Origin of the sequence: Streptomyces smaragdinus, assembly GCF_009604385.1 — a bacterium.
In the GTDB taxonomy this organism is placed as follows: domain Bacteria; phylum Actinomycetota; class Actinomycetes; order Streptomycetales; family Streptomycetaceae; genus Streptomyces; species Streptomyces smaragdinus.
On sequence record NZ_WEGJ01000005.1, the window covers coordinates 57,672 to 115,342 of the forward strand.

At 71.5% G+C, this 57,671-nt stretch carries 50 protein-coding genes and 2 pseudogenes (2 of these 52 cut by a window edge); 31 read left to right on the forward strand and 21 right to left on the reverse strand.

Annotated elements, in window-relative coordinates:
- From thrB to SRB5_RS10775, 20 genes are all read left to right on the forward strand, one after another.
- Positions 1-408 carry the 3' end of a homoserine kinase gene (gene thrB / locus SRB5_RS10680; protein ID WP_153451340.1) on the forward strand. It extends 507 nt beyond the left edge of the window, so only the last 408 of its 915 coding nucleotides appear in the window; its start codon lies beyond the left edge, outside the window; the stop codon is at positions 406-408.
- A gap of 423 nt (positions 409-831) precedes the next feature.
- On the forward strand, positions 832-2,829 hold the full coding sequence (rho, locus tag SRB5_RS10685) for a transcription termination factor Rho (protein ID WP_323377682.1): 1,998 nt from the start codon (positions 832-834) through the stop codon (positions 2,827-2,829).
- Between the two features lie 226 nt (positions 2,830-3,055).
- Complete coding sequence (locus SRB5_RS10690) at positions 3,056-4,804, forward strand: trypsin-like serine protease (protein WP_153451342.1); 1,749 nt, start codon at positions 3,056-3,058, stop codon at positions 4,802-4,804.
- A 119-nt stretch (positions 4,805-4,923) separates the two neighbouring features.
- Complete coding sequence (locus SRB5_RS10695; protein WP_153451343.1) at positions 4,924-6,033, forward strand: LCP family protein; 1,110 nt, start codon at positions 4,924-4,926, stop codon at positions 6,031-6,033.
- A gap of 449 nt (positions 6,034-6,482) precedes the next feature.
- Positions 6,483-6,701: a 50S ribosomal protein L31 gene (gene rpmE, locus SRB5_RS10700; RefSeq protein ID WP_153451345.1), complete on the forward strand. Its 219-nt coding sequence runs from the start codon at positions 6,483-6,485 to the stop codon at positions 6,699-6,701.
- 99 nt (positions 6,702-6,800) lie between these two features.
- Positions 6,801-7,880: a peptide chain release factor 1 gene (gene prfA / locus SRB5_RS10705; protein WP_153451347.1), complete on the forward strand. Its 1,080-nt coding sequence runs from the start codon at positions 6,801-6,803 to the stop codon at positions 7,878-7,880.
- A gap of 70 nt (positions 7,881-7,950) precedes the next feature.
- Entirely contained in the window at positions 7,951-8,829 is an 879-nt protein-coding gene (prmC, locus tag SRB5_RS10710; RefSeq protein ID WP_153451637.1) for a peptide chain release factor N(5)-glutamine methyltransferase, read from the forward strand.
- 70 nt (positions 8,830-8,899) lie between these two features.
- Positions 8,900-9,547: an L-threonylcarbamoyladenylate synthase gene (locus SRB5_RS10715; protein WP_153451348.1), complete on the forward strand. Its 648-nt coding sequence runs from the start codon at positions 8,900-8,902 to the stop codon at positions 9,545-9,547.
- Between the two features lie 19 nt (positions 9,548-9,566).
- Positions 9,567-10,196: an arsenate reductase/protein-tyrosine-phosphatase family protein gene (locus tag SRB5_RS10720; protein WP_153451350.1), complete on the forward strand. Its 630-nt coding sequence runs from the start codon at positions 9,567-9,569 to the stop codon at positions 10,194-10,196.
- A gap of 144 nt (positions 10,197-10,340) precedes the next feature.
- Positions 10,341-11,618: an MraY family glycosyltransferase gene (locus tag SRB5_RS10725; protein WP_323377683.1), complete on the forward strand. Its 1,278-nt coding sequence runs from the start codon at positions 10,341-10,343 to the stop codon at positions 11,616-11,618.
- Between the two features lie 269 nt (positions 11,619-11,887).
- Entirely contained in the window at positions 11,888-12,343 is a 456-nt protein-coding gene (locus SRB5_RS10730; RefSeq protein WP_153451351.1) for a hypothetical protein, read from the forward strand.
- A gap of 220 nt (positions 12,344-12,563) precedes the next feature.
- Complete coding sequence (gene atpB / locus SRB5_RS10735; protein ID WP_323377685.1) at positions 12,564-13,382, forward strand: F0F1 ATP synthase subunit A; 819 nt, start codon at positions 12,564-12,566, stop codon at positions 13,380-13,382.
- 80 nt (positions 13,383-13,462) lie between these two features.
- Entirely contained in the window at positions 13,463-13,693 is a 231-nt protein-coding gene (atpE, locus tag SRB5_RS10740) for an ATP synthase F0 subunit C (RefSeq protein ID WP_153451353.1), read from the forward strand.
- A 29-nt stretch (positions 13,694-13,722) separates the two neighbouring features.
- Positions 13,723-14,283: a F0F1 ATP synthase subunit B gene (locus tag SRB5_RS10745; protein ID WP_323377686.1), complete on the forward strand. Its 561-nt coding sequence runs from the start codon at positions 13,723-13,725 to the stop codon at positions 14,281-14,283.
- On the forward strand, positions 14,280-15,095 hold the full coding sequence (locus SRB5_RS10750; protein WP_153451355.1) for a F0F1 ATP synthase subunit delta: 816 nt from the start codon (positions 14,280-14,282) through the stop codon (positions 15,093-15,095). Before SRB5_RS10745 ends, SRB5_RS10750 begins: the two co-directional genes overlap by 4 nt.
- 126 nt (positions 15,096-15,221) lie before the next feature.
- Positions 15,222-16,793, forward strand: coding sequence for a F0F1 ATP synthase subunit alpha (gene atpA, locus SRB5_RS10755; protein WP_153451357.1), 1,572 nt, complete (start codon positions 15,222-15,224; stop codon positions 16,791-16,793).
- 2 nt (positions 16,794-16,795) lie between these two features.
- A complete protein-coding gene (locus SRB5_RS10760; protein ID WP_153451358.1) occupies positions 16,796-17,731 on the forward strand; it encodes a F0F1 ATP synthase subunit gamma in 936 nt (311 codons plus the stop codon).
- 2 nt (positions 17,732-17,733) lie between these two features.
- Positions 17,734-19,170 (forward strand): F0F1 ATP synthase subunit beta, encoded by a 1,437-nt coding sequence (gene atpD / locus SRB5_RS10765; RefSeq protein WP_153451360.1) that lies wholly within the window; start codon positions 17,734-17,736, stop codon positions 19,168-19,170.
- 102 nt (positions 19,171-19,272) lie between these two features.
- On the forward strand, positions 19,273-19,656 hold the full coding sequence (locus tag SRB5_RS10770) for a F0F1 ATP synthase subunit epsilon (protein ID WP_323377687.1): 384 nt from the start codon (positions 19,273-19,275) through the stop codon (positions 19,654-19,656).
- A gap of 166 nt (positions 19,657-19,822) precedes the next feature.
- Complete coding sequence (locus SRB5_RS10775) at positions 19,823-20,281, forward strand: DUF2550 domain-containing protein (RefSeq protein ID WP_153451361.1); 459 nt, start codon at positions 19,823-19,825, stop codon at positions 20,279-20,281.
- A gap of 156 nt (positions 20,282-20,437) precedes the next feature.
- Here the strand turns inward: SRB5_RS10775 and SRB5_RS10780 are convergent, their stop codons facing one another.
- Entirely contained in the window at positions 20,438-22,189 is a 1,752-nt protein-coding gene (locus SRB5_RS10780; protein ID WP_153451644.1) for a glycosyl hydrolase family 18 protein, read from the reverse strand.
- A 374-nt stretch (positions 22,190-22,563) separates the two neighbouring features.
- On the opposite strand from SRB5_RS10780, the gene SRB5_RS10785 reads away from it, so the two are divergent.
- On the forward strand, positions 22,564-24,360 hold the full coding sequence (locus tag SRB5_RS10785; RefSeq protein ID WP_153451363.1) for a bifunctional metallophosphatase/5'-nucleotidase: 1,797 nt from the start codon (positions 22,564-22,566) through the stop codon (positions 24,358-24,360).
- Positions 24,361-24,397: 37 nt separating this feature from the next.
- On the opposite strand, the gene SRB5_RS10790 is transcribed toward SRB5_RS10785, so the two are convergent.
- Positions 24,398-25,048, reverse strand: a complete 651-nt coding sequence (locus SRB5_RS10790) for a response regulator (protein ID WP_153451365.1) — start codon at positions 25,046-25,048, stop codon at positions 24,398-24,400.
- Positions 25,045-26,235 (reverse strand): sensor histidine kinase, encoded by a 1,191-nt coding sequence (locus tag SRB5_RS10795; RefSeq protein WP_323377688.1) that lies wholly within the window; start codon positions 26,233-26,235, stop codon positions 25,045-25,047. The genes SRB5_RS10790 and SRB5_RS10795 overlap by 4 nt, the downstream gene beginning before the upstream one ends.
- A 157-nt stretch (positions 26,236-26,392) precedes the next feature.
- Here SRB5_RS10795 and SRB5_RS10800 point away from each other — a divergent pair, with 157 nt between their 5' ends.
- Positions 26,393-26,956 (forward strand): hypothetical protein, encoded by a 564-nt coding sequence (locus SRB5_RS10800; protein WP_323377689.1) that lies wholly within the window; start codon positions 26,393-26,395, stop codon positions 26,954-26,956.
- Here the strand turns inward: SRB5_RS10800 and SRB5_RS10805 are convergent.
- The 4 genes from SRB5_RS10805 to SRB5_RS10820 all read right to left on the reverse strand — a co-directional run bounded on the left by SRB5_RS10805 (position 26,930) and on the right by SRB5_RS10820 (position 31,389).
- Positions 26,930-29,347: a tetratricopeptide repeat protein gene (locus tag SRB5_RS10805; protein ID WP_153451366.1), complete on the reverse strand. Its 2,418-nt coding sequence runs from the start codon at positions 29,345-29,347 to the stop codon at positions 26,930-26,932. The genes SRB5_RS10800 and SRB5_RS10805 overlap by 27 nt on opposite strands.
- 75 nt (positions 29,348-29,422) lie before the next feature.
- Complete coding sequence (locus SRB5_RS10810) at positions 29,423-29,731, reverse strand: DUF6204 family protein (RefSeq protein ID WP_153451368.1); 309 nt, start codon at positions 29,729-29,731, stop codon at positions 29,423-29,425.
- Complete coding sequence (locus tag SRB5_RS10815; RefSeq protein ID WP_153451369.1) at positions 29,731-30,303, reverse strand: cob(I)yrinic acid a,c-diamide adenosyltransferase; 573 nt, start codon at positions 30,301-30,303, stop codon at positions 29,731-29,733. The genes SRB5_RS10810 and SRB5_RS10815 overlap by 1 nt, the downstream gene beginning before the upstream one ends.
- A gap of 102 nt (positions 30,304-30,405) precedes the next feature.
- The gene (locus SRB5_RS10820) at positions 30,406-31,389 is read right to left on the reverse strand and encodes an acetylxylan esterase (protein ID WP_323377690.1); all 984 of its coding nucleotides are present in this window, start codon (positions 31,387-31,389) and stop codon (positions 30,406-30,408) included.
- Between the two features lie 323 nt (positions 31,390-31,712).
- On the opposite strand from SRB5_RS10820, the gene SRB5_RS10825 reads away from it, so the two are divergent.
- From SRB5_RS10825 to SRB5_RS10835, 3 genes are all read left to right on the forward strand, one after another.
- Entirely contained in the window at positions 31,713-32,561 is an 849-nt protein-coding gene (locus tag SRB5_RS10825) for a 3-hydroxyacyl-CoA dehydrogenase family protein (protein ID WP_323377691.1), read from the forward strand.
- A gap of 191 nt (positions 32,562-32,752) precedes the next feature.
- Positions 32,753-33,082, forward strand: coding sequence for an STAS domain-containing protein (locus tag SRB5_RS10830; RefSeq protein ID WP_153451373.1), 330 nt, complete (start codon positions 32,753-32,755; stop codon positions 33,080-33,082).
- Positions 33,083-33,232: 150 nt separating this feature from the next.
- Positions 33,233-35,629: an ATP-binding protein gene (locus SRB5_RS10835; RefSeq protein ID WP_153451375.1), complete on the forward strand. Its 2,397-nt coding sequence runs from the start codon at positions 33,233-33,235 to the stop codon at positions 35,627-35,629.
- 65 nt (positions 35,630-35,694) lie between these two features.
- Here SRB5_RS10835 and nucS read toward each other — a convergent pair whose 3' ends face one another.
- Positions 35,695-36,372, reverse strand: coding sequence for an endonuclease NucS (gene nucS / locus SRB5_RS10840; protein ID WP_153451376.1), 678 nt, complete (start codon positions 36,370-36,372; stop codon positions 35,695-35,697).
- 168 nt (positions 36,373-36,540) lie between these two features.
- Between nucS and SRB5_RS10845 the strand changes: the two genes are divergently transcribed.
- Positions 36,541-36,933: an SCO5389 family protein gene (locus SRB5_RS10845; RefSeq protein ID WP_153451378.1), complete on the forward strand. Its 393-nt coding sequence runs from the start codon at positions 36,541-36,543 to the stop codon at positions 36,931-36,933.
- 117 nt (positions 36,934-37,050) lie between these two features.
- Here SRB5_RS10845 and SRB5_RS10850 read toward each other — a convergent pair whose 3' ends face one another.
- Positions 37,051-38,088 carry an LLM class flavin-dependent oxidoreductase gene (locus SRB5_RS10850; RefSeq protein WP_153451379.1) on the reverse strand — a complete coding sequence of 346 codons (1,038 nt, stop codon included), beginning with the start codon at positions 38,086-38,088 and terminating at the stop codon, positions 37,051-37,053.
- A gap of 214 nt (positions 38,089-38,302) precedes the next feature.
- Between SRB5_RS10850 and SRB5_RS10855 the strand changes: the two genes are divergently transcribed.
- Entirely contained in the window at positions 38,303-38,629 is a 327-nt protein-coding gene (locus tag SRB5_RS10855; RefSeq protein ID WP_153451380.1) for an ATP/GTP-binding protein, read from the forward strand.
- A 153-nt stretch (positions 38,630-38,782) separates the two neighbouring features.
- Here the strand turns inward: SRB5_RS10855 and SRB5_RS10860 are convergent, their stop codons facing one another.
- The 7 genes and pseudogenes from SRB5_RS10860 to mce form a co-directional block, all read right to left on the reverse strand.
- Positions 38,783-39,661: an ABC transporter permease gene (locus SRB5_RS10860; RefSeq protein WP_194292894.1), complete on the reverse strand. Its 879-nt coding sequence runs from the start codon at positions 39,659-39,661 to the stop codon at positions 38,783-38,785.
- A gap of 32 nt (positions 39,662-39,693) precedes the next feature.
- Positions 39,694-40,665, reverse strand: a pseudogene (locus SRB5_RS10865) (ABC transporter ATP-binding protein); the annotation flags it as partial.
- 118 nt (positions 40,666-40,783) lie between these two features.
- Positions 40,784-41,563, reverse strand: a complete 780-nt coding sequence (locus tag SRB5_RS10870; RefSeq protein WP_153451382.1) for an ABC transporter permease subunit — start codon at positions 41,561-41,563, stop codon at positions 40,784-40,786.
- A 5-nt stretch (positions 41,564-41,568) separates the two neighbouring features.
- The gene (locus SRB5_RS10875) at positions 41,569-42,570 is read right to left on the reverse strand and encodes an ABC transporter ATP-binding protein (protein WP_323377693.1); all 1,002 of its coding nucleotides are present in this window, start codon (positions 42,568-42,570) and stop codon (positions 41,569-41,571) included.
- Positions 42,571-42,677: 107 nt separating this feature from the next.
- Positions 42,678-43,613, reverse strand: a complete 936-nt coding sequence (locus SRB5_RS10880) for a coiled-coil domain-containing protein (RefSeq protein WP_153451384.1) — start codon at positions 43,611-43,613, stop codon at positions 42,678-42,680.
- 114 nt (positions 43,614-43,727) lie between these two features.
- Positions 43,728-47,051, reverse strand: coding sequence for a polarized growth protein Scy (gene scy, locus SRB5_RS10885; RefSeq protein WP_323377695.1), 3,324 nt, complete (start codon positions 47,049-47,051; stop codon positions 43,728-43,730).
- Between the two features lie 172 nt (positions 47,052-47,223).
- Positions 47,224-47,664, reverse strand: a complete 441-nt coding sequence (gene mce, locus SRB5_RS10890; protein WP_153451385.1) for a methylmalonyl-CoA epimerase — start codon at positions 47,662-47,664, stop codon at positions 47,224-47,226.
- A gap of 134 nt (positions 47,665-47,798) precedes the next feature.
- On the opposite strand from mce, the gene SRB5_RS10895 reads away from it, so the two are divergent.
- Positions 47,799-48,989 carry an acetyl-CoA C-acetyltransferase gene (locus SRB5_RS10895; RefSeq protein WP_153451387.1) on the forward strand — a complete coding sequence of 397 codons (1,191 nt, stop codon included), beginning with the start codon at positions 47,799-47,801 and terminating at the stop codon, positions 48,987-48,989.
- Positions 48,990-49,550: 561 nt separating this feature from the next.
- Positions 49,551-50,507, forward strand: a complete 957-nt coding sequence (meaB, locus tag SRB5_RS10900; protein ID WP_323377697.1) for a methylmalonyl Co-A mutase-associated GTPase MeaB — start codon at positions 49,551-49,553, stop codon at positions 50,505-50,507.
- A 4-nt stretch (positions 50,508-50,511) separates the two neighbouring features.
- Here the strand turns inward: meaB and SRB5_RS10905 are convergent, their stop codons facing one another.
- The 3 genes and pseudogenes from SRB5_RS10905 to SRB5_RS10915 all read right to left on the reverse strand — a co-directional run.
- A complete protein-coding gene (locus tag SRB5_RS10905) occupies positions 50,512-50,844 on the reverse strand; it encodes a DUF3817 domain-containing protein (protein WP_153451388.1) in 333 nt (110 codons plus the stop codon).
- 43 nt (positions 50,845-50,887) lie between these two features.
- Positions 50,888-51,397: a MarR family winged helix-turn-helix transcriptional regulator gene (locus SRB5_RS10910; RefSeq protein WP_323377698.1), complete on the reverse strand. Its 510-nt coding sequence runs from the start codon at positions 51,395-51,397 to the stop codon at positions 50,888-50,890.
- 43 nt (positions 51,398-51,440) lie between these two features.
- Positions 51,441-52,429, reverse strand: a pseudogene (locus SRB5_RS10915) (MFS transporter); the annotation flags it as partial.
- 64 nt (positions 52,430-52,493) lie between these two features.
- Here SRB5_RS10915 and SRB5_RS10925 point away from each other — a divergent pair.
- A complete protein-coding gene (locus SRB5_RS10925; RefSeq protein ID WP_153451393.1) occupies positions 52,494-53,282 on the forward strand; it encodes an ArsR/SmtB family transcription factor in 789 nt (262 codons plus the stop codon).
- Between the two features lie 115 nt (positions 53,283-53,397).
- Entirely contained in the window at positions 53,398-54,453 is a 1,056-nt protein-coding gene (locus SRB5_RS10930) for a glycoside hydrolase family 6 protein (RefSeq protein WP_153451395.1), read from the forward strand.
- Positions 54,454-54,455: 2 nt separating this feature from the next.
- Here the strand turns inward: SRB5_RS10930 and glxA are convergent, their stop codons facing one another.
- Both glxA and SRB5_RS10940 read right to left on the reverse strand, forming a co-directional pair.
- Entirely contained in the window at positions 54,456-56,384 is a 1,929-nt protein-coding gene (glxA, locus tag SRB5_RS10935; protein ID WP_153451397.1) for a radical copper oxidase GlxA, read from the reverse strand.
- Positions 56,385-56,386: 2 nt separating this feature from the next.
- A protein-coding gene (locus SRB5_RS10940; RefSeq protein WP_323377700.1) for a glycosyltransferase family 2 protein crosses the window boundary here: on the reverse strand, positions 56,387-57,671 show its 3' portion. 545 nt of this gene lie beyond the right edge of the window; 1,285 of the gene's 1,830 nt are visible here — the last part of the coding sequence; its start codon lies off the right edge, out of view — the gene reads right to left on this strand; the stop codon is at positions 56,387-56,389.

Sequence of the window (57,671 nt, forward strand, 5' to 3'; positions counted from 1 at the left end):
GCCGAGTCCATCGTCCCGGTGGTGTTCGTCCCCGCCCGCCCGGTGCTGACGGAGGAGGCGCGCGGACTGCTGCCGCGTACCGTCCCGCACAGCGACGCCGCGGCGAACGCCGGCCGGGCCGCGCTGCTGGTCGAGGCCCTCACCAGGCGCCCCGACCTGCTGCTCACGGCCACCGAGGACCGGCTGCACCAGGACTACCGCTCGCCGGCGATGCCCGACAGCATCGCGCTGGTCAACCGGCTGCGGGCCGACGGCGTGCCGGCCGTCGTGTCCGGCGCCGGACCCACGGTGCTGGCGTTCGCGGAGGGCGGATCCGCCGAGAAAATCACTGAATCGGCGGGCCCCGGCTGGGCGGCCAATCAGCTCGCCCTCGACGCCGGGGGCGCGGGAATTCTGCCGCTGAACTGAATGCCCGTGCCATTGACACATCGAGAGGGGGAATGTTTGTTGGATCCGATAGTGTTAACCTCAAGGCAGCACCAGCACTCCCAGCCAATCGTCGCTGTGACGTAGCGCTGTCGTGTGGTGTGCCGCGGTCCTCAGGGCATGAGCCAGAGCCCCGACCGGACCACCTTCTTCCGGGAGCTCCCCACTGGATTCACTGCCTGTGCAGCCTGTGCTGTGCAGTGACGCTCCCGATCGGTGGGGACTGTGCGCCGCGCCACCCGCGCAGCCGCCGTCCAGCACACCGAACCCCGCACAGCCCCTCTCCGCCATCCGGCGGGACACCGCCCCGGCGGATCCAATCCAGTCAAGCGGATCGCCAGCCGGAGAAGCACAACCGGTCGCCGAGCCAGACAGGCCGACGCCCGCTCCAGGGAAGGACCCTTCGTGAGCGACACCACCGATCTGATGGGCGTGACAGCCGAGGGCACCTCTAGCCCCGCCGACGCTCCCGCCACCGCCGAGGGCGCTCCCGCCGCTCGTGCCACGGGCACCCGCCGCCGGCGCGGCACCGGACTCGAGGGCATGGTCCTCGCCGAGCTGCAGCAGGTCGCCTCCGGCCTCGGGATCAAGGGCACGGCGCGGATGCGCAAGAGCCAGCTGATCGATGTGATCAAGGAGCGGCAGGCGGGCGGTACGTCCGAGAGCTCCGCTCCGGCCGCTGCGGACGCCGCGGAGACCAAGCCGAAGCGCCGTACGACCTCCCGCACCCGGACGGGTGACACGGCGGGGACGCAGACGGACGACGGGGGACAGCAGGCCGACAAGCGGGCCGAGCAGGCGCCCGAGGCCGCACAGATCGACATCCCGGGCCAGCCCAAGGGCAAGAGCGAGGCGAAGGCCGAGGCCGCCGCCGAGCCGAAGGCCGGCGCGGACGCGGAGGCCGCAGCCGACTCGGCCGAGGGCCGCGGCGGCGAGTCCCGCCGGGACCGCCAGGGCCGCCGGGACCGGCGCGACCGGGACCGCGACGGCCGGCGCGGCGGCAAGGACGAGGGCGGCCAGCAGGCCCAGGGAGGCGGCGGTGGCCGCGACCGCGGGGACCGGGGCGACCGTGACAACCGGGGCGACCGCGGGGATCGCGGAAACCAGAACCAGGGCGGCGGCGGCAACCGGGACAACCGCGACAACCGCCGCGACGACGACTTCGACGACGACGGCGGTCGGCGCGGACGCCGCGGCCGCTACCGGGACCGGCGCGGACGCCGGGGCCGTGACGACTTCGGCAACGAGCCGCAGGTCTCCGAGGACGACGTCCTGATCCCCGTCGCGGGCATCCTGGACATCCTCGACAACTACGCCTTCGTCCGTACGTCGGGCTACCTGCCCGGCCCGAACGACGTGTACGTCTCCCTCGCCCAGGTCCGCAAGAACGGCCTGCGCAAGGGCGACCACGTCACCGGTGCCGTGCGCCAGCCGAAGGAGGGCGAGCGCCGGGAGAAGTTCAACGCCCTGGTCCGCCTCGACTCCGTCAACGGCCAGTCGCCCGAACAGGGCCGCGGCCGCCCGGAGTTCGGCAAGCTCACCCCGCTGTACCCGCAGGAGCGGCTGCGCCTGGAGAACGACCCGGGCCAGCTGACCCCGCGGATCATCGACCTGGTCGCGCCGATCGGCAAGGGCCAGCGAGGTCTGATCGTGGCCCCGCCGAAGACCGGCAAGACCATGATCCTGCAGTCGATCGCCAACGCGATCACCACGAACAACCCCGAGTGCCACCTGATGGTCGTCCTGGTCGACGAGCGTCCGGAAGAGGTCACGGACATGCAGCGCTCGGTCAAGGGCGAGGTCATCTCCTCGACCTTCGACCGCCCGGCCGAGGACCACACCACGGTCGCGGAGCTGTCCATCGAGCGCGCCAAGCGCCTGGTCGAACTCGGCCACGACGTGGTCGTGCTGCTCGACTCGATCACCCGGCTGGGCCGTGCGTACAACCTGGCGGCCCCGGCCTCCGGCCGCATCCTGTCCGGTGGTGTCGACTCGACCGCGCTGTACCCGCCGAAGAAGTTCTTCGGCGCCGCGCGCAACATCGAGGACGGCGGCTCGCTGACCATCCTGGCCACCGCGCTGGTCGAGACCGGCTCCCGGATGGACGAGGTCATCTTCGAGGAGTTCAAGGGCACCGGCAACATGGAGCTGCGGCTCGACCGGAAGCTCTCGGACAAGCGCATCTTCCCGGCGGTGGACGTGGACGCGTCCGGCACCCGTAAGGAAGAGATCCTCATGGCCTCCGACGAGCTGGCGATCGTCTGGAAGCTGCGCCGGGTGCTGCACGCGCTCGACTCGCAGCAGGCGATGGAGCTGCTGCTGGACAAGATGAAGCAGACGAAGTCCAACGCGGAGTTCCTGCTCCAGATCCAGAAGACGACCCCGACGCCGAACGGGGACTGATCCCCCGGGCGTTCACCGCCCCGGTCGCCGACAGTGAACTCCGGCCCCCCGTCGCATCGCCGACGGGGGGCCGGAGTTCACTTGTTCGAAGGCGCCGTTATACTGTCCGCCTGCCGAGGGTGGGGGCCTTGACCCGGTGTTGTCCGGTCAAGGGGCACGGACGGTTATTTCTTGATGTCCACACTCCCGTCTGAAGCACTCATGTCTTCGAATCCAAGGAGATCGAGTGCGATTCTCGATTCGCGGCCACGCGCGCCACTCCGGGCGCGCCGGCCGAAGAACACTTGTCGCGGCGGCCACTCTGGCGCTGCTGACCGGCGCTCTGGCGGGGACGTCCTTCGCGGACGACTCCCCGTCGGGCCCGGTCCTCCACCCGCCGAAGGGGTCCACGGTCGTCGCAGCCGGCGGCAACCAGGTGACCCCGCAGATCGTCGGCGGGACGAACGCCACGGCCACCGAGGCGCCGTTCATGGTCCAGTTGTTCTTCGACTACGACCACGCCGGCACGGAGTACTACTTCACCTGTGGTGGCACCCTGGTGGCTCCGACGAAGGTGCTCACCGCCGCCCACTGCATGTACGACGGCGGCGCGCGCATCGACTGGAACAAGTACGGCGCGGTGCTCGCCAACACCACCAAGCTGGCGGGCGGCGACGCGCAGGAGGGTGACTTCATCGACGTCACCCGCACGTACATCCGCGGTACGTACAACGATGTCACGATCGACAACGACATCGCCCTGCTGACCCTGGCCAAGCCGGTGCCGGGGGCCAGCACGCTGGCCATGGCCAACACCGAGGACAGCCGTCTCTACAGCACCACGGACGGCGTCGCCCCGGTGAGCTACGGCTGGGGCCTCACCACCTCCGACAGGGAGACCGCCATGCTGGCGGACACCCTGCAGAAGGTGCCGATGCCGCTGCACACGGACGCCGAGTGCGCGGCCAGGTTCGACGAGATGCTGCCTCAGCAGCAGGGCATGTACAAGGCGGGCCACATGGTCTGCGGCGGCGAGGCCGGCACCGGCGACGACGCCACCGGCCAGGCCACCTGCCCCGGCGACTCCGGCAGCGCGCTGGTGAAGGAGGGGCACGTCATCGGCGTCACCTCGTGGGGCATCAGCGACGATGTGCGGTACTGCAACGTCGCGGGCGCGTACGAGGTCTTCTCCAAGGTCTCGACGTACGAGGGGTACGTCCGCCCCCGGGTGGACGACACCGACATCAACCGCAACGGCAAGGCCGACCTCTACCTGCGCTACAAGGACGGCGTCGGCTACTACCGGGCCTCCACGGGCAGCGGTTTCGGCGGCAACACCAAGCTCACCGGCTCCTGGAGCGCGTACAACACGGTGCTGCAGACCGACCTCAACCGGGACAGCTACCAGGACTACATCCTGCGTCGCACGTCCGACGGCGCGATTCTGTGGCGGCACCGTACGCCCAGCAGCGCCACCTGGATCGACACCAAGCTGACCACGGGCTGGCAGACCCGCAAGGCGATCGCCGCACCCGGCGACGTGACCGGCGACCGCTACCCCGACCTGGTCTCCACGACCTCGGACGGCACCCTGTACGTCTACCCCGGCAAGGGCAACGGCACCTTCGGTGCCCGCGTCACGGCGGGCTCGGGCTACCAGGTGTACAACTCCTTCCGCGGTCACGGCGACTTCAACATGGACGGCAAGACGGACATCATCGCCCGCCGTTCGAAGGACAGCTCGGTGGTGCTGCTGAAGGGGACGGGCAAGGCGACGGCCCCCTACGCGGCGCCGATCACGGTCCGCAGCTGGCCCATCCCGAACGCGTTCTCCGCTCCCGGTGACGTGACGGGTGACGGCATCGCCGACTTCGTCGCCCGCAGCCCTGCGGGCAACCTGTACCTGTACCCGGGTACGGGCAAGACGACGTCTGCGATTTTCGGTACGGCCATCAAGATCGGTTCTGGCTTCCAGAACTACAATCAGTTCGGCTAAACACCAGCTCAACCAGCGTTTGATCAAGGAACCCCGGGTCCACGGACCCGGGGTTCTTTGCTTTGTCGAACATCCGTGTGTCACTCTTTCGGCTACCCCGAATGCCAGATTGTGATCAGATGCCCGACAATTCCCGACCGATACCCGAGCCGGGCACCCCACGAGGGAGCCGCCGGGGCCGCCACCGCAGCCCCCGCCGTACGGGCCTGCGCATAGCCGCCTGGACGCTCGCCGGCGCGGTCGCGGCGGGCGGCGCGCTCGCCGGAGTCGCGTACCTCAGGCTGAACGGCAACCTCACCAGCGTCGATCTGGACGCCCGCCTCGGCACGGAGCGCCCGCAGAACGTCGACAACGGCTCCCTCGACATCCTCGTCCTGGGCTCCGACTCCCGGGCCGGCGCGAACGCCGCCTACGGCCGGGACACGGGCGCCCGCTCGGACACGGCGATGGTGGTCCACCTCTACGACCACCGCAAGAAGGCGTCGATCGTCTCGATCCCCCGCGACACCCTGGTCGACCGCCCGTCCTGCGTCCAGGACAACGGAGCCACGGCCCCCGCGGCCCACGACGTGATGTTCAACTCCGCGTACACGACCGGTGGCCCCGCGTGCTCGGTCAAGACGGTGGAACACCTCACGGGCATCCGCATGGACCACTTCGTCGAGATCGACTTCACGGGCTTCAAGCACCTGGTCGACAAGCTGGGCGGCGTCAAACTCACCACCACCGAGCCGATCAACGACACGAGCTCCCACCTGAACCTCCCCGCGGGCACCCACACCCTCACGGGCGAACAGTCCCTGGCCCTGGTCCGCACCCGCAAGTCGGTGGGCGACGGCAGCGACCTGGGCCGCATAAAACTCCAGCAGACGTTCCTGACGGCGCTCCTGACCCAGGTCAAACACATGGGCCTGCTCACCAGCCCCACCAAGCTCTACGGCCTGGCGGACACGGCGACGTCATCGATCACCACGGACAAGGACCTCTCCTCGATCACGGCCCTGACCAGCCTCGCGAAGAGCACGAGCTCCCTGAATTCCTCGACGATGCAGCTGATAACCCTCCCGGTGACATACGACACCCAGGACCCCAACCGAGTCCGCCCCCTGGAACCCCAGTCCACCCAGGTCTGGAAAGCCCTGAAATCGGACCGGAGAATCCCGCCCACGGCCCTGCAGAACAGCGCGGCGGAGGCCGAGAACGCGAACGGCACCATTTCCAGCCCGTGAGGCAGCTGAGAGCGCAAAGAACGTCCTTCCAGCCCGTGAGGCAGCCGAGTGGGTATGGAGCCTCCCTCCAGCCCGTCCGGCGGCTGAGAGTGCAAAGGAACCCCCCTCCAGCCCGTCCGGCGGCTGAGAGCGCAAAGAAACCCCCCCTCCAGCCCGTCCGGCGTTTGAGGACGAGGCGCGCAGCGCCGATCTGCCCGGCCGGCGGCCGGGAGCGAAGAGAACCCCCTTCCAGCCCGGCCGGCGTTTGAGGCCGAGGGGCGCAGCCCCGACAAGGGGGCCCGGGGGCGCAGCCCCCGCAGCGCAGACCGGCCCTCCGGGGAATAACGGCACCGCGATCCCCGTTTTGGCCCACACGCCCAGTGATGGCACACTGGTACGTCGGCCCCGGTTCACGCCCCCGCACCCGCGGGAGGCGACCCGGCGCCCTCCACGAGACCCAGGAGAATCCCTTGAAGCGCGACATCCACCCGGAGTACGTCGAGACCCAGGTCAGCTGCACCTGTGGCGCCTCGTTCACCACCCGTAGCACCCTCACCTCCGGCACCATCCGTGCCGAGGTCTGCTCCGAGTGCCACCCGTTCTACACGGGCAAGCAGAAGATCCTCGACACCGGTGGCCGCGTGGCCCGCTTTGAGGCCCGCTTCGGCAAGAAGGCCGCCGCGAAGTAGCGACGCCTCAGGCGCCGGCTCCGCGCACCCGAGGGTGCCGCGGGGACCGGCGCCTTTGTCGGTCCCGGCCCACCCACCCCCCTCCTCCAGGAGCCGAAGATGTTCGAGGCTGTCGAAGAGCTGACCGCCGAACACGCCGATCTCGAGAAGCGCCTCGCCGACCCCGCGGTGCACTCGGACCAGCGCGAGGCGATGCGGCTGAACAAGCGGTACGCCGAGCTGACCCCGATCGTGCGGACGTACCGCTCCTGGAAGAGCACCGGGGAGGACATCGACACGGCCCGTGAACTGGCCGCGGACGACCCGGACTTCGCCGCCGAGGTCAAGGAGCTCACCGAGACGCGCGAGGAGCTCACGGAGCGGCTCCGGCTGCTGCTGGTGCCCCGCGACCCCAGCGACGACAAGGACGTGATCCTCGAGGTCAAGGCGGGCGCGGGCGGCGACGAGTCGGCCCTGTTCGCCGGCGACCTGCTGCGGATGTACCTGCGCTACGCGGAGCGCGTCGGCTGGAAGACCGAGATCATCGACGCCACCGAGTCCGAGCTGGGCGGCTACAAGGACGTCCAGGTCGCCGTGAAGACCAAGGGCGGCCAGGGCGCCACCGAGCCCGGCCAGGGCGTCTGGGCGCGGCTGAAGTACGAGGGCGGCGTGCACCGCGTGCAGCGGGTGCCGGCCACCGAGTCCCAGGGCCGGATCCACACCTCCGCGGCCGGCGTGCTGGTCACGCCCGAGGCGGAGGAGATCGACGTCGAGATCAACCCGAACGACCTGCGGATCGACGTCTACCGCTCCTCGGGTCCCGGCGGCCAGTCCGTGAACACCACCGACTCCGCGGTGCGGATCACACATCTGCCGACCGGAGTCGTGGCCTCCTGCCAGAACGAGAAGAGCCAACTGCAGAACAAGGAGCAGGCGATGCGTATCCTTCGCTCCAGGCTGCTCGCCGCGGCGCAGGAGGAGGCGGAGCGGGAGGCCGCCGACGCCCGCCGCAGTCAGGTCCGTACGGTGGACCGCTCGGAGAAGATCCGGACGTACAACTTCCCGGAGAACCGCATCTCCGACCACCGCACGGGCTTCAAGGCGTACAACCTCGACCAGGTCCTCGACGGGGACCTGGACCCGGTGATCCAGGCGTGCGTGGACGCCGACTCCGCGGCGAAGCTCGCCGCGGCGCAGTAACACGCAGGTGAAGGGGGCCGCGCGGGGAAAGGCGCGGCGCCGGTCAGGAACGACGGAAGGCTCGACAGTGCTGCATGAGACCGGGGGCCGCCCCGCGGGCGCTCGCAGCTTGCTGCTCGCCGAGGTGGCGCAGGCCACCCAGCGGCTGGCCGACGCCGGCGTGCCCTCCCCGCGGCACGACGCGGAGGAGCTCGCCGCCTGGGTGCACGGTGTGAAGCGCGGCGAGCTGCATCGGGTGGCCGACGCCGACTTCGACGCCCGCTACTGGGAGGCCGTCGCCCGCCGCGAGGCCCGCGAGCCGCTCCAGCACATCACCGGGCTCGCCTACTTCCGCTATCTGGAGCTCCAGGTCGGCCCCGGGGTGTTCGTACCGCGGCCGGAGACCGAGTCCGTGGTGGGCTGGGCCATAGACGCCGTCCGGGCGATGGACGTCGTCGAGCCGCTGATCGTCGACCTGTGCTCCGGCTCGGGCGCCATCGCGCTGGCGCTGGCGCAGGAGGTGCCCCGGTCCCGGGTGCACGCCGTGGAGCTGGACGAGGGCGCCCTGCCCTGGACCCGCAAGAACGTCGAGGGCTCGCGCGTCGTCCTGCACGCCGGGGACGCGCTCACCGCACTGCCCGAGCTGAACGGCCAGGTGGACCTGGTGATCAGCAACCCGCCGTACATCCCGCTGACCGAGTGGGAGTACGTGGCGCCCGAGGCCCGCGATCACGACCCGCAGCTCGCGCTCTTCTCCGGCGAGGACGGCCTGGACCTCATCCGCGGCATCGAGCGCACCGCCCACCGGCTGCTGCGTCCCGGCGGCGTCGTCGTGGTCGAGCACGCCGACACCCAGGGCGGCCAGGTGCCGTGGATCTTCACCGAGGAACGCGGCTGGGCCGACGCCGCCGACCACCCGGACCTCAACAACCGGCCGCGGTTCGCCACGGCCCGCCGGGTAGCCCGCTGACCCGGCCCCACGACACCGACGACCCGCCCCGACCCACCGACCACGCACAGCCCGAGGAGGCTCGAAGTCCATGGCACGGCGCTACGACTGCAGCGACGCGACCGACCGCAAGACCGGCCTGCGCGAAGCCGCATCCGCCGTCCGCCGCGGTGAACTGGTCGTCCTTCCCACCGACACGGTGTACGGCATCGGCGCCGACGCCTTCAGCTCCGAGGGCGTCGCCGCCCTGCTGGAGGCCAAGGGCCGTGGCCGCGCCATGCCCACCCCGGTGCTGATCGGCTCCCCGAACACCCTGCACGGCCTGGTCACCGACCTCTCCGAGGCGGCCTGGGAGCTGGTGGACGCCTTCTGGCCCGGCGCGCTGACCATCGTCGCCAAGCACCAGCCGTCCCTGACCTGGGACCTCGGTGACACCCGCGGCACCGTCGCGATCCGGATGCCGCTGCACCCGGTCGCCATCGAGCTGCTCACCGAGGTCGGCCCGATGGGCGTCTCCAGCGCCAACCTCACCGGCCACCCGGCGCCGCAGGACTGCGACGCCGCCCAGGACATGCTCGGCGACGCGGTCTCCGTCTATCTCGACGGCGGCCGTACGCCCGCCAGCGTGCCCTCGTCCATCGTGGACGTCACGGGCAAGACACCGGTGCTGCTGCGCGCCGGGGCACTGACGGCGGAGCAGCTGCGCGAGGTCGTCCCCGACCTCGAGGTGGCCCCGTGACGACGCAGGGACGTACTCCTTGACCGCCCCCTACGGGCGTGGCATAGGCACCTTCCGCATCCTCCACGTCAGCACGGGCAACGTCTGCCGCTCGCCGATCACCGAGCGGCTGACGCGGCATGCCCTCGACCAGCGGCTCGGCGACGGCGCCCGGGACCTGCTGGTGGAGTCCGCCGGCACCTGGGGGCACGAGGGCGCGCAGATGGAGGCGCACGCGGCGACCGTGCTGAGCGAGATGGGCGCCGACCCGGCCGGGTTCACCGGGCGGGAGCTGCTGGACGAGCACGTCATCGAGGCTGACCTGGTGCTGACCGCGACCCGGGACCACCGGGCGCAGGTGATCTCCATGGGGCACTCGGCGGGGCTGCGCACGTTCACGCTGAAGGAGTTCGCCCGGCTGGTACGGGCCATAGACGCGGCCACCCTCCCGCCGCCCGAGGAGGGGGCCGTACAGCGCGCCTCGGCCCTGGTGCGGGCGGCCGCGGCGCTGCGCGGCTGGCTGCTGGCGCCGAGCGTCGAGGCGGACGAGGTGGGGGATCCGTACGGGGCGCCCGTCACGTACTTCCGGGCCGTGGGCGAGGAGATCCGCCAGGCCCTGGACCCGGTGGTCACGACCCTGACCGGAGTGCCCGCGCCCACGGTGCGATGACGCCGCCGCGGGCTTCTTCGGTGTCCCCTGCAACCACCGGGGCCCGCCGGAGGTCTCACCAGGTGACCCAAGGCGGTCAACGCCGCGCGGGGGAGCGGCTATCGTGTGGGGCTGGATCGGCTATCGGAACTCGTGGGGCACCCTGTGCGTGAATTTCTGCTGACGCTGTTCGTCGCGGCCGCTGTCACGTATCTGCTGACGGGGCCGGTGCGGAAGTTCGCCATCGCCGCGGGCGCCATGCCCGAGATCCGCGCCCGCGACGTGCACCGCGAACCGACGCCGCGCCTCGGCGGGATCGCGATGTTCGGCGGTATGTGCGCGGCGCTGCTGGTCGCGTCGCGGCTGGAGGCGTTCGACTTCGTCTTCGACCTCAACGAACCCCGCGCGCTGCTCTCCGGCGCCGCGCTGATCTGGCTGCTCGGCGTGCTGGACGACAAGTGGGGCGTGGACGCGCTGATCAAGCTGGGCGCGCAGATGGTCGCCGCCGGTGTGATGGTCGTGCAGGGCCTGACCGTGCTGTGGCTGCCGGTGCCGGGCGTCGGGACCGTGATCCTGACCCCGATGCAGGGCACGCTGCTGACGGTCGCCGTGGTCGTGATCTCCATCAACGCCGTGAACTTCGTCGACGGTCTGGACGGTCTCGCGGCCGGCATGGTCGCCATCGCCGCCGCGGCGTTCTTCCTCTACGCCTACCGCCTCTGGTACGGCCACAACATCGAGGCCGCCGCGCCCGCCGCGCTCTTCGCCGCGATCCTGCTCGGCATGTGCCTGGGCTTCCTGCCGCACAACATGCATCCGGCGCGGATCTTCATGGGCGACTCCGGTTCCATGCTGCTGGGTCTGGTGCTGGCGGCCGGTGCGATCTCCATCACGGGCCAGGTCGACCCCGACGCGCTGAAGCTCTTCGAGGGCAGCGAACGCGAGGCGGTGCGGTCCACGGTGCCGGTCTTCATCCCGCTGGTGCTGCCGCTGACCATCCTCACGGTGCCGATCGCGGACCTGGTGCTCGCCGTCGTACGGCGGACGTGGCGCGGTCAGTCGCCGTTCGCCGCGGACCGGGGGCATCTGCACCACCGGCTGCTGGAGATGGGCCACTCGTACATGCGCGCGGTGCTGCTCATGTACTTCTGGGCGGCGCTGGTGGCCTTTGGGATGGTGGCGTTCTCGGTGCAGTCCGACAAGATGTGGATCATCTTCCTGATCGTGGGGCTGAGCGCCGTGGGCCTGGTGGTGCTGCTGCTGCCGCACTACACGCCCCGGGTGCCGCGCTGGGCCCAGCGGTTCGTCCCGCCGCGCTACCGGCGCGGGCCGCGGAGCGAGCCGGCCGAGGAGGCCCCCACGGGCGCCGAGGAGCCGGAGAAGGTGCTGGTCGGGGCCACGGCCGTGGGCGAACGCGCGCGCTGGCGCAAGCCCGGTCACTGACCCGCGACGGGGGCTTGTACCGCAGGGGCGGAGCACCCCGCGGCATTCGACACGCCGGTTGCTTCCTCTGTGTGACGGCCACCACACTCCTTGAGTAAAGCTCCGGTCAAAGACTTTGTGATACCGTTCACGAGAACCCGGTGATGAGCCGAAGGACCGTAGTGCGGCGGTTCTCTGGCGCGTTGGCCGCGTACGCGATGCCTTCGCTCCGGGGATACGCTCGTCCACGATGCCCCCTTTGCACCCGACTCCCCGCCGGAGATAACCACATGCAGGTCAACGACGCCCGGGTACTCCGTGGCGCCGCGATTCCGACCGCCCTCGCGGGCATCGTCGCCGTGATCATCAGTTCACTGGCGGCGGGCGCGAAGGGTGCCGTCGGGGCTGCCGCCGCCACCGCAGTGGTCCTCGTATTCTTCGCACTCGGCCTCTTCGTGCTCCAGCGCTTCACGCGCAAGTACCCCGAGATGATGATGGCCGTGGGGTTGGTCACGTACATGACCCAGGTGCTGGCCCTGGGCATCGTGCTGGCCGCCTTCAAGGACACCACCCTGTTCAACACGCGGGCCTTCGGCCTGACCGTGCTCGGCACCGCACTGGTGTGGACCGCCGCCATGGCGCGCGGCTATCTGCGGGAGAAGACGCTCTACGTGGAGCCGGAGAGCCCCCGGGACGACGCCGAGGACACCGCGGGCAAGGGGCAGCGCCCGACGGGAGCGCCCTGATGAGCCCCGGTGCGCTCACCCGGTCACGGGACTGCTATGGTCCCGGTGCCACGCTGATGGGCGGACGGGTCCTGGAACCCGGCGGACGCGCCGAGCAGAGTGCGTCCCGTGTCAGACCCCCCGTCAAGCCGACGTCCAGTCCAGTGCCGACCCGCGGCCCCGCGCCGCGCCGACACCCTGAGGATTCCGTTTCCATGCGTCACACCGAAGGAGCTCGCCGGTGAGTGCCGACTCCACCACGCTCGCTTTCGACACGAGCTGCAAGATCTTCGTCGACGGCGGTTGCGGATTCCAGGCCCCCGGCCTGCACTCCTTTGTCTTCGAGCCGCTGTTCACCGTGGGCGGGTTCGAGTTCAACAAGCCGATGCTCCTGGCGCTGCTCTCGACGCTGGTGCTGGGCGCCTTCTTCTGGAAGGCCTTCGCCAAGCCCAAGGTCGTCCCGGGCAAGCTGCAGATGGTCGCCGAGGCCGGCTACGACTTCGTGCGCAAGGGCATCGTCTACGAGACCCTCGGCAAGAAGGAGGGTGAGAAGTGGGTGCCCATCCTCGTCTCCATCTTCTTCTTCGTCTGGATGATGAACCTCTGGTCGATCATTCCGCTCGCCCAGTTCCCGGTGACCTCGATCATCGCCTTCCCGGCGGGTCTGGCCATCATGGTCTGGCTGATCTGGATGACGCTGACCTTCAAGCGCCACGGCTTCGTCGGCGGTCTGAAGAACCTCACGGGCTACAACAAGGAGCTCGGCGCGGTTCTCCCGCTGGTCATGGTCATCGAGTTCTTCTCGAACGTGCTCGTCCGGCCCTTCACCCACGCGGTCCGGCTCTTCGCCAACATGTTCGCCGGCCACCTGCTGCTGGTCATGTTCACCGTGGCGACCTACTTCTTCATGAACGGCCTCGGCTGGGTCTACGCCCCCGTCGCCTTCGTCCTGGTCTGCGTGATGATCGCCTTCGAGCTGTTCATCCAGGCCGTGCAGGCATACGTCTTTGTGACGCTGTCCGCGACCTACATCTCCGGTGCCCTCGAAGAGGCGCACTGATCCCCGAGCGTGCCGCTCACCCAGCCCGAACACATCCGGTGGCCAACCCCCACCGGTGAACAAAGAGAAGGAAGTACCCAATGGCTGCCATGGAGACCCTCGCCGCCCTCGACGGCCACATCGGTGCGGTCGGCTACGGCCTCGCCGCGATCGGCCCCGGCGTCGGTATCGGTTACATCTTCGGTAACGGCGTCCAGGCCATGGCCCGTCAGCCCGAGGCCACCGGCCTGATCCGGACGAACATGATCCTCGGCTTCGCCTTCTGTGAGGCGCTGGCCCTGATCGGCATCGTCATGCCGTTCGTCTACTGATCCTGCCTCTTTCGACGAAAGGCACAGACGTGAATCTCCTGCAGATCGCGGCCGAGGAGAAGATGAATCCCCTCGTCCCGCCCATGCCGGAACTCATCATCGGTCTGGTCGCCTTCTTCATCGTCTTCGGCCTCCTGGCCAAGAAGCTGCTGCCGACCATCAACAAGGTGCTCGAGGAGCGGCACGCCGCCATCGAGGGCGGCATGGAGAAGGCCGAGGCGGCCCAGATCGAGGCCGAGGAGACGCTCCAGCAGTACAAGGAGCAGCTCGCCGAGGCCCAGCGCGAGGCCAACCGGCTCCGCGAGAAGGCCCGCGAGGAGGGCGAACTCCTCAAGGCCGAGCTGCGGGCCGAGGGTCAGCGCCAGCGCGACGAGATCATCGCCGCCGGGCACACCCAGCTCGTGGCCGACCAGAAGGCCGCCGCCCTCTCGCTGCGTCAGGACGTGGGCCGGCTGGCCACCGACCTGGCCGGCAAGCTGGTCGGCGAGTCCCTCGAGGACCACGCCCGCCAGTCCCGGGTCATCGACCGCTTCCTCGACGAGCTCGAGGCGAAGGCCACCGCCGACGCCACGACGGAGGCCGCGCGATGAACGGAGCGAGCCGCGAGGCACTGGCCGCCGCCCGGGAGCGGCTCGACGCGCTGACCGACAACACATCGGTCGACGCGGCGAAGCTCGCCGACGAGTTGGCTGCCGTCACCGCGCTGCTCGACCGCGAGGTGTCGCTGCGACGGGTCCTGACCGACCCGGCGCAGCCCGGTGAGGCCAAGGCCCAGCTGGTCACCCGCGTGCTGAGCGGTCAGATCGGCGGCGAGACGCTCGATCTGGTCTCCGGCATGGTGCGGTCCCGCTGGTCCGGCTCCCGCGACCTGGTCGACGTGCTCGAGGAGCTCGCCGCCACCGCGGACCTGACCGCCGCCCAGCGCTCCGGCGCGCTCGACGAGGTCGAGGACGAGCTGTTCCGGTTCGGCCGGATCGTCGCCGACAACAAGGAGCTGCGCTCGGCGCTGACCGACCGCACGGCTGTCACCGCGGCCAAGACCACCCTGCTGCACACGCTGCTGGGCGGGAAGGTCAACCCGGTCACCGAGCGGCTCGTGGGCCGGCTGGTGGGCGCGCCGCGCGGTCGTAGCCTGGAAGCAGGGCTCGAGTCCCTGTCCAAGCTGGCCGCCGACCGCCGTAACCGGATGGTCGCCGTGGTCACGTCGGCGGTGCCGCTCAGCGACACGCAGAAGCAGCGCCTCGGCGGCGTGCTGGCCCGGCTGTACGGCCGTGACATGCACCTCAACCTGGACGTGGACCCGGCCGTCATCGGCGGGATCGAGGTCCGGGTCGGTGACGAGGTCATCAGCGGCTCCATCGCGGAGCGGCTGGCGGACGCGACACGGCGGCTGGCCGGCTGACGCCGGACAACCAACCTAAAAGTAGGGGTACGGCCCGGGTTGGGCCGACTGCCTTGAATGGGGGGTCGCCCCCCGAACCCCCCAAAGACAGACTTACGGGCCCAACAAGGAGAGCAGGGAACCCAGATGGCGGAGCTCACGATCCGGCCGGAGGAGATCCGGGACGCGCTGGAGAACTATGTCCAGTCGTACAAGCCGGACGCGGCCTCGCGCGAAGAGGTCGGCACGGTCTCGCAGGCGATGGACGGCATCGCCAGGGTCGAGGGCCTTCCCTCGGTCATGGCGAACGAGCTGCTGAAGTTCGAGGACGGCACCCTCGGTCTCGCCCTCAACCTCGAGGAGCGCGAGATCGGTGTCGTCATCCTCGGTGAGTTCGCCGGTATCGAGGAGGGCCAGACGGTCACCCGTACCGGCGAGGTCCTCTCGGTGCCGGTCGGCGAGGGCTACCTGGGCCGGGTCGTCGACCCCCTGGGCAACCCGATCGACGGCCTCGGCGAGATCGCGTCCACCGGCCGCCGCGCGCTCGAACTGCAGGCCCCCACGGTCATGCAGCGCAAGTCGGTGCACGAGCCGCTGGAGACGGGCTACAAGGCCGTCGACACGATGACCCCGATCGGCCGCGGCCAGCGTCAGCTGATCATCGGCGACCGCCAGACGGGCAAGACCGCCCTGGCGATCGACACGATCATCAACCAGAAGGAGAACTGGCGTTCCGGTGACGTGAACCGCCAGGTCCGCTGCATCTACGTCGCCATCGGCCAGAAGGGCTCCACCATCGCCGGTGTGCGCCAGTCGCTCGCCGACGCGGACGCGCTGGAGTACACCACGATCGTCGCCGCCCCGGCGTCGGACCCGGCGGGCTTCAAGTACCTCGCCCCCTACACCGGCTCGGCCATCGGCCAGCAGTGGATGTACGAGGGCAAGCACGTCCTGATCATCTTCGACGACCTGTCGAAGCAGGCCGAGGCCTACCGTTCCGTCTCCCTGCTGCTGCGCCGCCCGCCGGGCCGCGAGGCCTACCCGGGTGACGTGTTCTACCTGCACTCCCGGCTCCTCGAGCGCTGCGCGAAGCTGTCGGAGGAGATGGGCTCCGGCTCGATGACCGGTCTGCCGGTTATCGAGACCAAGGCCAACGACGTGTCGGCGTACATCCCGACCAACGTCATCTCCATCACCGACGGCCAGTGCTTCCTGGAGTCCGACCTGTTCAACTCGGGCCAGCGCCCGGCCCTGAACGTCGGTATCTCCGTCTCGCGAGTCGGTGGCTCCGCCCAGCACAAGGCGATCCGCCAGGTCTCCGGCCGGCTGAAGCTGGACCTCGCCCAGTTCCGTGAGCTCGAGGCGTTCGCCGCCTTCGGCTCGGACCTGGACGCCGCGTCCAAGGCGGCCCTGGAGCGCGGCCAGCGCATGATGGAGCTCATGAAGCAGTCGCAGTACGCGCCGTACCCGACCGAGGACCAGGTCGTCTCGGTGTGGTCCGGCACCAACGGCAAGCTGGACGACGTCCCGGTCGCCGACGTGCGCCGGTTCGAGCGCGAGCTGCTCGACTACATGCACCGTGAGCACAAGGGCCTGATGACGGCGATCGTCGAGGGCGGCAAGATGGGCGACGAGACCATCCAGGCCATCGACGAGGCCGTCGAGTCCTTCAAGCCGCAGTTCGAGACCTCGGACGGCAAGCTGCTGGGCGAGGGCTGAGCATGGGAGCCCAGCTTCGGGTCTACAAGCGGCGGATCCGTTCCGTCACTGCGACCAAGAAGATCACCAAGGCGATGGAGATGATCGCCGCCTCGCGCGTCGTCAAGGCGCAGCGTCAGGTGGCGGCCTCCTCGCCGTACGCGACCGAGCTCACCCACGCGGTGACCGCGGTGGCCTCGGGCTCTGACATCAAGCACCCGCTGACCACCGAGGTGGACAACCCCGTCCGCGCCGCGGTCCTGCTGATCACCAGCGACCGCGGTCTGGCCGGCGGCTACTCCGCCAACGCCATCAAGCAGGCGGAGCAGCTGTCCGCCGCGCTGACCGGCACGGGCCGCGTCGTCGACAACTACATCGTCGGCCGCAAGGGTGTGTCGTACTACGCGTTCCGCGAGCGCCCGGTCACCGAGTCCTGGACCGGCTTCTCGGACAGCCCGACCTACGCGGACGCCAAGAAGGTGGCCGCGCCGCTGATCGAGGCACTGTCGAAGGAGACCTCGGAGGGCGGCGTGGACGAGATCCACATCGTCTTCACCGAGTTCCACTCGATGATGACCCAGACCGCGGTGGACAAGCGGCTGCTGCCGCTGTCGCTGGAGAAGCCCGCAGAGGACAGCGCGGACGTCTTCGAGAAGGCCGTCGGCGACGAGATCCACGCGCTGTACGACTTCGAGCCGTCCACCGAGGGCGTACTGGACGCACTGCTGCCGCGGTACGTCGAGAGCCGGATCTACAACGCCCTGCTGCAGGCCGCCGCCTCCGAGCACGCGGCCCGCCGCCGGGCGATGAAGTCGGCGACCGACAACGCCGAGGACCTCATCAAGTCGCTCACGCGGCTTGCCAACGCGGCCCGCCAGGCCGAAATCACCCAGGAAATCAGCGAGATCGTCGGTGGCGCGAACGCTCTGGCCGACGCAACCGCGGGGAGTGACCGATAATTATGACCACTGCTACGACTACCGCGACCGGCCGCGTCGCGCGGGTCATCGGCCCGGTCGTCGACGTGGAATTCCCCGTCGACGCGATGCCGGAGATCTACAACGCCCTGAAGGTCGAGGTCGCCGACCCGGCCAACGCCGGCGAGAAGAAGACCCTGACCCTCGAGGTCGCCCAGCACCTCGGTGAGGGTCTGGTCCGTGCCATCTCGATGCAGCCCACCGACGGTCTGGTCCGCCAGGCCCCGGTGACCGACACCGGCGAGGGCATCACTGTGCCCGTCGGCGACGTCACCAAGGGCCGCGTGTTCAACACCCTCGGCGAGATCCTCAACGACGACGTCGCGGACTCGGAGATCACCGAGCGCTGGCCGATCCACCGGACGGCGCCGAAGTTCGCGGACCTCGAGCCCCGGACCGAGATGTTCGAGACCGGTCTGAAGGTCGTCGACCTGCTGACCCCGTACGTCAAGGGCGGCAAGATCGGTCTGTTCGGTGGCGCCGGTGTCGGCAAGACCGTGCTGATCCAGGAAATGATCATGCGTGTGGCGAAGCTGCACGAGGGTGTTTCCGTCTTCGCCGGTGTCGGTGAGCGTACCCGTGAGGGCAACGACCTCATCGAGGAGATGACCGACTCGGGCGTGCTCCCGCAGACGGCGCTCGTCTTCGGCCAGATGGACGAGCCGCCGGGCACGCGTCTGCGTGTCGCCCTGGCGGGTCTGACGATGGCGGAGTACTTCCGTGACGTCCAGAAGCAGGACGTGCTGTTCTTCATCGACAACATCTTCCGCTTCACCCAGGCCGGCTCCGAGGTCTCCACGCTGCTCGGCCGCATGCCCTCCGCGGTGGGTTACCAGCCGAACCTGGCGGACGAGATGGGTCTCCTCCAGGAGCGCATCACCTCGACCCGTGGTCACTCGATCACCTCGATGCAGGCGATCTACGTCCCCGCGGACGACCTGACCGACCCGGCGCCGGCCACCACCTTCGCCCACCTCGACGCGACGACGGTGCTCTCCCGTCCGATCTCCGAGAAGGGCATCTACCCGGCGGTGGACCCGCTGGACTCCACCTCGCGTGTGCTGGACCCCCGCTACATCGCGGAGGACCACTACAACACCGCCACGCGCGTCAAGGGGATCCTGCAGAAGTACAAGGACCTCCAGGACATCATCGCGATCCTGGGCATCGACGAGCTGTCCGAGGAGGACAAGCTCACCGTGTCCCGGGCCCGCCGCATCGAGCGCTTCCTGTCGCAGAACACCCACGCGGCGAAGCAGTTCACCGGTCTCGACGGATCGGACGTGCCGCTGGACGAGTCGATCGCCGCGTTCAACGCGATCGCCGACGGCGACTACGACCACTTCCCCGAGCAGGCGTTCTTCATGTGCGGTGGTCTGGACGACCTGAAGAAGAAGGCGAAGGAGCTCGGCGTCAGCTGACGCCCTGCTGGTGGCCGGGGGTGTGGGACGAAAGACATCAGTCTTGCGCCCCCGGGCACGCAAACCAGATATTCTCTGTGAAATCCCAGTTGAGGAGCCATCGTGGCTGAGCTGCACGTCGAGTTGGTCGCCGCCGACCGCAAGGTCTGGTCGGGCGAGGCCACCCGGGTCGTGGCGCGCACCTCGTCCGGCGACATCGGCATCATGGCTGGTCACCAGCCGCTGCTCGGTGTGCTGGAGTCCGGCCCGGTGACCATCCGTACGACGGGCGAGAGCGGGGAGGGGACGGTCGTCGCGGCGGTGCACGGCGGCTTCATCTCCTTCGCCGAGAACAAGCTCTCGCTGCTGGCGGAGATCGCCGAGCTCTCCGACGAGGTCGACGTCGACCGTGCCGAGCGGGCGCTCGAGCGGGCGAAGTCGGACGACGACGCGCACGCGGAGCGGCGCGCCGAGGTCCGGCTTGCCGCTGCGTCGCATGCTCGGTAGTCGTTGTCCGCGATCTTCTTCGCGTACGGCGGCAGAATAAGCGTGGCCCTCAGCCGCGGGCCGTTCCGGGAGTGTGCCGGAGCGGTCCGCGGCTGAGGCGATGGTTGGGCAGGTTCGGACAGCGGTCCCGTTGTCCGTGGCGCGGAAGGCGAGGAGGTCGATGGACATGGTCCTCGCTCTGGTGCTGCTCGGGTGTCTTGTGGTGCTGCTCGCCGTGGGGCTGTTCGCCTTCGGGCTGCGGCGGCGGCTCATCCAGCGGGCGGGGGGGACGTTCGACTGTTCGCTTCGTATGCCGGCTCCCGAACCCGCGGCTCCTCCCGGGGAGGAGGACGGGAAGGGGTGGGCCTACGGGGTCGCCCGGTATTCCGGGGACTCCATCGAGTGGTTCCGGGTCTTCTCGTACGCGATGCGGCCGAAGCGGGTGCTGTCGCGGGACGGGATCGAGGTTCTGCAGCGTCGGGCCCCGGAGGGGGAGGAGGAGCTGGCGCTTCTCTCCGACGCCGTGGTCCTTGCCTGCCGGCATCGGGGGGTCCGGCTCGAGCTCGCGATGTCCGACGACGCGCTCACGGGGTTCCTGGCGTGGCTCGAGGCGGCGCCTCCGGGGCAGCGGGTGAACGTCGCGTAGTCCGTGGGCCCCCTTGTCGGGGCTGCGCCCCTCGGCCTCAAGCGCCGGCCGGGCTGGAATGTGGTCACTTCGCGTGTTCGGCTGTCAGTCGGGCTACGTCAGTCCGGGACTCCCGGGCGAGCGGGGGCGACGCCGTCCGCCCGGGAGCGTCGGCGGTTAGTTCAGGCCCGTGTTGATGGCCGAGACCAGTTCGCCGTTTGTCGTGTCGCCGCTGAATTCCCAGAAGAACGCGCCACCCAGGCCCTGGTTCTTCACGTAATTCATCTTGCCGGCGATGGTGGACGGCGTGTCGTAGCTCCACCAGTTCGTGCCGCAGTGGGCGTACGCCGTGCCCGCCACCGTTCCCGTCACCGGGCACTGGGTCTTCAGGACCTTGTAGTCCTGGTTGCCCGGTTCGATGCCCGTCGCCGGGCCCGTGGCCGAGCCGCCGGGGGCGTCCTGGGTGACACCCGTCCAGCCGCGGCCGTAGAACGGGATGCCCAGGTTCAGTTTGGCCGCCGGGACGCCCTTCGCGCGGAGCTTCTGGATCGCCGAGTCGGAGTTGAAGCTCTCGATCGGGATGCCCGTGTAGCCCGTGAGCGGGGAGTGGACGGCCGTCGGGCCCTGGGCGTCCCAGGCGCCGAAGAAGTCGTACGTCATGACGTTGTAGAAGTCGACGTACTGCGCCGCGCCGCCGTAGTCCGCCAGGTCCAGCTTGCCGCCCGAGGAGGCGTCGGCCGTGATCGCGGCGGTGACCAGCTGGCTGCCGAACTTGGCGCGGAACGCCTGCATCATGGTGCGCATCACGGCGGAGCCGCTGGTGTCACAGCTCAGCCCGCACGCGTTGGGGTACTCCCAGTCCAGGTCGATGCCGTCGAAGAGGCCGGCCCAGCGGGAGTCGTTGACCAGGTCGTAGCAGGACTGGGCGAACGCCGCCGGGTTCTGCATGGCCTGGCCGAAGCCGCCGGACCAGGTCCAGCCGCCGAACGACCACAGGATCTTGATGTTCGGGTACTGCGCCTTGAGCTTCTTCAGCTGGTTGAAGTTGCCCCGCAGCGGCTGGTCCCAGGTGTCCGCCACGCCGTCTACGCTCTGGTCGGCGGTGTACGCCTTGTCGATCGCGGCGTACGAGTCACCCATGGCGCAGCGGCCGCCGGTGACGTTGCCGAAGGCGTAGTTGATGTGCGTGATCTTGCCGGCGGAGCCCGAGCTGACCAGGTTCTTCACGTGGTAGTTGCGGGCGTAGACGCCCCATTCCGCGAAGTACCCGAGCTTGACCTTTCCGCCGCCGCCCTGGTTGCCGCCGGTGGTGGTGACGGTGCGCGGGCCGCTGAGCGGGCCCGTCTGGTCGGCCGTGTCGCGGGCCCTGATCTCGTACGTGTACGTGGAGCCGGCGGTCAGGCCGGTGTTGGTGTACGAGGTGCCGGTGACCGTGGCGACGGTGCTGCCGTTGCGGATCACGTCGTAGTTCTTGATGCCCTTGTCGTCCGTCGCCGCGGCCCACGAGAGCGTCACCGAGGTGTTGGTGATGTTGCTCGCGGTGGGGGTGCCGGGCGCGGACGGCTTGGCGTCGCCGGGCTGTCCGCCGTCGCCGCCGTCACAGCCGCCGCCGTTGACCGTACAGCCGGACGGGGCGCCCGGGCCGGAGCCGTTGAAGCCGAAGCTGATCGAGGCGCCGGGGGCGAGGGTGCCGTTCCAGCCGGCGTTCTTCGCGGTCCAGGTGGTGCCGGAGCTGGTGACGATCGCGTCCCAGGCGGAGGTGACCCGGGTGTCGGACGGGTATGTCCAGGACACCGTCCAGCTGCTGATGGCGGTGGTGCCCGTGTTCTTGATCGTCCACTTGCCTTCGAAACCGGTGCCCCAGTCCGAGACCTTGGTGTAGGTCGCGGTGGCTCCGGCGGCGTGTGCTTCCGGGGCCAGACCGACCATCGCGGCCAGGGGGAGTGCCAGTGCCGCGACTATCGCGCTGATTCGTCTGGTGAGTCGTGTGACGCGTGGGGATCTCAAGGGTGCGCTCCTCGAGCTAGGTCCGAGTGAATAGGGGTGGGTGGGACCTGCGTCGCCCGGCGGGCAAACCGGATACTACTTGGCATGCTCACCGCAGTTAATGGGAGGGTAAAGAAGGTCTGGACCAATCGTCAATAGGTCTGGACCATTTGACTGCACTGGGGTGGTTGAACCAAGAGCGATCAAAATCGGCCGACTTCACCGGATCGAAACCTCGTGTACCTGGAATCAAACCTGCCGGGTAGGCAGAATCTACGCGCGTAATGATGTTGGGTCGCGCCGAGGAGTGAATCCGCATGACGTTCGATCGCCGTACCTTTCTGGCCAGGTCCGCCGCCGGCTCGGCCGGAGTGGGCCTCGCCCTCGGCGGGGTGAGCGCCGCCCAGGCCGCGCCGGCCGCCGCGAGTGCCGCCAAGCGCTACTCCTTCACCGTGATGGGCACCACGGACCTCCACGGCAACGCCGTCAACTGGGACTACTTCACCGACGCCGAATACACCGACAGCGCGAACAACGACGTCGGCCTGGCGAAGATCTCCACCCTCGTCAACCGGATCCGCGAGGCGAAGGGCCCCGGCAACACCCTGCTCATCGACGCCGGTGACACCATCCAGGGCACCCAGCTGTCGTACTACTACGCCAAGATCGACCCCATCACCGCCGAATCCGGCCCCGTCCACCCGATGGCCCAGGCCATGAACGCCATCGGCTACGACGCCGCGGCGCTCGGCAACCACGAGTTCAACTACGGCATCCCGCTGCTGCGCAAGTTCGAGGAGCAGTGCGAGTTCCCGCTGCTCGGCGCCAATGCGCTGGACGCGAAGACGCTGAAGCCCGCGTTCGCCCCGTACTCGATGCACGTGCTGCGCACGCCGCGCGGCAAGGACGTCAAGGTCGCCGTGCTGGGGCTCACCAACCCGGGCATCGCGATCTGGGACAAGGCCAACGTGCAGGGCAAGATGGTCTTCCCCGGGCTTCAGGAGCAGGCCGCGTACTGGGTGCCGCGGCTGCGGACCATGGGCGCCGACGTCGTCATCGTCTCCGCGCACTCCGGCACCGACGGCAAGTCGTCGTACGGCGACCAGGTCCCGTACACCGAGAACGCGGCGGCGCTGGTGGCCGAGCAGGTGCCCGGGATCGACGCGATCCTCGTCGGGCACGCGCACCAGGAGATCCCGGAGCGCCGGGTGGTCAACAAGGAGACCGGCCGCGAGGTCGTCCTCTCCGAGCCGCTGAAGTGGGGCCAGCGCCTCACCGTCTTCGACATCGAGCTGGAGTGGGAGGGCGGCCGCTGGACCGTGGCGCACGTGGGGTCGTCCGTCCTCAACTCCAACACCGTGGCCGAGGACCCGGCGATCACCTCGCTGCTCGCCGAGGAGCACGCCAAGACGGTCGCGTACGTCAACCAGGTCATCGGCACCAACGACACCGAGATGCGGTCCGTCGAGGCGCCCTGGCGGGACGTGCCGATCATCGACCTGATCAACCACATCCAGGCCGAGACCGTCCGCGAGGCGCTGGCCGGCACCGAGTACGCGTCGCTGCCGGTGCTGTCGCAGGCCGCCTGCTTCTCCCGGACCGCCCTGATCCCGGCCGGCGAGGTCACCATCCGGGACGTCGCCGGGCTGTACGTCTTCGAGAACACCCTCGAGGCGCGGATCCTGACCGGCGCGCAGATCCGGGACTTCATCGAGTTCTCCGCCCGCTACTTCGTCACCACCGCCGCCGGCGCCCCGCTCGACCTGACGAAGATCACGAACGCGGACGGGACCCCGGACTACAACTACGACGTGGTCAGCGGCGTCTCGTACGACGTCGACATCGCGCAGCCGGCCGGCTCCCGGATCAAGAACCTGACGTTCCAGGGCGCCCCGCTGGACGACACCGCCCGGTTCGTCTTCGCCGTCAACAACTACCGCGCCGCCGGCGGCGGGAACTTCCCGCACGTCGCGGGGGCGCAGCAGGTGTGGGCGAACTCGGACGAGATCCGCAACACGATGATCGGCTGGGTGAAGGCCAAGGGCGCCATCGTCCAGTCGGAGTTCGCGGCCACCGAGTGGCGCGTCACCCGGGACGGCACCCCGATCGTCTGACCCCCGCGCGGCGGCCGGTGTCCGCACCGGCCGCCGTTCACCGCACCCCCAGCTCCTGGGCCAGCACCGCCGCCTGCACCCTGCTGCGCAGCTCCAGCTTCCCCAGCAGCCGGCTGACGTGCGTCTTCACCGTCCCCTCCGCCATGTCCAGCCGTCCGGCGATGTCCGCGTTCGACAGCCCCTCGCCCAGACACCCCAGCACCTCCCGCTCCCGCCGCGTGAGCGTCCCGAGCGCTGCCGGGGCGGGCGCGGGGGCCGGGGCCCGGCGGGCGAACTCCGTGATCAGCCGGCGCGTCACCGCCGGCGCGATCGTCCCCTCGCCGCGCGCCACCGTACGCACCGCGTCGATCAGCGCCCGCGCCTCGGTGTTCTTCAGCAGAAATCCCGCCGCCCCCTCGCGCAGCGCGCCGAAGACGTACTCGTCCAGATCGAACGTCGTCAGCACCAGCACGTCCGCCAGCTTCTCGCCGGTGATCACCCGGGTGGCCGCGATCCCGTCCAGCTTCGGCATCTGCACGTCCATCAGCACCACGTCCGGCCGCAGTTCACGCGCCAGCGCCACGGCCTGTTCGCCGTCCGCGGCCTCGCCGACCACCTCCACGCCCGGCGCCGAGCGCAGGATCAGCACCAGCCCCGCCCGTACCGCCGACTGGTCCTCCGCGATCAGCACCCTGACCGTCCCACTCATGGCTGCGTCCCTTCGTCCACGGGCAGGGTCGCCGCGACCCGCCACCGCCGATCCCCGTCCGGCCCGGCGGCGAACTCCCCGCCGAGCAGCGCCACCCGTTCCCGCATCCCCACCAGCCCCGCGCCCGACCCCGGCGCCCGGGGCCCGCCGGACTCCGGCCGCTCCAGCGGGCTCGTCACCCGCACCGCCAGCGCCCCCGCCTCCCGGCCCAGCCACACCGCGACGGTGCCGGGCCCGGCGTGCTTGAGGGCGTTGGTCAGCGACTCCTGCACGATCCGGTACGCGGCCAGCTCCACCGGCGGCGGCAGCCGCAGCCCCGCCGGACGCTCGTCGGCCAGCGTCGCCGTCAGCCCGTTCGTACGGGCCTGGCCCACCAGCGCCTCCACCCCCTCCAGCGTCGGCGCCGCGGCCGGTTCGGCGTCGCCGCCGGTGTCCCGGAGCAGGCCGATCAGATGCCGCATCTCCGCCAGCCCCTGCACGCTGTTCTCCCGGATCACGCCCAGCGCCTCGCGGGACGTCACCGGGTCGTCCAGGGACAGGGCGGCCGTGGAGTGGATGGCGATCGCGGAGAGGTTGTTGGCGACCATGTCGTGCAGCTCGCGGGCCATCCGTGCGCGCTCCGCGGTGACCGCCTCGCGCCGGTCCATCTCGGCCAGCAGCGCCGTCTGCTCCGCCCGCAGCCGCTCCGCCTCCGCGCGCTCGCGGTGGGTGCGCATCATCAGGCCCGTCCAGGCGGGCGTGAAGGTCACCGCGGCGGCGAACACCCCGAACAGCAGCGCCTGGGAGTCGCGGAAGTACGCCATGGTGCCGACGGCGACGCCCAGGGTGAACAGCCAGCTGCCCACCCACACCACACGCCGCAGCCGGCGGCTGCCGTACAGCACGGCCGCGTACACCAGATCGCTGAACATGATCACCGTGGCGAGCAGCGACCCCAGCGCGATGTCCGCGGCCAGCGCCGCCGCGCCGAGCACCAGCGCCCACGGCTGCCCGCAGCGGCGCAGTACCTCGGCGACCGCCATCACGGCGAGCGGGAGCAGCAGCAGGGCGCCGCTCTCCCGCCCCGTCGTCGTGTCGTTGTAGAGCCCGAGGGCGATCGACAGACAGCCCGCGGCCAGCCCGAAGACGGCGATCAGCCAGTCGTCGCGGTGCGGCCGGCGCACGGCCGGGGCCGAGAGTGTGCTCACCCCACCATCAAACCGTGGCCCGACGCCGCCGGCCTCCGCCTTCCCGGCGGATCGCGGTACATCGAAGGATGCAGCCGGAGATCGTCGGCGGCGACGACGCCCGGCGGGCGGGGTGCGGGGGACCCTGGAGGGGACCTGTTCGCAAAGGAGCGCGCCCGTGATCGTCACCCTGATCGTCGTCTGTGAGATCGCCTTCTGGGTGCTGCTCGCCGGAGGTCTCTCGCTGCGCTATCTGGCACGTAAGCCGAGGCTGGGCGCGGCGGTGCTCTTGTGCGAGCCGCTGCTGGAGGTCGTGCTGCTGATCGTCACGGCGATCGATCTCCGTAACGGGGCCACCCCCGGCTGGTCGCACGGCCTCGCGGCGCTGTACATCGGCTACACCGTGGCGTACGGGCGCTACACCGTCCACTGGATCGACGGCCACTTCGCCCACCGCTTCGCGGGCGGCCCGCCGCCGGTGAAGCCGCCGCGGTACGGGGCGGCGCGGGCGCGGCACGAGGCGAAGCTGTGGCTGCGTACGCTGCTCGCCGCGGCGGTCGCCGTGGGGCTGCTGCAGCTGGCCGTCTGGTACGTGGGCGACGCGGCGCAGAGCGAGACGCTGCGGGGCTGGCAGTTCACGGCGCTGCGGGCGGCGGGCATCCACGGGGTGATCGCGCTGACGTACGTGCTGTGGCCGAAGAAGGCGCCGAAGGTCTCACCCCGGGACGTGGGCGGCGATTAGCCCGTGGCTGCGGCGGGCCCGGTCCGCGGGCTCCCCGCCGAGGGCGGTCAGCTCCTCGAGGTAGCGGAGTACGTCCGCCCTCGCGTCGTGGTCCGGGTGTCCGTCGAGGAAGTCGCGGGTGGCCCGCGCCGAGGTGTCGTCGGCGTCGACCAGGATCGTACGCAGCAGGCCGAAGAAGCGGGTCGCGTCGCCGTCCGGCTCGTCCGGGGGTGTGCCGAGGAGGTCCCTCCAGCGGTCCCGGCAGGGGTCGAGACCTGATTCGAGGCTGTCGAGCAGCACCGCCTCGAACCGCCGGCCGGGGTCGCCGGACCCGGCGGCCGCGAAGTCCTCCCGTGCCTGCCGGTACGCGCCCGCCTGGCGGTGGGTGACGCCCCGCTGGACGCGGGTCCAGGTGTCGTCGGGGTCGAGCTCGAGGAGGGCCGTGAAGTCGGCGATCGCCTCGCTGTGCCGGCCTGCCTGGCGGTGGGCCTCGCCGCGCCGCTCCAGGGCCAGGGTGTAGTCGGGCTCGAGGGCGAGGGCGGCGGTGAAGTCGGCGACGGCCTCCGCGTAACGGCCCGTGTCCGCCCGGGCCTCGCCCCGGCCGGCGTGGAGCCAGGCCCACTCGGGGTCGACGGCCAGGGCGGCGGTGAAGTCGGCGAGGGCCTGCTCCGGGCGGCCGGCCTCGCGGTGCGCCTGGCCGCGGGAGCCCAGGGTCCAGGCGTCGCCGGGTTCGAGGGTGAGGGCCGCGGTGTAGTCCGTGATCGCCTCGGCGTGGCGGCCGGCCTCGCGGTGGGCCTCGCCGCGCCTGGAGAGGGCCCAGGTGTACTCGGGGTCGAGGGCGAGGGCGGCCGTGTAGTCGGTGACCGCCTTGTTGTAGCGGCCCGCCTCGTGGTGGGCCTCGCCGCGCATCGCGAGGGTCCAGGCGTCCTCGGGGGCGACGGCCAGGGCCGCGGTGTAGTCGGCGATCGCCTGGTCGTGGCGGCCGGCCTGGAAGTGGGTGCGGCCGCGTTTGCCCAGGGCCCAGGCGTAGGCGGGGTCGGCGGCGAGGGCGGCGGTGAAGTCGGCGATCGCCTCGGCGTGGCGGCCCGCCAGGCGGTGGGTCTCGCCGCGGTGCGCGCGCATCCAGAAGGCGTCGTCGGGGTCGAGGGCGAGGGCGGCCGTGAAGTCGGCGACGGCCTCGGCGTGGTGGCCGGCCTCGTGGTGGGTCTCGGCGCGCTGGGCCAGCGCCCAGGACCAGCCGGGCTCGGCGGCGAGCACCGCGGTGAGGTCGGCGATCGCCTCGTCGTGGTGGCCTGCCTGGCGGTGGGCCTGGCCGCGCTGGCCGCGGGTCCAGGCGTCGTCGGGGTCGAGGTCCAGGGCGGCCGTGAGGTCGGTGATCGCCTCGGCGTGGCGGTCCGCCTGGCGGTGGGCCTCGCCCCGTACGGCGAGGGCCCACTGGTGGCGGGGGGCTACCGCGAGGACGGCGGCCACGTCCGCGGATGCCTCGTCGGGCCGCTCGGCCCGGATGTGGACCTCGGCGCGGGCGCAGCGGGCCCAGACGTCGGTGGGGTCGCGGTCCAGGACGGCGGTGAAGTCGGCCAGGGCCTCGTCGTACCGGTCCGCGTCCAGATGGGCCCGGCCCCGCGAGCCCTGCACCCAGACGAGGGTGGGGTCGCGGTCGAGGGCTGCCGTGAGGTCGGCGACGGCCTCGGCGTCGTGTCCGGCGGCCTGGTGGGCCTGGCCGCGGGAGCCCAGGGCCCAGGTGTCGTCGGGGTCGAGGGCGAGGGCGGCGGTGAAGTCGGCGATCGCCTCGGCGTGGCGGCCCGCCAGGCGGTGGGTCTCGCCGCGCCGGGTCAGGGCGAGGGGCAGGGCCGGTTCCAGGTCCAGTGCGGTGCTCAGGTCGCGCAGCGCCTCGTCGAGGCGGTCGCCCCAGCGGTGGATCTCGCCGCGGGTCGTCCACGCCATCGCGTTGCGCGGGTCCAGCCCGATCGCCCGGTCCAGGTCGGTGAGGGCCTCGTCGTCGCGGTCGGCGAAGTAGAGCGCCTTGCCGCGGTGGACGTACGCCCAGGCCCGTACCGTCGCGTCCAGGGCGTCGTGCGTGATCAGGGCCGTCAGGGTGTGGAGCGCCGGGTCGCCGCCGGCCGGCCTCAGGCGGTCCGACCAGGTGCGCAGGGCCTCGTCCCCGGTGGCCTCGGCCGCCTGGGCGAACATGTCCGTCCACCGCCGCAGCATCGCCTCGTCGCTGTGACCTGCGGCGTGCGCCGCCAGCTCCAGGGCGTGCGGCAGATGCGCGGCCGGGTCGGCGCAGAGATCGTCGTACGTCGCGTCGAACCCCCGGCGCTCGTCCGTCGTACGCCGCTTTGCCGGGCCGGCCTCCGCATCGCGCTCGGAGTCCGGCTCCCGGCCCGCGACCCGACGCCCCGTATCGGACATGACCCCACCCCCTGTGCGGTCAGTATCCCGATTCGGCGCGGGGACGGCCGCCGGTTTTCGGTACGGGCCCGGGGCTCACGCCCGGCGGCGCTTGGACGGGATCTTGATCGTCCGCATATCGGTCGCCGCGATCTTGATCACCTCGTACGGATACCCCGTCGCGTCCAGCGCCGCCAGCGCCCGCAGGCCCGCGTCGTCCTCGTCCTCGTCGTCCGACTCCGGCGTCAGCTGGATGCGGAACGTGAAGACCGCCAGACCCGCGTCGGACGAGAAGCTGCCCTCCGGGGTGAACGCCGTCCGCGCCGCCTCCAGGCCCGAGCGCAGGGCCGTCCGCTGGTCGTCGGTGAGGTCCCTGAACTTGCCACGTACGGATACGCGGAACATCAGCGCTCCCCGCCCGGGACCCACAGGACGTCGCCGACCGCCTTGTTCGCCGTGCGGGCGAGGATGAACAGGAGGTCCGAGAGACGGTTGAGGTACGTCGCCGTGAGGGGGTTCATGACGTCGCCGTGCTCCTCCAGCGCCGCCCAGGTGGAGCGTTCCGCCCGGCGGACGACCGTGCACGCCTGGTGGAGGAGGGCGGCGCCGGGGGTGCCGCCGGGGAGGATGAAGCTGCGGAGCTTCTCCAGTTCGGCCAGGAAGGTGTCGCAGTCCGCCTCGAGCTTGTCGACGTAGAACTGCTCCACCCGCAGCGGGGGGAACTCCGGGTTCTCCGTCACGGGGGTGGCCAGGTCGGCGCCGACGTCGAAGAGGTCGTTCTGGACCCGGGTGAGGACGGTCTTGACGTCGTCCGCGAGGTCGCCGAGGGCCAGGGCGGTGCCGATCACCGCGTTGGCCTCGTTGGTGTCCGCGTAGGCCGCGATGCGGAGGTCGGTTTTCGGGACGCGGCTCATGTCGCCGAGGGCTGTCGTGCCTTTGTCGCCTGTGCGGGTGTAGATGCGGGTCAGGTTCACCATACGGTGAGGGTAGCCGGGTGCGGTTTGCGTCGGCCGCCCGCGCCTTCGGCGCGGGGAGGTTCCCACCCGCAGCCGCCTGCACCCCGGCCGATGCCTGCTTTGTTACGCCGTGAGGAACTCCCGTTGCGCCTCCTCCAGCGCCGCGTCCTCGCGGGCCGTTCCCTCGTGGTCGAAGTGGCCCGCCCGCAGCACCGTCAGGCCGCGCTTCGCCGGGAGGGCGTTGTACACCGCGAACTGGCCCGGTGGTGGCACCGCCGGGTCGAAGAGCGCCGCGCCCACGTGGACCGGGATCGTCAGGCGGGCGGCGGCCGTCGCCGCGTCGAAGTACGGGAGGACGTCCAGGACCGCCGGATCCCCGGTCGCCCGTTCGCGCACCGCCTCGCCGCTGCCCACGCACGGCATCGTCAGCCGCAGCGGGTGGTTGCCGAACGTCGGCACCCACAGCGCCGCCGCGTCGAAGCGGTCGTCCCACGGCAGCGCCAGCGCGCCGATGCCGCCGCCGAAGCTCCCCCCGAGGTACGACAGGTGCCCGGAGGCCGCGGGGAGCAGGTACAGCAGCGCGGACGCCGCCGCCCAGACGTCCGCCGCGCAGCCGCCCAGCACATACGTGCCGCGGTCCTCGATCCCGGTGAGCACGTGCGACCCGGCGTCCGGCGGGATGTCGGGGAACAGGCTGCGCGCGCCCAGCCCCCGCAGACACGGCCAGATGGTCGCCGCCCCCACCGGCGGGAGCCCCGGCTCGGGGGCCCGGCGCCCGCCGTACCCGTGCGTGGCCACGCACCCCCGGGTGATCCGGCCGTCCGCCGGCGCGGTCAGCCAGCCCCCGATGCGCCGCCCGCCGGCGGAGCGGAAGCTGACGGGGGAGACGAGCACGCCGTCCACCTCGGCCTCGGGCGGGCCGAGCTCCGGCAGCGGGTCGACGCGGCGGGCGGTGTCGTACAGCCCGCGCCAGAAGTCCTCGAACCCGGGGGGCTCGGGCGGCGCGCCGACGGCGAGGAGCTCCGGGAGGCCGTAGCCGTAGGTCGGATCAAAGGGGAACTCGTGGGCCGGCGGCGCGAGTTCACCCGCAGGGTCTGACGGCTGCACGAGGCCCTCCTCGGATTCCCGGGGAGATCGACTATACGTGCGCGGCCCCCCGCCCGGACGGCCCGGGCGGGTGGACCCGTACCCCGCCAATAGTGTGATGTCCGTCATCTGAGACGTGATGCGCATCTCTTAGCCCACCGAGAGACCCCCCGCACCGATAATCTCCCGGCCTAAGAGGCCGTCGCCGGAGCGTCCACCGTCCGGCCGGTCCCGCCCGTACGGGACGCGGGCGCGAAGTGCCGCCCGCACACAGCGCGATCAGCACCCCGCACCACGTACGCACCACCGCACACGCACCACCGACGCCAAGGGGAACACACATCGTGGCTCGCAAGCTCGCCGTCATCGGGGCCGGTCTGATGGGATCCGGTATCGCTCAGGTGTCCGCCCAGGCAGGCTGGGACGTCGTCCTGCGCGACGTCACGGACGCCGCCCTGACCCGCGGCACGGACGGCATCAAGGCCAGCTACGACAAGTTCGTCGCCAAGGGCAAGCTCGCGGCGGAGGACGCCGGGGCCGCGCTGGGCCGGATCACCACCACCACCGATCTGGACGCCGCCGCCGACGCGGACGTCGTGGTGGAGGCCGTGTTCGAGAAGCTCGAGGTCAAGCAGGACATCTTCCGTACGCTCGACTCCCTGGTGAAGGACGACACCGTACTGGCGTCCAACACCTCCGCCATCCCGATCACGAAGATCGCGGCGGTGACCTCGCGGCCCGAGCGCGTCGTGGGCGCGCACTTCTTCTCGCCGGTGCCGATGATGAAGCTGTGCGAGCTGGTGCGCGGGCTGAAGACCAGCGACGAAACCCTCGCCCGCACCCGGGAGTTCGCGGAGAGCGTCGGCAAGACGTGCGTCGTCGTCAACCGCGACGTGGCCGGCTTCGTCACCACCCGCCTGATCACCGCGCTGGTCGTCGAGGCCGCCAAGCTCTACGAGTCGGGCGTCGCCACCGCCGAAGACATCGACGTCGCCTGCAAGCTGGGCTTCGGCCACGCGATGGGCCCGCTGGCCACCGCGGACCTCACGGGCGTCGACATCCTGCTGCACGCCGCCGAGAACATCTACACCGAGTCCCGCGACGAGAAGTTCGCCGCCCCGGAGCTGATGCGCCGGATGGTCGACGCGGGCGACCTGGGGCGCAAGAGCGGCAAGGGGTTCTACGAGCACTGAGACGGTACGGCGGTACGGCGCGGGGGCGCCCCCGCGCCGAATGCGACGCAGCTCACCCGCAGGAGTGAATTCCGTCTCGATATACGCGAAGACGACAACCTGCCGTAGTCGCACACCGTCAGATCAGTAGAGGCACGAGGCACCACCAGACACACGGGCACATCGCACCGCACAGGACACGGGGAGCGCAGATGTATATCAGGGGCGACCACGTCGAGCTGGCCGTCGGGGGCCGCCTCGACGTCCGCAGCGCCGCGGACGCCCGTACGGTCCTGCACGACGCGGTCGACTCGGGGGAGGCCGGCTCCGACCTGATCCTCGACCTCACCGGACTGGACTCCTGGGACGCCACGGGCCTCGGCGTGATCATGGGCACGCACCGCCGGGCAGGCCGCGCCGACCGCCGGCTGGTCCTGCGGGGCGTCCCGCCGCAGATGCAGCGGCTGCTGATCGCGACCCGGCTGCACCGCATCCTCGCGATCGAGGGCGACGCGTCGTTCGGGGCGTGCGCCGACTCCTGAGGCGGACGGCTTCAAAACGATTGAGTGACAGCTGAGCTGCACAAACGCTCAGCTGTTCGCTCAATCCCCCGAAAGGTCTAGGCTTCCCGTGATACCGCCGCACCAAAACGACGACCGGGGGGCGGGCGGCACATCAGGGGGATTGTCTCCATGGACCCGAAGAACAAGCGGCAGCGGCCCGACCACATAGGCGGCCACAGCGGATTCACACCGGCGTTCGGCAGCCCGGTGAGCGGCGCCCGCACCGCGAAGATCGTCGCGGGCGACCTCCGGCTCACGGTGAACCCGGTGGACGGCAGCCAGGTCGAACCGGTCCGCCCCGGCGAGCGCGCCGGCACGCCGAGCCGGCTCACCCCGGGCGTGACCATCGCCCGCCGCGCCGAGCAGTCCCCGCCCGTCCCGCCCGGCGTGATGACCCCCGCCCTGCCGCTCCTGGAGCGCGAGGAGACGCGTGAGCGGCTCGTACGCCTGCTCTCCCGCGGCCGTTCCGTCCGCGTCACCGGCGTCTCCGGCGCCGGCCGGACCACCCTGCTGAACGCCGTCGCCGCGGACTGCGCCGACCTGGCCCCCGACGGCGTGATCCGGCTCTCCGGCCGCCACCGCACGGTCGGCGACCTGCTGTACCAGCTGTACGGGCTGGTCTTCGACGCCGAGCGGCACCGGCCCGACCGCCCCGAACTCCTCGCGGCGCTGGCCGAGGTCGGCGCGGTCGTCGTGCTCGACGACCTCGAGGTCGGCGGCGCCGCGCTGGACGAACTGCTCGTCGCCACCCCCGAGTGCGCCTTCCTCGTCTCCGCCGGCCCCGACGTGCCCGCGCCGTCGCCGGAGGCGCAGATCGAGGAGGTCTTCCTCACCGGCCTGGGCCGGCGCAGCTGTCTCCAGCTGCTCGAACTCGTCGTCGAGCGCCCGCTGGAGGAGGACGAGCGCGGCTGGGCCGGCGATCTGTGGTTCGAGTCCGAGGGGCTGCCGCTGCGGTTCGTCCAGGCCGGCGGGCTGCTCCGCCGCCGGGACGCCGCCCGCGCGGAGCTGCTGGAGAACGCGGAGCCCGGCGCCGACCCCTTCGAGACGGACGTGCCGCTGCCGACGCTCGCCCAGAGCGCCGCCGCCGCACCGCTGCTCGCCGCCTCGGGCACCGACGCCGCCCGGCGCGCCCTGATCTTCGCCGCGACGCTGGACGGCGAGGTCCCGCACCACGCCCAGCTCCCGGCGCTCACCGAGGACACGCACGCGGACGCCGCCGTCGCCGACCTCCTGGTCTGCGGGCTGGTCACCGCCTCCGGCGGTGTCTACCGGCTGGCCTCCGGCGTCGCCGCGCAGCTGCGCACCGCCGGACTGCTCGAGGCCGCCGAGGGCGAGACGGACCCCGTCCTCACCCTCGCCCAGCACTACGCCTGGTGGGCCGGGCACACCTCCGTCCCCGCCGAGCGGGTCGCCGCCGAGTCCGGCGTGGTGCTGGCGACGCTCGGCGCCCTGCTCGCCCACCGCGACGCCGGGTACGCCGACGCGGCCGTCCTGCTGGCCCGTACCGCCGCCCCCGCCTTCGCGGTGGCCCTGGAGTGGGGCGCCTGGGAGCGTGCCCTGCGCTACGGGCAGGAGGCCGCGCGGGTCTCCGGCGAGGTGGCGCAGGAGGCGTACTTCCACCACGAGCTCGGCGTCCTCGCGCTGTGCGGCGGCGCGGTGGACCGGGCCCGCACCGAGCTGGAGGCGTCCATCGCGCTGCGCGCGGCGATCGCCGACCGCGGCGGGGAGATCGCCGGGCGCCGCGCGCTGGCGCTCGTCGCGGACATCGGCGGCTTCGCGGTCCCGGGTCCGGACGCGGACGGCGGGACGCGGTCGTCGGAGGACCCGACGGTGCTGATCGGGGAGGCGCCGGCGACGGCCTCGTCCTCCCGTACGGTCACGGCCACCGGTGTCCCCGGCGACGACGACGGCCCGTCCGCCCGGCGCGGCGGCCGGCGCAACCTGATCGCCGCCGGGGCCGGGGCCGCGGTCGTCGCGGTGCTGGGCGTCGTGCTGACGCTGGGGGCGATGGGCGACGAGAGCGATGGGGGCACCAAGCGCCCGGACGCGGTCGAGGTGGACCCCTCGGCGGACGAGGCGGACGGCACGGACGGGATCCCGACGGACGACGCGACGACGGGGGACCCGTCGACGAAGCCCTCGGAGTCCGGCACCCCGTCGGCCCCGGCGACGACACCGGGCGGCTCCGCGACGGACGGCACGACGCCGGCGGACGGGGGGACGACCGGGGACGGCTCCTCGACGACCGGCGGAGGTACAACGACGACCGGCGGGTCCGGCACGGACGGCGGGAGCACCAGCGGTGGCCCGGGCGGGACGTCGAGTTCGCCCAAGCCGACAAGCAAGCCGACCACCAAACCCACCGACGAACCGACCGACCCGACACCCACGGAGACCACGCCCACCGAGAACCCCACCCCGCCGACGGAGGATCCCACCACCAGCGGCACCGAAACCACCGGCCTGGCCAGCCAGGGCACCGAGGGAAGCACCATGGCCGGCACCGCGGCCGACGGCATCAGCTGACCCGTCACGCGAACGACCCCGCACCAGAACACCGGTGCGGGGTCGCGTCATACAGCCGGATCCGGCTAGAACAGCCGCAGCTTGTCGTCCTCGATCCCCCGCAGCGCGTCGTAGTCCAGCACCGCGCACCGGATCCCCCGGTCCTCCGCGAGCACCCGCGCCTGCGGCTTGATCTCCTGCGCCGCGAACACGCCCTGCACCGGCGCCAGCAGCGGATCCCGGTTCAGCAGCTCCAGATACCGCGTCAGCTGCTCGACCCCGTCGATCTCCCCGCGCCGCTTGATCTCCACCGCGACCGTCGCCCCGTCCGCGTCCCGGCCCAGTATGTCCACGGGGCCGATGGCGGTCATGTACTCCCGCCGGATGAGCGTCCAGCCCGTCCCCAGCGTCTCCATCCGGTCCGCGAGCAGCTCCTGCAGATGCGCCTCGACGCCGTCCTTCACCAGACCCGGATCGATCCCGAGTTCGTGCGATGTGTCGTGCATCACCTCCGTCATGGAGATGATCAGCTTCTCCCCGCCCTTGTTCTCCACCGTCCACACGATCGTGCCGTCCTCGTCGGCGGGCGCCTCCTTCAACGCGCAGGGCGGAGACATCCAGTTGAGGGGTTTGTAGGCCCGGTCGTCGGCGTGGATGGACACGCTGCCGTCCGCCTTGACCAGGATCAGCCGCAGGGCGGGGGCGAGATGGGCGGTGAGGCGTCCGGCGTAGTCGACGGAGCAACGGGCGATCACAAGGCGCATGACGGAGAACGCTACCAGCGGCCGATTGTTCCCATTCTTGTGGTGCGCCCCAGTCGTCCGACCTACCGTGGATGCAGGCGGTTGTTGCTCATGCACGCACGGTGGCGATCGCTTTCCCTGTCCGTATGACCGCCTTTGACAGGAGGGGCGGTCATGAGAGGAGAAAACATGTCGCTGGACGTCTCACCAGCTCTGCTGGCACAGGCGGAGCGAGGCGATGTCGACGAGGCAGCCTTCGTCGACTGCGTCCGGACCTCCCTGCCCTTCGCGTGGGAGATGATCAGCTCGTTGGTGGCCCAACTGAAAGTCGACGGTGGAGACTTCGCCGACAATCAGACCCCGCCGCCGGACGAGTACGCGCGGGGCCAGCTGCTCCGGGTACTGGCGAGCGATGCCATACGGGGGGCGCTCGAGCGCCACTTCGGTGTCCGTCTCGCGTTCCAGAACTGCCACCGGGTGGCGGTCTTCCCGCTCGACCCGGCGGTGGACGGCACCCTGGCGCGGTTCACCTCGATCCGCAATCAGCTGCTGAACCAGTCGCCGGAGCTACGCGACTGCTGACGCACTGACCGCTGATCGATTACGCCGGAAGAAGCGCCGCTGCCGCTCCCCTCGCCGCCCGACAGCACGAGACGGCTACGCCCGGACACCCGATGTGTGTCCACGGACAGGGCCCCCTCAGCTTTCGAGGAGCGGCAGCACCTCGGCCCCGAGCCGGAGCACGTTCTGCTCGGTGGCCGCCAGCTCGCCCGAGCCCTCGACCAGCAGGGCGAACCGCGTGATGCCCGTACGCTCGGCGGTCGCCGCCAGCCGGTCCGCGGCCAGCCGCGCCGGTCCCACGGGGTGCAGGTCGCACAGGAACTCCGTGTACGCGTGGGGGTCCCGCCCCGGTCCCGGCCGGCCGTCCACCGTGACGTACGACTCGAAGGACGCCCGCAGCATGTCCGGCAGGGCCTTCGTCAGCACCTCCACCGCCGTGCGCCGGTCGTCCTCGATCTGCGCCACCCCGGCCGAGACGTGCAGCGCGGCCGTCGCCGCGATCAGCTCCGCGCTGTGCCCCGCCGCGCGCGCCTCGCGCCGCCACAGGGCCGTCATCGCCGCCTTCTCCTCGTCCCCGCAGTGCATCCCGAGCAGCATCGGCAGCAGCCGCGCCGCCGCCAGCCGCACACTGCGCGGCGAGGTGCACGCCAGCATCACCGGCGGCCCGGGCCGCCCGTCCAGCGCGTCCCCGGCCCGGGGGACCACCTGCACCTCCCGGAAGCGGTACATCGGCCCGTCCGCGCCCACCCGGGGCTCACGCAGCCACCGCAGGACCAGGTCCAGCGAGTCCGCGAACCCCTCCTCGTACGCCTCCAGCCCCGTCCCGAAGACCTCCAGGTCCACCCACGGCCCGCCGCGGCCCACGCCGAGCGTGAAGCGGCCCTCGGAGGCGAGATGGAGCATCGCCGCCTGCTCGCCCAGGGCCACGGGATGCTGGGAGGACAGCACGCTCACCGCCGTACCGACGCCGATCCGGCGGGTGCGGCCCAGCAGCAGGGCGGCGAGGGTGGCGGCGTTCGGGCAGACGCCGTAGCGGATGAAGTGGTGCTCGGCCAGCCAGACGTCGCTCAGGCCGGCGGCCTCCGCGACCTCGGCGCTGCGCACGGCGCGGTGGAGTGCCTCGCCGTGACCCTGACCCGGAAACTGTGCCCCGAGCACGAAAGCCCCGATATGCATAGCGGCCCCTTGATCGTGGTGTGCGGTACGTCCCCCCGAAAGGCATTAACTCCGGACACGTGCCAAAGGCACGGGACCGGGCTGCCAAGTACTCATGATTGTCTTGAAGTTGAGTGACGCGGTCCCGACTTGCCCGGAGACTATGACAGCGGACCCTTAGGCTGGTAAGGGGCCACCGGGGCCCCACCGACGCCCGAGAGGACCGAGTACCGCGATGTCCCCGCGCAGAAACCGCCCCCGCGGCGGCGACCGAGGCAGCCGCCCGTCCGGCGAGGAACGCGACGTCACGAGCGTCTTCGGCCAGCGCGAGAGCTGGCGCGGCGAGGACTGGCTGGTGCGCCGGATCGGGGGCGCGGCGGCGGCGAAGCACTACCGGTGCCCCGGGTGCGACCAGGAGATTCCGCCGGGGGTGCCGCACGTGGTGGTGTGGCCGGAACACAACGGTGCCGATGACCGGCGGCACTGGCACACGGCGTGCTGGAACGCGCGGGACCGGCGGGGGGCCAAGGAGCAGCGGGGGCGGGGGGCGCCTCGCTATTGAGCGGGGGGTTCTCCGGCGGGCGGCGGAGCGCGGTCAGGATCTCTTCGGCGTGGTCGGCGAGCCAGTCGTCCCGGCCCCGCCCGGCGGCGGGACGCCGCGAAGGTGCTGGGGCAGCTCCTCGGCGCCCTCCGCCGCCGGAGGTGAACGGATGCGTCAGACGTCGCGTTTCGACATCACCGACGCCGCGAACCCCAGGACCGCCGCCGTGACCGCCGCCAGCAGGATCAGCAGCGTCCAGCCGTTGTCCGCCGAGCCCTCCATCGGGATGCCGTACAGGGACGCGAGGCCGTTCAGCGGGGAGTACTCGATCAGGTTCTCCGCCAGGTCCTGCGACCCGCTCGCCTGGACGAACACGCCGATCACCAGCGGCAGCAGCAGGAAGCCCAGCATCGTCGTGATCGCCCCGGCCGTGTGCCGCAGCAGCGCTCCGACGCCCACCGCCAGCAGGCCCAGCAGCGCCACGTACAGCGACGCGCCGACGGTCGCGCCGAGCCAGTCCCCAGTGGTGACCGATTCGGATCCGTACTCGTGGTAATGGGGCATGTCCACGGGGTCGCCGTCGTACACGATCGGCGGCTCCTCGGTGGATACCGCCGCGTAGTTGATCAGCGCCGCGAGCGTCGCCGCGACCGCCGTGAGCCCGAACGCGAGGCCGAAGAAGACGATGCCCTTCGCGGCCAGCACCCGTACCCGCTGCGGGCAGGCCGTGAAGGTCGTACGGACCATCCCGGTGCTGTACTCCGACGTGACGACCAGCACCCCGAGCGTCACGATGCAGACCTGGCCCAGTACCAGCCCGGCGAAGGCGCCCGACAGCGGGTCGTCGACGTAGATGCTGTCGGTCCGGCTCGCGGCGGTCAGCGCGCCGACGCCGATGACCAGCACCAGCATCACGCCCAGCGTCCACATCGTGGAGCGCACCGAGCGGATCTTCGTCCACTCCGAGGCGAGCGCGTCGCCCAGATGCGTCCGGCGGACGGGGATGGGGGAGGCGTACCCGGCCTTGGGGGAGACGGCGTCCTCGACGATCATCGGGCGGCCTCGCTTTCCAGAACCTCGGAGCTCTGCGGGAGTACGGGGGCGGGCGGCGGCGGCAGCTCCTGCAGCAGCCCCGCGCGCCGGTCGGTGGTGGAGCGGAAGTCCACCGCGGGCTGGGTGAGCGCCATGTACGCCTCCTCCAGCGAACCGCTGTGCGGCGAGAGCTCCCACAGCCGTACGTCCGCCTCGTGGGCGAGGTCGGAGATCCCCGGCAGCGGGACGCCCGTGACCTTCAGCGCCCCGTCGGGCAGCGCCTCGACGCTGCCGCCGGCCTCCGTCAGGGCGGTGGTGAGCGTCGCCGTCTGGTCCTCGTCGGGCGTCCGGACCAGGGCGTACCCGGAGGCGCTGCGCTCGATGAAGTCCTTGACGCTGGTGTCCGCGATCAGCTGGCCGCGGCCGATGACGATGAGATGGTCCGCCGTCAGCGACATCTCGCTCATCAGATGGCTGGAGACGAAGACCGTACGGCCCTCCGCCGCCAGCCGCTTCATCAGCTCCCGCACCCAGCGGATGCCCTCCGGGTCGAGGCCGTTGACCGGCTCGTCGAAGAGCAGCACCTGGGGGTCGCCGAGCAGCGCGGCGGCGATGCCCAGGCGCTGCGACATACCGAGGGAGAAGCCCTTGGAGCGCTGGAACGCCACCCCCAGCAGCCCGACCACGTCGAGCACCTCGTCGACCCGGCGGTCCGGGATGCCGGACAGCTGGGCCAGGCACTTCAGATGGGCGCGGGCGGTGCGTCCGCCGTGCACGGCCTTGGCGTCCAGCAGCGCGCCCACCTGGCGCGGCGCGTTGGGCAGCCTGCGGAACGGGTGGCCGCCGACGGTCACGGTGCCCGCCGTGGGCTCGTCGAGCCCGAGGATCAGGCGCATCGTGGTGGACTTCCCGGCCCCGTTCGGGCCCAGGAATCCGGTCACGGCGCCGGGCCGGACGTCGAACGACAGGTTGTAGACGGCCCACTTGTCGCCGTAACGCTTACTCAGACCCCTGGCCTCGATCAATGCCCGTCTCCCCCTCGCGGTCGGCGAGGGGCTCAGGCGCCCCCCGTAGAGGTGAGAGGCTAGCGAGGCCGATCCGGTTCCCCCAAGGGGCGGACGCAACGGAGCCGCAACAGTTGTTCTACGCGTCGCGGTTCTTGAGCACCAGATAGCCGCCGATCAGCGCCGCCGCCACCCACAGCAGCATGATCCCGATGCCGCCCCACGGGCCGTACGGGGTCTCGCCGCTGTTCAGGGCGTTCGGCACGACCCGCATGATCCGCGAACCGGCCTGGTCGGGCAGATAGCGGGCGAAGTCCTTGGCGCCGGGGACGGCGGACAGGATCGGCGAGACGAGGAACATGAACGGCATCAGGATGCCCAGCGACAGCATCGAGCTGCGCAGCATCGTGGCCACGCCCATGGCGAGCATCGCGATCAGCGTCATGTACAGCCCGCCGCCGACCACCGCGCGCAGCACGTTCTCGTCGCCGATGGACGCCGCGTGGTCGCCGAGCAGGGCCTGGCCGAGGAAGAAGGTGAGGAAGCTCGTCAGCATGGCCACGACGAACGCCAGGGCCGTCGCCGCCGCGATCTTGCAGACGTAGAACAGCCCGCGCCGGGGCACCGCCTGCAGCGAGGTGCGGATCATGCCGGAGCTGTACTCGGTGCCGACGACCAGCACCCCGAAGACGATCATCGCGAGCTGGCCCAGGCTGGTGCCGGCGAAGCTGACGTACGTCGGGTCGAACGTGGCGAGTTCGACGCCCTCGAGGTCGTCGAAGGTGTTGTTCATGACCGCGGACACCACCGCGCCCAGCGCGACGGTGACCAGCAGGGCCAGCAGCAGCGTCCACTTGGTGGACGCCACGGTACGGATCTTGGTCCACTCGGACTGCAGGACCGGGGCCGGAGATGACATCGGGGTCAGCCCTTCTTCTCGGTGTCGTCGCCGGCGGGGGCACCGCCCCAGCCCGGACCCCACTGCGGACCGGGTGCCCCCGGCGTCGTCGGATCGCCCGGGTGATGCGCGTGGTACTCCACCGAGCCCGCCGTCATCTGCATGAACGCCTCCTCCAGGGAGGCCTGCTGCGGGCTCAGCTCGTGCAGCGTGAGGCTGTTCTGCGCGGCCAGCTCGCCGATCGCCTTGGCCGCGTCGGCGCCCTCCACCTCGAAGGAGCCGTCGCCGACCTCCACGGCGGTCAGCCCGGCGCGCTGGAAGGCGTCCTTCAGCTCCTCGTGCTGCGGGCTGCGGACCCGTACGTACGAGCGGGAGTTGGTGGCGATGAAGTCCGCCATCGAGGTGTCGGCGAGCAGCCTGCCCTGGCCGATCACGATCAGATGGTCGGCGGTCAGCGCCATCTCGCTCATCAGGTGGCTGGAAACGAACACCGTGCGGCCCTGGGCCGCCAGGTTCTTCATCAGGTTGCGGATCCAGTGGATGCCCTCGGGGTCGAGCCCGTTGACCGGCTCGTCGAACATCAGGATCTTCGGGTCGCCGAGCAGCGCGGACGCGATGCCCAGGCGCTGGCCCATGCCGAGGGAGAAGCCCTTGGACTTCTTGCGCGCGACGGCGCTCAGCCCGACGATGTCCAGCACCTCGTCGACCCGGGCGCGCGGGATGCGGTTGCTCTGCGCCAGACACAGCAGGTTGTTGTACGCGCTGCGCCCGCCGTGCATCGCCTTCGCCTCGAGCAGCGCGCCCATGTACGACAAGGGCTCGGCCAGCTCCCGGTAGTGCTTGCCGTCGATGCGCACACCGCCGGCGGTGGGGGCGTCGAGGTCGAGCATGATGCGCATGGTGGTGGACTTCCCGGCGCCGTTCGGGCCCAGGAAGCCCGTGACATGGCCGGGATGCACCTGGAAGGACAGATTGTCCACCGCCAGCGTCTTCCCGTACCGCTTCGTCAAGCCTTCAACCTCGATCACCCTCCAAACCTAATGGTCACCGGTGTACGGCGCACCCCCAATCCGACAACGGAAAGGGCCCCGCACACCACAGGGGTGTACGGGGCCCTCGACCTGCCGTATACGGGTCAGCGCGACTGCTGCGCCGGAACGCCCGGCTTCGCGTCGTCGACGTCCGGCGTCGCCTGCGCGGCGACGGCCGCACCGGTGAGGGTGGCGAGCATCTCGCGGACGTTGGTCAGCTGGGCGTTGATCGAGTCGCGGCGGTTGGTCAGCGCGGCCAGCTCACGCTCGGATTCCGAGCGGATCCGGTCGGCCTTGGCGTTCGCGTCGGCCACGATGTCCTCGGCCTGGCGCTGCGCGGTCTCCACCGTCTGGCGGGCGCGGCGCTCGGCGTCGGTGCGCAGCTTCTCCGCCTCCAGGCGCAGCTGCTCCGCCCGGTGCTCGATCTCGGCGAGGCGCTTCTCGGCCTTGGCCTGGCGGGACGCGAGGTCGCGCTCGGACTGCTCGCGGCGCTTGGCCAGGTTGGTCTCGAAGTCCGCGGCGGCCTGAGCGGCCTTGGCGCGGGTCTCCTCGAAGAGGGAGTCCGCCTCCTCGCGCTTGGACTGGGCGTCCTTCTGGGCGTCGGCCCGCAGACCGGCGGCCTCGTTCTTCGCCTTGTCGACGATCCGCGCGCCCTCGTCCTCCGCCTTCGCCTTGCGCTCGGCGGCGTACGACTCGGCGTCGTTGCGCACCTGCTGGGCGGCGGACTCCGCGAGCTCGCGGTGCTGCTCGGCGGCCCGGCGGGCCTCCTCGCGCAGGTCCTTGGCCTCCTCCTCGGCGAGGCGGAGGATCTTCTCGACCCGGGCGCCGAGGCCGGCGTAGGACGGCTCGGCGTCAGCGACCTGGGCCTGGGCGTTCTGCGTCTCGAGGTGAAGCTCCTCGATCCGCTTCTCGAGGGCGGTGATGCGTGCCAGCGCGCTGTCGCGGTCGGCGACGAGTTTCGTGATGCGCTCGTCCACCTGACCGCGGTCGTATCCGCGCCGCACGAGCTCGAAGCCGAAGGGGGAGGAAGTGTCGCTCATGGGTTTCCTGTCGATGAGACCGGGTGAGGTGATAGGGGGAATCTTAGAGGCGGAGGCGGCGTGGCATAGAGTCATTCCGGACTTGATCTGGAGAATGACCCTACTTTCGAGTGGCTAGCCGTCGGTCTGCTTGCTTCCGGATCGGGGTGCCCCGGCCGCTGCCGGGGCTTTTCCGCTGTCCTTGGCCCCGCCGGAGGGCGGCGCCTCGAACGATTCCAGCGCCTCCAGGACACTCTGAACGCGGGAGATCTCCGCGTTGATGTCCTCGTGGCGCCGGGTGATGAGTTCCAGCTCGCGACGGCCTTCTTCGATGATCTTTTTCGCCTCGGCGCGGGCTTCGATTTTCATCCGCTCGGACTCGTCGAAGGTCGAGGCCTTCTTCAGTTCGGCCTCCTTGAGCAGGCCCTCGGCCTTTCTCACCGCGGCGATACGGACCCTGGAAGCCTCGGAGTTGGCGTCCGACACCAATTCCCGGGCCTTCGCCTCGGCGTCGGTCAGCTGCTCGTTGGCCGCGGCGACCAGCTTGTCCACGCGCTCCCCGGCCGCCCGGGTCAGCTCCGCGGTCTCCCGGCGGGACCGCTCGTGCAGCTCCTCGACCTCGGCGTCCGTACGGGCGCGCAGGTCCTCCGCCCGGCCGCGGATCTGCGCGGCGTCCCGGCGGGCCTCCTCCAGCATGGTGTTCGCCTCGGCACGGGTCCGCTCGGTGTGCCGGTGCGCGTCGGCCGTGGCCGCGGCGACCAGCCGCTCGGCCTCCTTGCGGGCGGCGCCGACCATGGTGTCGGCCTGCTCCTCCGCGGCGGTCGCCACGCGCAGCGCCTCGCTCTGCGCCTTCTCGATCAGCTTGTCCGCCTGCTCGGCGGCCTCCGCGCGGCGCTTGGCGGCGTCCTGACGCGACTCGTCGCGCAGCCGCTCCGCCTCCTCGCGCAGCCGCTCGGACTCGGCGGCGGCCTCGGTCACCGTCTGCTCGGCCAGCGCCCGGGCGGCGGAGGTCTCCTCCTCCGCCTCGCGGCGCAGCGTCGCGGCGTAGTGCTCGGCGGCGGCCTTCAGCCCGGTGATCTCCTCACCGGCCTGCGCGTGCAGGTCCTTCACGGAGTCCCGCACCTGCTGCGCCGTGGACTCCGCCGCGGCGACCATCTCGCGCGAGTGCGTCTCGGCGTCCGACAGCAGCCGCGACGCCTCGCGCTGCGCCTCCTCCACCCGGGTGCGGGCGCTGGCCAGCAGCTCGTCGCTCTCCACCCGGGCCTGGCCGCGCTCGCGGTCGGCGTCCTGGCGGGCGGCGGACAGCAGCGCCTCGGCCTCGCGCCGGCGGCGGGCGGCCTCCTCCTGCGCGGCGCCCAGCGCCTCGGCGGCCTGCGTCTGCAGCCGCTCCGCGGCGGCCGTGGCCTCGCCGCGCAGCCGGTCGGCGGCGTCCTGCGCCTCGGCCCGGACCCGCTCGGCCTCCTCCGTGGCGTCGGCGTGCAGCCGCACCGCCGCGGCCTCCGCCTCCGTACGGGCCGCGCCGGCGGCCGCCGCCGCCTCGTCCCGTACCCGGGTGGCCTCCTCCTGGGCCTGCTGCTGCAGCGTACGCAGCCGCTCGGCGGCCTCGGCGCGCAGCCGGTCCGTCTCCTCCGCGGCCTCGCGGCGGATCCGCTCGCCCTCGGCGCGGGCGCCCTGCAGCGCCTCCTCCGCGGCGGTGATCCGCGACTCCGCCTCGCCGTGCAGGCGGGTCAGCTCCGCCTGGGCCTCGTCGCGGTGGGCCCGGGCGGCCTCCTCGGCCTCCCGGCGGACCTTGCGCCCGGCGTCCTCGGCGTCGTCGATGATCTTCGCGGCCTGGGTGCGGCCGTCGGCCCGCAGCTCGTCGGCCTCCGCGTGCGCCTTCTGCAGCGCCTCCTCGGCCTGCCGGCGCAGCGCCGTCGCCCGGTCGACCGCCTCGTCGCGGACCCGCTCGCCGTCGGCGGCGGCGTTCGCGCGCTGCTCCTCGGCGTCCTTGCCCGCCTTGGCGAGGATCTCCTCGGCGGACTTCGCCGACTCCTCGATCTTCGCCACGGCCTCGCGGCGCGCCTCGGAGCGGATCCGCTCGCCCTCGGCGACGGCCTCCGCGCGCAGCTGCTCGGCCTCGCCGCGCAGCCGGCGGGCCTCCTCCTGCAGCTCCACGGTCTTCTGCCGGAACGCCGCGGTGTCGTCCTTCGCGGCGCCCTTGACCTGCTCGGCGGTGTCGGCGGCCTCCCGGCGCAGCCGGTTGGCCTCGGACTGGGCCTCGGCCTTGATCCGCTCGGCCTCCTCGGCGGCGGACTTCGTGGTGTCCTTCGCCTCCTCGGTGGCCTTGTTGATCACGTCCTCGGCGGTCTTCGCCGCCTGGGCCAGCGCGTTGGCGCTCTCCTCGGCCGATTTCGTACGGGCCTGCTCGCCGGCGTCCGCGAGGAGCTTCTCCGCCTGCCGGCGGGCGTCCGCGAGGGCCTGCTCGGCCTCGCCCTTCATCTTCTCGGCGTGCTTGGTGGCCTCGCCGACCAGCCGGGCGATCTCCGCCCGGGTGGTGTTCATCCGCTGTTCGGCGCCCGCCTCGGTGTCGGCGACCCGCTTGGCGATGGTCTTCTCCGCCTCGGCCACCAGCCGGTCGGCCTCGACCCGGGCGGTACGCAGCGCGGTGTCCGCCTCCTGCATCCGGGCCTGGGCCTGCCGCTGCAGCTCGGCGGCCTCGCGCCGGGCGCCCTCGGACTCGCTGACCGTGGAGCTGCGCAGCGCCTCGGCGTGCGTGGTGGCCTCGGCGGCCTGCGAGGACGCGGCGTTCAGCAGGCGCTCCGCCTCGGCGCGGGCCCGGCGCAGCACGTCGTCGGCCTCGGCCCGGGCCGTCTGCGACTCGGAGCCGGCGCGCTGGCGGGCCTGCTCGGTGAGCCGCTGCGCCTCCGCGCGGGCCGTGGCGACGGCCTGCTCGGCCTCGGCACGGCTCTCCGCGAGGAGGCGCTCGGCCTGCGACTCGCTGCGGGCGCGGACCTGCTCGGCCCAGCGCACGTTCTCGTTGACGTGCGTCTCGACGTTCGTCCGGCGCTCGGTCAGCTCCTCGTCCAGGCGCTGCCGGCGCTTGATCGCCTCGGCGTGGAGATCGGACTCCATCCGCGCCTGGCGCTCGGCGTGCTCCTGGAGCAGACGCTGGGTCTGCGCCCGGGCCTCGCGCAGCTCGCGCTCGGTGTCGGCGCGCATCTGCTCGACCTGGATCTGCGCGTTGCGCAGCATCTGCTCGGCCTGGTGGCTGACGTTGTCGTACGCCGACCTGGTCGAGGCGTTGCGGCGTGCCTCGTGCAACTTGGCACGCAGAACCTCGACCTGGTAGCCGAGGTCCTCGGCGTGCTGGACGACCTTCTCGCGTTCCTTCTTCAGCCGCTTGATCTCGGCTTCGAACTGCGAGAGCCCGTCCAGGGCAGGCTCGGCCTGTTCAGGCTGGTAGCGGTCGTAGCCCCGCACTGCGCGGTCCCATCCGTCCCCTGGTCGATTACATCCTGCTGAACCGATGACTCCAACGATTCACCGATCAGACAATCGTGTCAGATCATCGGGCCGCCCCAGGACGGGGGCAGCCCCCCTGCACTGTACCGGGAGCGGAACGCGATGGTCAGTGGGCAATGACGAAGCCACCTCAATGTGCGGATCCGTCACCGGGAGCGGCGGTCACCAGTTCGGTCAGCACGCCACCGCAGTCCTTGGGGTGCAGGAAGGTGATCCGCGAGCCCATCGACCCCGTACGCGGCTCGTCGTACAGCACCCGTACGCCCTTGTCCCGGATCGAGGCGGCGTCCGCGTCCACGTCGGCGGTGCCGAAGGCGATGTGGTGCACGCCCTCGCCGTTCTTCGCCAGCCACTTGCCCACGGGGGAGTCCTCCCGGACGGGCTCCAGCAGCTGGAGGTACGAGGCGCCGCCGTCGGACGTCTCGTTGATCTTCAGCATGGCCTCCCGCACGCCCTGTTCCTCGTTGACCTCGGTGTGGAACACCTCGAAGCCGTAGGTGGAGCGGTAGAACTCGATGGTCTTGTCGAGGTCCCGGCAGGCGATCCCGATGTGGTCGATTCGCGTCAGCATGGAACCAGTGCACCGCTCACCCATGCGGTTACGCAACGTGCGCACGGTCACAGCGATCGGACCGTGACCCCGACGGGTACGCGTCAGTACATTGACGTTAACCCTCATTCACTTCTCCCCGAAGGGGCGAACGCATGACTGGCACCACCTCAGTAATCGTTGCCGGAGCCCGTACGCCCATGGGCCGGCTCCTCGGCTCCCTCAAGTCCTTCTCCGGCGCGGACCTCGGCGGGTTCGCGATCAAGGCGGCACTGGAGCGGGCGGGCATCTCCGGCGACCAGGTCGAGTACGTGATCATGGGTCAGGTCCTGCAGGCCGGCGCGGGCCAGATCCCGGCCCGGCAGGCGGCCGTCAAGGGCGGCATCCCGATGAGCGTGCCGGCCCTCACGGTGAACAAGGTCTGCCTCTCCGGCCTCGACGCGATCGCGCTGGCCGACCAGCTGATCCGGGCGGGTGAGTTCGACGTCGTGGTCGCGGGCGGCCAGGAGTCCATGACGAACGCCCCGCATCTGCTGCCCAAGTCCCGCGAGGGCTTCAAGTACGGCGCGATCGAGATGCTGGACTGCATGGCGTACGACGGGCTCACGGACTCGTTCGAGAACGTCGCGATGGGGGAGTCGACCGAGAAGCACAACACGCGGCTCGGGATCTCCCGCGAGGCGCAGGACGCCGTCGGCGCCCTCTCGCACCAGCGGGCCGCGGCCGCCCAGGCGGCGGGGATCTTCGAGGCCGAGATCACCCCGATCCCGATCCCGCAGCGGCGCGGGGAGCCGGTCGTCTTCTCGCAGGACGAGGGCATCCGGCCGGAGACGACGGTCGAGTCCCTCGGGAAGCTGCGCCCGGCGTTCGCCAAGGACGGGACGATCACGGCGGGGACGGCGTCGCAGATCTCGGACGGTGCGGCGGCCGTGGTCGTGATGAGCAAGGCCAAGGCGGAGGAGCTCGGGCTGCCGTGGCTGGCCGAGATCGGGGCGCACGGGAATGTCGCCGGTCCCGACAACTCGCTGCAGTCGCAGCCGTCGAACGCGATCGCGCACGCGCTGAAGAAGGCCGGGCTTTCGGCGTCCGACCTGGACCTGATCGAGATCAACGAGGCGTTTGCGGCTGTCGCCGTGCAGTCGATGAAGGACCTCGGGGTCACGTCGGACAAGGTCAATGTCAACGGCGGTGCGATCGCGCTCGGGCATCCGATCGGGATGTCGGGGGCGCGGCTGGTCCTCCACCTGGCGCTGGAGCTCAAGCGGCGCGGCGGCGGGGTCGGCGCGGCGGCGCTGTGCGGGGGCGGCGGTCAGGGGGACGCCCTGATCGTGAGGGTCCCGGCGTAGGGGTCGCCCCCCGGGGCGGGTGCGGCCTCCGGCCAGGGGCGTGCTGGTGGCGTCGTGCGTCGATGGCTGCGGTCCGCTGTGCCCACCCGTCCCGCCCTGCGGGACGCCTGCCCACAGCGTTGCTGTGGGTTTGGGCGCCGTCCGGCGGGTGGGCCCCCTGCCCACAGCGTTGCGGGTTTGGGCGTCGCCCACGGCGTGGCAGACGCAGCTGGACCGGCCGTGTTCCGCAGGTCGCCGGCGTAACGAGGGGGCGGGACGGAGTGGCGGCGGAGCGTGGTCCGGCACCGAGACCAGAGTCTCCACGTCCAGCGGAGCCGCCGCTCCGGCCCGCCCCCGGACACGAGACGCGACAACAGCGCCCCACAGCCGCCGGCCGACAACGCAAAGAGAGCCATTTCCAGCCCGCCCGGCGTTTGAGGGCGAGGCGCGCAGCGCCGTCAAAGCCCGGCCGGCGTTTGAGGCCGGAGGCGCGCAGCGCCGACTCCGGCCGCAGGCCGACGCCGTTATAGCCTGACCGCCGGCCGACGGCCGACCGTGCAACGACAACAGGAGACACACCCCGTGATGGACGTACCGGCGCTGGTGAGCCAGGCCCGCGAGGGGAAGCCCCGAGCCGTGGCCCGCCTGATCTCCCTTGTGGAAGGCGCCAGCCCCCAGCTCCGCGAGGTGATGGCCGCCCTCGCCCCCCTGACCGGCGGAGCCTACGTGGTGGGCCTCACCGGCTCCCCCGGCGTGGGCAAGTCGACCTCGACCTCCGCCCTGGTCACCGCGTACCGCAAACGCGGCAAACGCGTGGGCGTCCTGGCCGTCGACCCGTCCTCCCCGTTCTCCGGCGGCGCCCTCCTGGGCGACCGGGTACGGATGAGCGAACACGTCTCCGACCCCGGCGTCTACATCCGTTCCATGGCCACCCGAGGCCACCTGGGCGGCCTGGCCTGGGCCGCCCCGCAGGCGATCCGCGTGCTGGATGCCGCCGGCTGCGACGTGATCCTCGTGGAGACGGTCGGCGTCGGCCAGTCCGAGGTGGAGATCGCCGGCCAGGCGGACACCTCGGTGGTCCTGCTGGCCCCCGGCATGGGCGACGGCATCCAGGCGGCGAAGGCCGGCATCCTCGAGATCGGCGACGTGTACGTGGTGAACAAGGCGGACCGCGACGGCGCGGACGCCACGGCCCGCGAGCTCAACCACATGCTGGGGCTCGGCGAGGCCCGCGCCCCCGGCGACTGGCGCCCGCCCATCGTGAAGACCGTGGCGTCGAGGGGCGAGGGCGCCGACGAGCTGGTGGAGGCCCTGGAGAAGCACCGGGCGTGGATGGAGGAGCACGGCGTGCTCCAGGAGCGCCGTACGGCGAGGGCCGCGAACGAGACGGAGACGATCGCGGTGACCCGCCTGCGCGAACGGATCGCGGACCTGCACGGCGACCGCCGCCTCACGGCGCTCGCGGCGCGGATCGTCGCCGGCGAGCTGGACCCGTACGCGGCGGCGGACGAGCTGGTGAAGGGGCTGACGTCGGCCTGAGCGGCTACGCGGCGACCGGCTCGTCCCGCGCGACCAGCGGGGCGAGCTCGGCGCTGACCTTGCGCTCGACGAAGAACGCGGCCGTCGGGATCGTGCCCGCCAGCAGCACCCAGATCTGCTTGCCCACCGGCCACTTGGCCTTGGCGCCCAGGTCGAAGGCGAAGATCAGGTACACGATGTAGAGCCAGCCGTGCGCGATACCGACGATCTTGGTGAAGTCACCCGCGCCCGAGAGGTCCAGCAGATACTTGCCGACCATGCCGAGGCACAGCAGGATCAGCAGGACACCGGTGACGTAGGCCATCGTCCGATAGCGGGTCAGCACGCTCTTTTTCATGCGTACGAGCCTAACCGGAACCCAGTCGATCACCGGCCCGGGGTCACGCCTCCGTGAAGTCCCCCGCGGCTATCCGCAGCGGCCGCAGGATCGCGAAGATCTCCGCGCATTCCTCCCCGTCGTACGCGGACAGCCCGAAGTCCATCGCCATCAGGTCCCGCGTCGCCGCGTCCACGATCTCCCGCCCCTTGCCGGTGATCGAAGCCAGCGTGCCGCGCCCGTCGTTGGGGTTCGGGCGCTTGGCCACGTACCCGGAGCCGACCAGCCGGTCGACGGTGTTCGTCACCGAGGTGGGGTGCACCATCAGCCGCTCGCCGATCTTCGACATCGGCAGCTCGCCCGCCTTGGAGAACGTCAGCAGCACCAGCGCCTCGTACCGGGCGAAGGTCAGCCCGTACGGCTTGACGACCGCGTCGACCTGGCCGAGGAGGATCTGGTGCGCCCGCATGATCGAGGTGATCGCGGCCATCGACGGCACGCCGCCCCAGTGCCGCGTCCACAGGTCGTCGGCACGGGCGATGGGGTCGAAGGGGAGGCTGAGGGGCTTGGCCACGCGGCAGACCTTACCCGGTGGTCACATCCCGGTCAGCCCCGTCTCAGCCTTCGGTCCTCCGCAGCCCGGCCAGCACCAGCAGCACGCAGACCGTGCCCAGCGCCCCCGCCCCCGCGACGACGTACTGCACCGGTACGAACTCGGCCGCGGCCCCTGCCGCCGCCATCCCCAGCCCCTGGATCGTCATCAGCCCCGCCTGCAGCAGCGTCATCGCCCGACCCCGCAGCTCCTCCGGCACCGCGTCGACGAACATCCGGTCCAGCCCCAGCGTGTACGCCTCCGCCAGCCCCGCGACGGCCAGCACGACCGCCGCCACCGGGACCCCGGGATGCAGCGCGTACAGCAGATACGGGACCAGCCTGGCCGCCGCCAGCGGCGCGACCACCCGCGCCCGCCCGCCCGGCCCCAGCGCCGTACCGGCCAGCACCTCTCCGGCGATGGTCCCGACCGGCAGCGCGCACATCAGCAGCCCGAGCGCCACGGTTCCCGCGCCCACACTGTCGGTGTACGGGGTGACCAGGGCCTCCGGGGCGACCGAGAACATCGGCGGCAGCCAGAACAGCAGCATCAGCAGCCGCACCCGTCGCAGTCCGAGAAGCTGCCGGGCGCCGGCCAGCGAGGACGCGAGCAGCGTGCCGCCCCCGGTGCCCCGCACCGGCCGCCGCCTGGTGCCCAGGCGCAGGATCACGGCGGAGGCGAGGAAGGTCAGCGCGGTGACGCCAGGGCGGCGCGCGGCGACAGGACCGTGAGCAGGACGCCGCCCACCCCGAACCCGGCGATCAGCGCGCTCTGGCCGACGATCCGCAGCAGCGAGCGCCCCAGGACGAACAGGTCGCCCTCGCCCAGGATGTCGCTCAGGGTCGCCGCCCGGGTGCCGGCGAAGACCGGGGCGATCGCGGCGATGGCGCACCGCAGGGCGAGCAGCACGCCGACGTGCGTCCCGGGCAGCACCATGGCCGCCGCGGCGGCGGCGCACAGCAGATCGCAGCAGACCAGGACCCGTCGGGCGGGGTAGCGGTCGGCGATCCCGGCCAGCTGGCTGAAGGACACCCGCGCCCGCCTCGGCGACCTCGACCTCACCCCACTGTGGCTGTTCATGCCCCGCGTCGGCATCACCCCGGACTTCCTGGGCCCGCCGCCGATCGGTCTGACGGCGACGTTCGAGGAGGAGCTGGCGGCGGTGCGGGCCGCCGACCCGGCGCAGGCGCTGCGCGCGATGCGCCGCTCCCTGGCCGACACCCCGGGGGCGGCCGGGCATCCGCGGGCCCGTGAGCTCCTCGCCGATCCGGTGCGGGCGATCGAGGAGCTCGCCGGGCTGCTGCGCGCCGCCTGGCACGCCCTCGTCGAGCCGCACTGGCCCCGGCTGCGCACGCTGCTCGAGGCGGACGTCGCGTTCCACAGCCGGCGGCTGGCGCAGGGGGGCTTCGAGCTGCTCTTCGCCGGGCTGCATCCCAGGCTGGGCTGGGACGACGGCACGCTGACCGTGGCGAACCGGTCCGACTACCGCCGTGAGCTCGGCGGCTCGGGCCTGCTGCTCCTGCCCAGCGCCTTCCTGTGGCCCGACGCCGTCACCGGGTTCGAGCCCCCGTGGAGCGCCGCGATCGCCTACCCGGCGCGCGGGGTCGGCGCCCTGTGGCAGACCGGCGGCCCCGGGCCGCGCGAGGCCCTCGTACGGCTGCTGGGCGCCGGGCGGGCCGGGGTGCTGGCGGCGCTCGACGAGCCCGCGTCCACCACGGCGCTGGCCCGCCGGCTGGGGCTGGCGCCGTCGACGGTCTCCGCCCACCTCGGCGCCCTGCGCGACGCCGGTCTGCTGACGGCGCGGCGCAGCCGGCACCAGGTGCTGTACGAGCGCACGCCGCTGGGGATCGCGCTGGCGGCGGGCTGACGCGCCCCAGGTTCACCCGCTTGCTCCGCCATATGTTCGATGCCGCGATTTGGCCCGTATGCCAGGATCGAAGCGATCTGCCCGCCTCAGCCCGGGAATCTCGATGTCAGGACGTATGCTCCCTCTCGCCCTCGCCGGCCTGGCGCTGGCCCTCGCCACCGTCCCCCTCGCCGGCTGCTCCGTCGCCGGCCCCGCGGACTCCGCCCCCGAGTCCGTCCGCGGCGCCGCTCCCGGAGCCGAACAGGCCGCCGCCCGTGCCGTCCGCAACGAGACCCCCTTCTGGGTGGACCCGGGCAGCGCCGCGGCCCGGCAGGTGACGCGCTGGGAGCGGGAGGGCCGCGGCGACGACGCGAAGCTGCTGCGGCGGATCTCCGAGCAGCCCTTGGCCGTCTGGCCCTCCGGCAGCGAGGAGCAGGTCGGCGCCGACGTCCGCGAGACGATGCGGCGGGCCGGGGCGGCCGGGCAAACGGCGGTGCTCGTCGCGTACAACATCCCCAACCGCGACTGCGGCCAGCACTCCGCGGGCGGCGCCGCGGACCGCGAGGCCTATCTGCGCTGGATCGGCGCCTTCGCCGACAACATCGAGGGCGGCGAGGCCCTGGTGATCCTGGAGCCGGACGCCGTCCCGCACATGGCGGACGGCTGTACGCCCGAGGAGATCCGCGCCGAGCGCCAGGAGATGCTGGGCGAGGCGGTGCTCCGGCTGAAGAGGCGCCCGGGCGTGCGGGTCTATCTGGACGCCGGCAACGCCGCGTGGAACCACGACACCGGCTCCCTCGCCCGCCGGCTGGGGGAGTCCGGCATGAACGAGGCGGACGGCTTCGCGCTGAACGTGTCGAACTTCCAGAGCACCCGGGCGACCCGGGCGTACGGGCACGAGCTGTCGCGGCTGCTCGGGGGCAAGCACTTCGTCGTCGACACCAGCCGCAACGGCAACGGCCCGCTGGCCGGCGACGACGCGACCTGGTGCAACCCGCCGGGCCGGGCGCTGGGCGCCCCGCCGTCCACGAGGACGGGCGACGAGCTGATCGACGCGCTCCTGTGGATCAAGCGCCCCGGCGACTCGGACGGCCAGTGCCGCGGCGGCCCCGCGGCCGGCACCTGGTGGCCCGAGTACGCCCTGGGCCTGGCCCGCTCCGCCGCAGACAACGATCGGCGGGCGGACCGCTAGCCCTACGGCAGGTGCACCCACTTCGCCACCGACGGCAGCCCCTCGCGGTCGGTCATCGTCAGCATGTACCAGCCGGGCGGGACCAGGGAGCGGTCCTCGGGGATCTCCACGGTCACCGTGCCGCCGCGCTTCGTGAAGTCGAGCTGGACGGAGCGCTGTTCGACGTCCGTGACGTGCGTGACGGAGCTCGGGCGCATCAGCCGTACCTTCGCCACCCGCTCGGCGCCCTTCACCTCGTACGTGGCCTTCGCGCCGAGTTCGGGCCGCTCGGGGCCGTCGCCGATCACGGGACGGCGGTCGATGTCCTTGTGGTGCAGGTACGGCGGCTCGTACACCTCGATGCGCTGCTCGAAGTCGCCGGCCCGGGTGTTGGCCTTGTCCGAGAACAGTGAGTCGGAGCCGAACACCGCCACCCGGCCGTCCGGGAGCAGCAGCGCCTCGCTGTGGTAGTTGCGGCCCACCAGCGGATCTGCCGCCGGCCGGAAGGCGTTCGCGCCCGGGTCGTAGAACTGGGCCTTCAGGACGTTGCTGGCGCTGCGTCCCCGGTAGTCCTTCGAGCCGCCGGTGGTGAAGACGGAGTCGTCCGGCAGGATCACGCTGTTGAGATAGCGGGTCGGCACCGGGAGCTCCGGTCCGTCGGCGTACGCGGGCTCGTCCGCCGTCAGATCGATGATCGTGGTCCGCCCGGTCGACTTCTTCGACTCGCCGACCCCGCCGCCGCCGAGCACCATCACCTTCTGGTCCTGCGCCGGCGGCAGCAGCAGCGAGCCGGCGGTCTCCAGCTGGTCGGGCTGCGTCATGCCGGGGACCGGCTCGAACGTGTTCTTCTTCAGGTCCCACAGGCCCGGTTCGCGGCCCCGGTCGGCCGGTCCGTAACCGGCGTTGGCGCCCGAGTAGAAGAGCTTGCCGCCCTTCGTGAGGAAGAGCGAGGGGTAGGTCGGGAAGTAGCGGGTGGGGCCCTTGGACCACTTCTTGGTCTTGGGGTCGTAGATCTCGTTGTCGCCGTAGAGGATCTCGCCGACGTCGTCGAGGCCGGAGACGCTGAGCACCTTGCCGTCGGGGAGGGTGACCAGCGTGGGGTACCAGCGGGCCTTGTCCATCGGGTCGACGCGGACGTACTCCTCCTTGACCGGGTCGAACTCGTACGCGTCGCGGATGCCCTGGAAGTCCTGCTTGTCCATGGTGAGCTTCTGGGCGAGACCGTAGACGTTGTCGGCGTCCTTGCCGCGCAGGCCCTCGATCTCGTACTGGGAGTGCACCCCGTTGACGAAGCCGCGGCCCTTCCTCTCCGCCTCCACGAACACGGTGCTCTCGCCCGCCGTGACCTTCGTCCGCGCCCCCGCGCCGGTCTTCTTCGCGGCCGGCACGGTGACGGCGAAGTCCGAGCGGTACGTCAGCCCGGACGGCGAGGTGAAGCGGGTGCCCTTGGCCAGGCGCATCGGCTTGTCGGGGTTCTCGTTCTTCAGCAGCATCCGCCCGCCGGCCCGCTCCACGTCGCCGTCGAGCCGCTCGTAGCGGGCGGTGCCGCCGGCGACCAGCAGCCGGCCGTCGCCGAGCTGGGTGTGGCCGGCGCAGAACAGGTCCGCCGGGGTCTTGATCTTCTTGTAGCTGTTGTCGCGCGGATCCCACAGCACGGTGGTGAAGGTGCCCGCGTCGAACTGGACCTGGTCGTTGCCCGAGCCGGCGACCAGCAGCACCTTGCCGGTGTGCAGCAGCGCCGCGTGGATCGCGTTGAGCTTGTACGAGCGGGGGGTGTCCATGATGTGCCAGGAGCCGTACCGGGCCAGGTACGCCGGCTGGGCTATCCGGTACTCGTGGTACTGGTCGCGGGCGAACCCGATCGCCGCGGGGGCGTTCAGACCCGCGAGGGCCAGCACGACGCCGGTGCCTATGAGGCTCTTCCTCACACGTTTGCTCGGCCGGTACGGCATGCTCAGCTCCCTCCTCGGGACAGGGACGGTGACTCCGTCACGGACGTGGTGGCCGTCGACCGCGCGATGGCGGCGTCGGCGGCGGCCGGGGTGGTCTGCGCGGGCGCGCCGACGGTGTCGGTGACCGTGACCCGCATGGTCCTGCGGCGCTCGGCCCACTCGGTCCAGGCCCAGACGGCGACGGGCGCCAGCGCGATGCACAGGGCCAGCAACGCCCAGGTGCGCATCGCGGCGTGGGTGTGGCCCAGGACGACCGAGGCGAGGAACGACACGCCCAGCACGGCCACCCAGAACAGATGGATCCGGAAGGTCGCCGGCTGGTCGGCGGTGGCCGTGCCGCCCTTGGGCGTGACGACGAACCGCGACGGGCGGCGCAGCAGCGCGTCCGTGAACGACTTCAGGTACACGGGCGCCGACATCGCCGACATCGCCATGCCGCCGAGCCCGCCGGAGCCCTCCGGCTCGTGCGGGGAGACGTTGTGCCGCCGGTTCCACAGGTACAGCCCGATCTGCGCGGCGGCGGCGTCGCTGTAGAGCATCAGCCAGACCGACGCCGGCACCTGGGTGCCGGAGGCCCCGAGCCACAGGAACAGCACGCAGGACAGGGCGCCCAGGTACCAGTTCACCGCGGTCATCGGGTAGTAGACGAGCATCAGCGTGTACGACCACAGCCGCCGCAGCGGCATCCGCAGCGGCTTCTTCCAGTACTGCCGGAACCACGTCTCGTACGTGCCGCGGCTCCACCGCAGCTGCTGGGTGAAGAAGTCCGTCCACGACTCCGGGCCCTCGCCCACCGCCAGCACGTCGGGGGTGTAGACGGAGCGCCAGTGCTTGCCCGTGCGGGGGTTGCGGGAGCGGTGCAGCTCGAAGCCGGTGGCCATGTCCTCCGTGATCGAGTCCTGCAGCCCGCCGATGCCCTTCACCGCCGTGATCCGCACCGCGTTGTTCGTACCGACGAACATCGGGGAGCCGTAGCGGTTGCCGGCGCGCTGGATGAGGGCGTGGAAGAGGAACTGCTGGCTCTCCGCGAGCTTGGTGACGGGGGCCCGGTAGTTCCCGTACACCTGCGGGCCGACGACGAAGGCCACGTCCGGGTCGCGGAAGTAGCCCAGCATCCGCTCCAGGAAGTCCGGCAGCGGGACGTGGTCGGTGTCCACGGAGGCGAAGAAGTCGTAGTCGTCGCCGTGGGCGGCCAGCCAGGCGTTGTAGTTGCCGTGTTTGGTCTTCGCCCGGTGCACGCCCTGCTCGCGGTTCCACTCGGGGACGCCCTTGCGGGTGAAGTGCCGT

Coding starts and splice junctions, on each gene's coding strand:
- SRB5_RS10695 (WP_153451343.1), top strand. CDS start 4,924: ATGCCCGACAATTCCCGACCGATACCCGAGCCGGGCACCCCACGAGGG.
- prfA (WP_153451347.1), top strand. CDS start 6,801: ATGTTCGAGGCTGTCGAAGAGCTGACCGCCGAACACGCCGATCTCGAG.
- SRB5_RS10715 (WP_153451348.1), top strand. CDS start 8,900: ATGGCACGGCGCTACGACTGCAGCGACGCGACCGACCGCAAGACCGGC.
- SRB5_RS10730 (WP_153451351.1), top strand. CDS start 11,888: ATGCAGGTCAACGACGCCCGGGTACTCCGTGGCGCCGCGATTCCGACC.
- atpE (WP_153451353.1), top strand. CDS start 13,463: ATGGCTGCCATGGAGACCCTCGCCGCCCTCGACGGCCACATCGGTGCG.
- SRB5_RS10750 (WP_153451355.1), top strand. CDS start 14,280: ATGAACGGAGCGAGCCGCGAGGCACTGGCCGCCGCCCGGGAGCGGCTC.
- atpA (WP_153451357.1), top strand. CDS start 15,222: ATGGCGGAGCTCACGATCCGGCCGGAGGAGATCCGGGACGCGCTGGAG.
- SRB5_RS10760 (WP_153451358.1), top strand. CDS start 16,796: ATGGGAGCCCAGCTTCGGGTCTACAAGCGGCGGATCCGTTCCGTCACT.
- atpD (WP_153451360.1), top strand. CDS start 17,734: ATGACCACTGCTACGACTACCGCGACCGGCCGCGTCGCGCGGGTCATC.
- SRB5_RS10775 (WP_153451361.1), top strand. CDS start 19,823: ATGGTCCTCGCTCTGGTGCTGCTCGGGTGTCTTGTGGTGCTGCTCGCC.
- SRB5_RS10780 (WP_153451644.1), bottom strand. CDS start 22,189: ATGGTCGGTCTGGCCCCGGAAGCACACGCCGCCGGAGCCACCGCGACC.
- SRB5_RS10785 (WP_153451363.1), top strand. CDS start 22,564: ATGACGTTCGATCGCCGTACCTTTCTGGCCAGGTCCGCCGCCGGCTCG.
- SRB5_RS10790 (WP_153451365.1), bottom strand. CDS start 25,048: ATGAGTGGGACGGTCAGGGTGCTGATCGCGGAGGACCAGTCGGCGGTA.
- SRB5_RS10805 (WP_153451366.1), bottom strand. CDS start 29,347: ATGTCCGATACGGGGCGTCGGGTCGCGGGCCGGGAGCCGGACTCCGAG.
- SRB5_RS10810 (WP_153451368.1), bottom strand. CDS start 29,731: ATGTTCCGCGTATCCGTACGTGGCAAGTTCAGGGACCTCACCGACGAC.
- SRB5_RS10815 (WP_153451369.1), bottom strand. CDS start 30,303: ATGGTGAACCTGACCCGCATCTACACCCGCACAGGCGACAAAGGCACG.
- SRB5_RS10830 (WP_153451373.1), top strand. CDS start 32,753: ATGTATATCAGGGGCGACCACGTCGAGCTGGCCGTCGGGGGCCGCCTC.
- SRB5_RS10835 (WP_153451375.1), top strand. CDS start 33,233: ATGGACCCGAAGAACAAGCGGCAGCGGCCCGACCACATAGGCGGCCAC.
- nucS (WP_153451376.1), bottom strand. CDS start 36,372: ATGCGCCTTGTGATCGCCCGTTGCTCCGTCGACTACGCCGGACGCCTC.
- SRB5_RS10845 (WP_153451378.1), top strand. CDS start 36,541: ATGTCGCTGGACGTCTCACCAGCTCTGCTGGCACAGGCGGAGCGAGGC.
- SRB5_RS10850 (WP_153451379.1), bottom strand. CDS start 38,088: ATGCATATCGGGGCTTTCGTGCTCGGGGCACAGTTTCCGGGTCAGGGT.
- SRB5_RS10855 (WP_153451380.1), top strand. CDS start 38,303: ATGTCCCCGCGCAGAAACCGCCCCCGCGGCGGCGACCGAGGCAGCCGC.
- SRB5_RS10860 (WP_194292894.1), bottom strand. CDS start 39,661: ATGATCGTCGAGGACGCCGTCTCCCCCAAGGCCGGGTACGCCTCCCCC.
- SRB5_RS10870 (WP_153451382.1), bottom strand. CDS start 41,563: ATGTCATCTCCGGCCCCGGTCCTGCAGTCCGAGTGGACCAAGATCCGT.
- SRB5_RS10880 (WP_153451384.1), bottom strand. CDS start 43,613: ATGAGCGACACTTCCTCCCCCTTCGGCTTCGAGCTCGTGCGGCGCGGA.
- mce (WP_153451385.1), bottom strand. CDS start 47,664: ATGCTGACGCGAATCGACCACATCGGGATCGCCTGCCGGGACCTCGAC.
- SRB5_RS10895 (WP_153451387.1), top strand. CDS start 47,799: ATGACTGGCACCACCTCAGTAATCGTTGCCGGAGCCCGTACGCCCATG.
- SRB5_RS10905 (WP_153451388.1), bottom strand. CDS start 50,844: ATGAAAAAGAGCGTGCTGACCCGCTATCGGACGATGGCCTACGTCACC.
- SRB5_RS10925 (WP_153451393.1), top strand. CDS start 52,494: ATGCCCCGCGTCGGCATCACCCCGGACTTCCTGGGCCCGCCGCCGATC.
- SRB5_RS10930 (WP_153451395.1), top strand. CDS start 53,398: ATGCTCCCTCTCGCCCTCGCCGGCCTGGCGCTGGCCCTCGCCACCGTC.
- glxA (WP_153451397.1), bottom strand. CDS start 56,384: ATGCCGTACCGGCCGAGCAAACGTGTGAGGAAGAGCCTCATAGGCACC.